Genomic DNA, 46,342 nt, shown 5'->3' on the forward strand with positions numbered 1-46,342 from the left:
GGCGCCAACTCCGCCCGCGCGGAATACAACGCCGCGGTATAACCCGCAGGACCCGAACCGATGACAATCACCTCATGAACAGTGTCGGCGCTCATACGAACCTCCTCACAAATGACGCTGCATGGAATCGTCTCAACACCAGGGCGGGCAGCGCTGTTCCCGAGCGTGTCCCACGGCACATCGCACCACACTAAGCGCGCGGGACCTGGGTGTCGGCCAGCAGTCCGGTGTCGGCGGCGCTGCAGCTCGGCGCCACGGCGAAGACCGCCAGGCTGCCGGGTGTGTCCCCGGCCAGCACCAGCAGGACGCCGGCACGGGCGTTGATCTGAACCGGACGCGCGCCGAGCACCTGGGCGGAGGCCTGATATCCGAGGCCGGTGAGGCAGGAGGCGCGCCGTTGCGGGTCTCGGAGCGGGCCGTAGTCGGGGCCGCGGTCGAGTAGGTCGAGAATCTCCGACCGCGACAGCGGGATCGCCATGGGCAGCGCCGACACCGTGATGTGCTCGGCGGTGACCTCCGTGCTCGGCGTGGAAGCGGGCGCGTGAATCAGCGCGGCCGTACCCAGCCCGATCCCGGCAAGCGTTGCGGCGAATCCCGCCGACACCGCGATGACGCGTGCCGGACGGATGCGGGGCCGCGCGAAGTGGGCAGGCCCGGGTGAGCAGCCCGACGGCGGTCCGGCCGAGCGCAGCGCGGCGGAGACCCTGGCGGTGACGCCGGGTGGCGGCTCGGGTGCCGACACCGGATCTGAGGCCACAGCGGCGACGTCGCGGCGCACCCGGTTGAGGGCCCGAAGCACCCCTTGGGCCCGTTGATCGGCGCGAACCCGTCGGCGCAGTCGCGCCGCATCCTCGCTGCCGAGCAGGCCGGCCTGCATGTCGGCGAGGGCATCGACCGTCAGCGGCGGGCCGCCTTCCGCATCGCGGCGGCGCGCCGGATCGCTCTCCGCTTCCTCCATCTGCCCCAGTCTCCGTCATAGGCGGCCCGATGGCCACGTTTCACGACTGGTCGGGAATCGCATTCGCGCCCGCCTCGAGGTATCCGAGCAGCTCGGCGAGCCGGACCCGCGCCCGGGCACATCGGCTCTTCACCGTGCCCTCCGCGATGCCGAGTAGCCGGGCCGTGTCGGCGATCGAGTAGCCCTGCATGTCGACCGCCACGACCGCGGCCCGCTGCTCGACCGGTAACCGCATCAAGGCCTTGTGCACCACGATCGCCGTATCCACCTGGGCGGTGCGATCGGGCACCGGGTGCACGTCCTCCAGCGGGGCGGTCGGACGCGACTTGGCGCGCCGCAGCCGGTCCAGGCAGGCGTTGACGACGATGCGGTGCAGCCAGCTGCCCACCGCGGCATCGTGACGGAAAGCGCCGGCCCCGCGGTGCGCCGAGAGCATCGCGTCCTGCAGGGCGTCCTCGGCGTCCTCGGCGCTGCGGGTCGTCAGACGGGCCAGCCGATGCAACTGGCGTCGATGACGGAGGAACAGCTCACTGAAGGCGTGGCGGTCGCCGGCGACGTGTGCCGCCAGCAGCTCGGCATCGGTACGTTCCCGCTGGCCTTGACCCCTGCACCCCACGCCCGGACCGTAGCCAATCGCCTACCGGGGGGCACTTCACCTCGAGCTGCAGGCTGTGCAAGGCAGGTTCAGGACGCGGCCGCAACCGTGATTTCCGAGATTGCCGCGCGGCTTTTGCCGTCGGTGCTGCCCAACGTCGAGATCCACACCAGCAGATTCGTTGTCGGTGCAGTAGACGTGACCGCGATGACGTTGTGACCGGGATGCAGCGTCGCGGCCGGCATCAGCAGTGTGGTGTCGTCCAGTTTCGCCGGGTTCGGTGTGGGCGACGATCGAAGCTCGACCGCGGTGCCGCTGCTGGAGCTGTCGATGGAGACCGCGCCGACCACCGTCGGGCTCGGCAGCTGCAGCATCAGCCCGACCCCGTTCTTGAAGGAGGGGAACGGAGCGGCATCGGTGTAGGTTTCGGTTTCCCACGAGGTGGAGGGGTCGCCGTCGATCGCCAGCCCGGCCTGGCCCGGATTGTCGGCGTCGCCGTCGGGGGAGAAGACGGTGGCGTTCGTGGGCTTGACGACGCTGCCGGCGGGGGCGGTGCTGACAGCCGACCCCACCGACGACGACGTGGGCCCGTTGAGCCCGAGCCCGTCCTTGTTCAGGCCGCCGCCGACATTGCCGAAAATCTTGCTGACCACCGAGGCGAGCACCAGGAGTGCGGCCACGAGGACCGCCAGGCCCGCGCCGACACCGATCAACACGTTGCGGCGTCGGCGCGCGAAGACGGCCGGGTCGCCGGCGGCCGGGCGACGCGGCACCGACGCCGGGGTGTCGTCGGCCGGGCCGAGGACCTCGGTGCGGTCGGCCACTGCGGTCGCCTGCTGCAGCAAGTTCCGCAGCGTCGAGGCGCTGCGTATGCCGCCGTCTTCTTGCGCCGCCCGCACGGCGACGGCCGATATCGGGAAGGGAATCGTGCGGTCGATGACAGTGGGTTCGACGAGGACGCCGTTGGCGTCGCGATCGGCGGGGGCGAACTCGCCTCGCGGCTCGGGCTCCGGCAGTGGCCACCGGTTGACCAGAAGGGCGTAGAGCGCAGCGCCGATGCCGCGGATGTCGCTCTGCGGATCGGCGTCGGGCAGGGTCGCGGGATAGGCCAGCACGACGTCGCCGTCGATGCTGACGCGCACCCGGTTCGGGTGGTCGATGGACAGTGCCACACCGGTGCGGTGGGCCGCCTCGGCGGCGGCGGCCAGCGACTGCATCGCCCGCACGGCGCCGACGGGCGAGGGCGCGGTGTCGGCCACCTCCTGTAGCGAGCCACCGCGAATCCATTCCGAGACCACCAGGCCGCCTGAACCGGTGTGCACCACATCGAGCACGCGGGCGACACCGGGCTTGTCGATCCGGCTCAGCCGCAACGTGCGGGACAGGATCTCCTGCACCACGTCGTCGGGCAGAGAACCATTCGGGTCGACGAACGTCAGCGCCACCTGCCGGTCCAGCGCGGTGTCGAGCGCCTGCCAGAACTGCAGCGGTGGTGCACCACCGTGGGAGACCAATAGTCGATAGCGGCCGCCGGCGATCCGCGCGCCGGGAACCAGGTGCGTGTCCTCGGACGGCGGCGATTCCCCGCCACGCTCGCGGGACGCATCGGGCTGGAAGGCGTCCGGCGTGGGCCGTGGAAGCTCGGCGCCTGACACGGCGCCCGGTGCGGCGCTGTCCGTGGGGCGGTCGGTCACCTCCGGTCCTTTCGGTATCCGGGCTTTGCCTGCCCGCTCCAGCGGCCTGCGAGACGCGTTGACCGTATTCACTCTCGGCAGGGACGAATGGCTCTGCTCAGGGTACGTGACGGGGCTCGCACCGGACGATCCGTACGGTCCGTTCTTTTTGCCGGCCGCCACCGTCCCCGCCGCGCGCGCGTCGCGGCGCCCGATCCGGCGCCCGATCGCCTCCCGTGCCGCCTGTGCCTCGGGGACTTGAGCGCGCAGCATGACCGTCGCCATGATCGGCACCATGATCGTCGCAAGGACCAGGAGGCGCAGCAGCGAACCGGCACCACCACCGTGCACCGTGAGCCGGCCCAGGCCCAGCAGGCGGTCGGTGACGTGGGCCAGCAACCCGGCCAGCAGTGCCGCGGCTGTCGTCACCAAGATGGTCCGCACCGTGGACACGTCGACCAGGTGACCGCCGCGGGGCAGCAGTGCCAGTCGCAACAGCAGGTAGCCCACGACCGCACCCGCCAGGAACCCGACGCCGTTGGCCAGGCCGAGCAGCCCGGCCACCAGGTTGGGGTCTTCGGTGAGGTGCGGCGCCAGCAGCGACGCGGCGATTTTGACGGCCGTGATGACGACGACGACGACGATCGGGGTCCATGGCTGCTCACGCGCATAGAACACGCGCAGCTGCAGCAGCACCAGGCCGTAGGGGATCAGCGTGAAGGCCGACAGCGTGATCGCGATGCCCAGATACCCGGCGTCGACCTGCCCGAAGTGTCCGTAGGCGAACAGGGCGCTGCCGATGGCCGGGCCGGCTACGGTCATGACCGCCACGATCGGGATCAGCGTGACCAGGGTCAGCCGGGTGGCCAGGGACAGGTCTGCGAGCACGCCCTTGATGTCGTCGGCGGCGGCGTTGCGGCTCAACCGCGGCATCACGACGGTCAGCACCGTCACCCCGATCATGCCGTAGGGCAGCATCAGGACCAGCCACGTGTAGTTGTAGATCGCGGGCCCGGAAGCCGCTGCGGTGCTGGCGATCTCGTTGCCGACGATCAGACCGAGCTGGCTGATCAGCACGTAGAGCACCATGGCGACGGCCATCGCGCCGAAGCGCTTGAGCCGCTCGTCGATTCCCCATAGCGGGCGCAGGCTGATGCGCTCGCGCCGCAGCGCGACCAGCAGCACCACAACCTGGGCGAACACGCCCGCGGTGGTGCCGATTCCGAGCACCAGCAGCTTGGGATTGCCCATCCGAACGGGATCGACGGAAAGCGCGCCGGGGACTGCGACGTACACCGCCAGGGTCACGAGCGCGACGACGTTGTTGACGACGGGCGCCCAGGCCGTCGGCCCGAACACGTTGCGCGTATTCAGGATCGCCATGAACACCGACGTCAGACCGTAAGCGAGAACCTGCGGCAGCAGCAGGTAGGCGAAGGCGGTGGTCAACTGCTCGTTGACCTGGGGGACGCGGCCCAGCATCAGCCGCACCAGCAGCGGCGCGGCCAGCACCGACAACGCCGTCGCCACCACCAGCAGTGCGGTCGTCACGGTGACCAGGCGCCGTACGAATGTGGCCCCGCCGTCGGGGTCGGATTGCTCGGCGCGCGCGAGCACCGGCACGAAGATCGCGGTGAACGTTGCCTCGAGCACCAGGGCGGCAACGAGATTCGGCAGCTGGTTGGCTACCGAGAATGCACTCGACAGCGCCGCGCCCAGCATGGCGGCCAGTAACACGATCCGCGCGAAACCGGTCAATCGGCTGACCAGGGTGGCGAAGGCGATCGCCCACGACCGCGACACCACCGCGGAGTCCGACAGCTCCACGCGCCGGGGAACCGCCGGTGCAACCGGTGCGGCGGGAGGCGCGGCCTGGTGCCGCCGGTTCGGCTGCGGCTGGGGGTAGGCCCGCCGCGAGGCTGGTGTCATACCCGGTGCTTCTCGTCGACCTCGGGGGCGGACTCGTCGTGCAGTGCGGCCGGCCTCGGCTGCGGCAGAGTTCCACGCCGCGGCCGGTCCAGGTCGGCGGGGTCGGGCTGGCCGCGGAACCGGTGCCACAGGCGGCGCCCGGCCAGCAGCACCAGCACCGCCGCGGCGCTCAGCGTGATCGCGAACAGCAACTTGCCATAGGCGTTGGAATGCACCAACAACCGCACCGGTTCGCCCAGGCGCATCCCGGCCGGGGTGCGCAGCGTCACGTCGACGGCGACCCGCTTGGTGAAGTTCACCTCGATCGGCACATGCAGCGGCAGGTATCCGGGCGGCAGTTCGATCTGACCGACATCGGTCACGGTCATCCCGGGGGGAGCGTCGACCTGCAGGCGCACCCGGATCGGCACTGCCAGGCCGTTGTGCAGAGCCAACGGGAGCGGACTGTGCTCGGTGGCCAGGGTGTAGGACCCGCCGGGGTTGACGATCGTGACCGCGCCGAAGAGGTCGTTGATCGCGGAGCCGACTATCCCGAGGCTCTGCTCGGCCAGCCCATTGCGGGTGTCGGGCGGTTCGGACTGACTGAGCGCGCGCAGCATGTCCTCCCGCAGCGGCGCGGTGTACGCGCTGCCGGTCAACCCGGTGCGCTCGTCGGTGCTCAGCGCGGCGGTCAGACCCCACAGGCGGCTGACCTGCCCGGCGATGTCGGCGGTGACGTTCTTGGCGAACCGGCCACGCACCGCGGGGTAGTGGCCCATCGGTTGCGGCGGGGCGGTGTGCGCCGCCGCGTCGGCGATGACCGCCGGCAGTGGCCGCGGCACCCCGAGTCCCGAGCGGATGGTGGTGGCCAGGGCGGTCATGATGACCTGGGCGTCGTCGGCCTGCAGGTTCCACGACGGCGGCGGGACGAGGATCTGGGTTCGTGGTGCGGCGTCACGCTGGAGGGCGTGCCAGAAGATGGAGCCCAGGGCGTCCTGACGCCGCGCGGTCTGCGAGTCGTGCGCGAGCCGCACCGCCAGCGACGAATCCAGGTAGGTCGGGACTGCGGGGTTGATTCCCGCGCCGGCCAGCGCAGCTCCGACCGCCGGGTCGAACGGCGCGACCACCACGTGCGGGGAAACCCGCCAAGGCGCCGTGTCGACTGCGTCGGGAAGGTCACGGCCCGGCCCGTTCGGCCCGTCGTGGGCGGCCAGGTCGGCGGCCGCGATGGCGACGGTGCCGCCGTTGACTGCGTTCTCGACGGCGCTGAGCAGGTCGACCGTGCGGCCGGTCAGCGGCCCGTCTGGCAACAACGTGGCACCGCGGGTGGTGCTGACGTCGAGGATGCGGTCGACGATTCCGTCCACGCCCGCGGTGGCGATCGCGCTCAGCCCGGGGTCGTTGACGCGTTGCAGCGCATCGAGATCGGCCTGGGCGTAGGGCAGTGGCGCCACGCAGAGCCGATGGGCCAGTGCACGCAGCCGGTCCAACCAGGTGATCGCCGCAGCCTGGCCGGTTCCCGGATGCGTCGGGGTGCCCGGCCGTTGGGCGGGTCCGTCGGGCGAGTCGGATACCACGTAGCCGCCGGTCATCGCATTGACGGTGACCAGCAGGTCCGGGTCGACGGCCAGGCACAGCGCCCGCCCGACAGCGCCGTCGGGGTCGACGTCGTGGCTGGTGGCGATCTCGGCTGCGGACAGCAGGATGTCCAGCCGGCCGCCGCTGGCCAGAGAGGTGGCCAGGTCGTCGTCGACCAGCCGGACCGGGATGCTGCCGCCGGGGAAACCGGGGGCCAGCCGGGGCCGGTCGGCCAGTGGCCACAGCATGGTGATCCACACGGGTTTGGACGTGTCGGGGGCGACGGTGGAGCCCAGGTCGTCGGCGCGGTCGGGAGGGACGCCGATCACGGGCAGCAGGAACCGCGCGTTGTCCAGACGGGCGGGTGCACCGTAGTCGGGCGTCCCGTTGACGTTGACCAGCACCGGGTAGATCCCCGGTTCGTCGATGCCGAATGACGACCTGGTCACCGAGCGCAGGGGAGCCGAGAGGGTGAAGCCCGCCCCCTGCCCGCGCTGCAACTCCGGGGCCACGGTCAGGAACTCCGACACCGGCCGGTACTGCTCGGTGCCGCCGTCCAGCGAGGTGCGCAGACCCGCGGAGGCGGTAACCGCCGCGGCGTGCTCGAGCCGGACCACCACGTCGCGGACCGGGCGGTCGCCGACGTTGGTGACCACCCCCCTGACGGTGACGAGGGGCGGGCTGGTGGTGGTGACCACATCCGGGGTGACCTGGTCGATGCGGACACGCACGAATGGCGTGGCACCGGGCTCACCGGCCGCCGCGCGGGGTGGAGTGCCACCGGTGAGCAGGGCGAATCCGGCGACGATGGCGACCACCGCGGCACGTCGCATCCAGCCGGCCAAGCAGAATCGCGGCGCGATCACGGGCCGGGCCCGCAGCCGTTCTTGCGGCCCGCGGCGGGATTGTCGACATGGCGGGTCCGCGAATGGGTCTGTGGGCGTCGGCGCGGCGAGCTGGGCGGCAGCGGCGGCAGCGAGGACGGCCCGTCGCTTTGCAGCTTGTCGATCAGCTCGCCGGCCACCTGCGCCAGCCGCCGCTCGTCGGCATAGGAGAGCCGCGACGGCAACTCCTGCACCGGCACCCAGGCCACTTCGGCGACTTCAACGTCGTGGTCGGACAGCTCGCCGCCGGAAAAGCGCATCAGATAGTGGTGAACCGTCTTGTGCACCCGGCGGTCTTCGGTGACGAACCAGTAGTCGATTCGTCCCAGGGCAGCCAGCACGCTGCCCCGGACCCCGGTCTCCTCGGCGACCTCGCGCATGGCCGTCTGCTCCGCGGTCTCGCCGAGTTCGATGTGCCCTTTGGGCAGTGACCACAGCATCCGGCCGCGCCGGTCGAAGCGACCGATCAACGCCGCCACCTGAGAGTCTCGAGGCCCGTCGAGCCCGTCGACGACCAGCCCCCCGGCCGATGTCTCGTGGACCGTGCGCAGGCGTTCGGGACCGCGGGGGGCGCGCGGTTTGGTCGTGGCCGCGCCCCCGGCCGGCTGGCCGCCGGTCTGGTCCTCCGGCGATGCCGCGGCACCACGACGATGGCGCCGACCCCGGCGCCGACGCGGTTTGGCTTGTTCGCCCTCCGACACCCAAGCGATAGTAGCTGGCAAGGGCCGGTGTCCTTGACATACTCGCCGGTTGTCGTCACGGGCTCTCCGATGTCTGATCAGATCGGGCCGATCGCCTTCGCGACAGCCCGGGCCGAAATCACAATGAGCGGCCAGAGAGGTCCCGAAAGGCTTCCGGGAAGCATTCCGCGCCTGGCCTGACCGACTTTTCCCGAACATGTCGCGACCAGCGCGGCAACCGCTCACGGCAGCAGCGTTCCGATCCGACGCCACGACGCTGAGCAATCCCGGGCCGCATCACCGCCGGGGACCTACGACTAGGCTGACCGAACGTGCCGAACGCCGATACCGACCTTCTGACCGCCGCCGCGGTGGCCCTCAACCGGCACGCCCCCATGTTGCGTGAGCTGGGCGCGACGTTCGATGCCGCGGGCCGCCAGTTGTATCTGGTCGGAGGTTCGGTGCGCGACGCACTGCTGGGCAGGCTGAGTCCCGACTTGGACTTCACCACCGATGCCCGCCCCGAGCAGGTGCAGCAGATCGTGCGTGGGTGGGCTGATGCGGTGTGGGACACCGGGATCGACTTCGGCACCGTCGGCGTCGGCAAGGGCGGGCACCGCCTGGAGATCACGACTTTCCGCGCCGACAGCTACGACCAGGTGTCGCGCCACCCCGAGGTGCGCTACGGGGATCGCCTCGAGAATGATCTGGTGCGCCGCGACTTCACCGTCAACGCGATGGCCGTGCGCGTCACACCCGACGGCCCCGGTGAATTCCTCGATCCGCTGGGCGGTTTGGCGGCACTGCGCGAGCAGTCGCTCGACACCCCGGCGGCTCCGTCGGTGTCCTTCGGCGACGACCCGCTGCGGATGCTGCGCGCCGCGCGATTCGTGTCGCAACTGGGCTTCACCGTGGCCCCGCGGGTGCGGGAGGCGATCGCGGAGATGGCCCCGCAACTGGCCCGGGTCAGCGCCGAGCGGGTGGCCGCCGAGCTGGACAAGCTGCTGCTCGGGCAGGACCCGGTCGCCGGAATCGACCTGCTGGTGCACACCGGGATGGGGCAGGTGGTGATACCCGAGGTCGGCGGCATGCAGATGGCCATCGACGAGCATCACCAGCACAAGGACGTCTACCAGCATTCCCTGACCGTGCTGCAGCAGGCGATCGCGCTGGAAGATGACGGCCCGGACCTGGTGCTGCGCTGGGCGGCACTGCTGCACGACATCGGCAAACCGGCGACGCGGCGCCACGAGCCCAACGGGGGTGTGAGCTTTCACCACCACGAGGTGGTGGGCGCCAAGATGGTGCGAAAGCGGTTGCGGGCATTGAAGTTTTCCAAGCAGATGGTCGATGACGTCTCGCAGCTGGTGTTTTTGCATCTGCGGTTCCACGGATACGGCGACGGGAAGTGGACCGACTCGGCGGTGCGCCGGTACGTCACCGACGCCGGTCCGCTGCTGCCGCGGCTGCACAAGCTGGTGCGCGCGGACTGCACCACCCGCAACAAGCGCCGGGCTGCGCGCCTGCAGGCCAGCTATGACCGGCTGGAGGCGCGGATCGCCGAACTGTCCGCGCAGGAGGACCTGGCGCGGGTGCGTCCCGACCTGGACGGCAACCAGATCATGGCGCTGCTCGGCATCCCGGCCGGCCCTCAGGTGGGCGAGGCGTGGCACTTCCTCAAGGAGCTGCGACTCGAGCGCGGACCGCTGAGCACCGAGGAGGCCACCGCCGAGCTGCTGTCCTGGTGGGGATCGCGCGGGAACCACTAGCGCCGGCCCGGCGTCGGAGTGGTCATGGACTACTGCATGGGTGGAGATGACGGCACGGCGGCGATGTTGCACGGCGCACCCGATCTGGACCTGGACGGCGACGGGCACTTCGATGCGGTGGGTGTGGATCTCGACGGCGACGGGCTGCGCGACGACGCGCTGGTTGACCTCGACGGTGACGGCATGGCCGACCACGCCCTGTTCGACGTGGACAACGACGGCACGCCCGAGGCGTCGTTCGCCGACGACGGGACGGGCACGTGGTCGGTTGCCGCGGTGCGGGAGGGGCAACTGCGCTGGTACGGGATCGACGGCGTGGAGCATACCGGCGGGCCGCTGGTGGACTTCGACGGCCGGGGCGGCGCCGATGACCGGTTGTTCGACACCGATGGCGACGGGCTGGCCGACCGGGTGTTGTGCCCAGGCGAGAACGGGGTGACCGGTTACGTCGACACCGACGGCGACGGCCACTGGAACGTGCGGTTGACAGACAGCGACGGTGACGGTTTGGCCAACGGCGCCAGCCCGCTGTAGGCGGCGCTCGCGGTGAATTGATCGGCACTGGCGGCGTGGTTAGCCTCGTCGCCAGACGTGCCGCCGCGATCAGCACAACGCCGAAAGGAGCCCACGATGTTCGTCGACCCGGGAATGCTGCGGCTGGGGGCCAAAGAGTCCCACCGCGCCGGAGGACATGCCCTGGATGGGGCCGATCGCCTTGCGCGGGAACAGCTTGCGGCGGGCATGTTCGGCGACTTCGCCGCCGCCGATGCCTTTCACGAGGCGCTGAGCGCGGCCCACGCCGAGCATGTGAAGAACTTGCATGCTCAGTACGAGGCGCTTGCCGCCGTGGGCGCCAAGGCGCACTACGCCGCTGCGGAATTCACCGCAATGGACGAACGCGGTGCCGGGCAGTTGCGCGCGGTGCGGGGCAAGCCGGTCGCCTAAGTGGCCGCTGGTGCGGAGTCCGCGCTGGTGGCGCCGAGCGCTGCGTTCAGCGCTGGCTTTTTCGCCTGGGGCCACCGCCACCGCAGTCTCGACGCCCCAGGGAACGCGCACGACGAGCTGACGAACGGGACCACCACCGAGGCTTGGCCCCAACCCGTGGAAGCCCGCCAGGGGTGGGCCGCTGACGACTGGTACTGCTTCGACGACGATGTCGGCCCGTTCCTGCCGCGACATCATCTCATCGCGCGACAGGTGGAGGAACGGTGTGTTTGCCGCGTCCCATCGGGTAGTGCTGTCCGATCACATAACCGAGGCAGTAACAAACCGGCGGTGCAAGCCAGAGCAGAATCGACGCCACTGCCACCACAAAGGCCTGAATGTTTTGGCCTCGGGCGATCGGGAACTTGCGGGTCCCGTCATCGATGCCGGTTAAAGCGCCGACGACGGCGAGGAACACCGTTGCGAGCGTCATCTGCCAGGCCCACCCCGCCAGGTAGACGCCCACGGGCACGATGCACGTCGACGCCGCGAGGATCCACCACAGGTTGCGCGCGGGCACGTGTCCGATCGCCATCGGGTCGCTGCGCCGCGGTGACGGCGCGCTCGGATCTCGTGCGGTATCGCTAGCCGACGGATCCGATTCCTCCCAGTTGGTCGTGACTGCGTAGATCCGGCCACCAATCTTGAGCAACGGCGCTTGCATGTGGGCGGAGAGCACCGCAACGAACATGAACAGAAGGCCGGCGCCCAGGCTGGTCGACCAACCGCGCGGCAGAATACCCAAACAGATGCTCAGCGTCGCGATGAGCCAACCCGACCAATACAGCCTGCGCTCAACCGCGGGATCCCGGACAAAGGCAGAGAGGCTCACCGTGACAAACGCGACGCCGGCGCCGACGATCAACAGTGCGTCCGACCATAGGGAGCCGCCGCCTTGTGCACTCGCCTGGGATGCGTCACTTATCCAATAGCCCACCGATAACCTCGCCTGCCCTTTCCCCGCCGTACCCAAACAGGGCCGCTCCAATCACGGCCCCGGCGAAAGCGCCTTCTGGTCCGATGACGGTTCCGAGTGTGGCGCCACCAGCCACCGAGCCAAGCCAGCCACCGGCGATACTGCCGGTCGTTTTAGCAACCGTCGTGGTGAGACTCGCGCCGTTTCGCCAGTCGTTGCCCGCCAGAATAAGTTCGGTGAGGTTCCCACCCCGATTCAGGGTTTTGGCAACTTTCTCGAATGCCACGACGTCAGCTGGAGTGAACGCGTCGACCGCGTGCCGCCCGCCCCGGGCAGCGAGCATCCCATTGATGCCGGCGCTGCTGAGGCTCATTATCTGGCCCTGCTGTTTGGCGACGTCGGCCCACGGGATGCCGCGCGAGGTCTTGCGTACGACCGTCATCGCGCCAGAATGCGACATCCCTTGTGCTTCCAGCCCTTTGACGGCTAGTCCGGTCACGACAGCGCGAGCCTGTTGTTCTGCATTGTCCAGCATCTGGGTGGCCTGATCGGGTGCCATCGGCGGTGCGACGGAAAACCCTTGTTCGAGCTTCTTCTGCCATCCCAAGCGCATCAGTGCACGACCCCGGGCGTCGCCGCCGAGGATCGGGTTCACCGGAAGGGGGCCGATGAAGTGTGCCATGGCGAAATCGCCGATGCGTTCACCGGCAAGCCGGCGGGCCTCGGTGTCGGCGGTGGGACTTGTCGCCGTGGCGTAGTCGCGTAAACGTGCTGCGGCATCGGATTTGTCGCCCGCGGTGGTTGCGGGGTCGTTGACGAGTGCTTCGTCGGGAGTACGTTGCGTCGAGATGTATTGCCCGACAGCTTGTTGGTCTTGGTCTTGGTCTTGGTCTTGGTCGCCGTTACTCGGCTGGCCGTCGGCGTCAAGGCCCTGGATCGGCGCGGGGTCGTAGCCGTCCTGGACCCGCAACGTGGTCAACGATGCCTGCAAGTAATCGGAATAGTCGCTGAGCAGCGCTTGAAGCTTGCCCAGGGTGGATTTCGTGGCGATGATCGCTTCGGTCTCCAGGTCGTGGATGTGCTGGTCGACAAGCGTTAGTTCGGCCGCGGTCAAATGGCCGACCCTTTCCACTTCCAACGCTTCGCCAACGTCGCCATCGATTTGCTGCAGGCAGGCTTCCAATGTCGAAATCGACACTGCACCAGTTTTTTGTACTTCGGCAAGCGCTGCCGCGATGTTTTCCAGGTCTACTGCGATCATGGGTAGTTGGTTAGCCGGCACCCCCAGCGATTGGGTGGCGCGTTGCACCTCGGCGGAGTCGTTGATCGGGTGGTCGCTGCGCCCGCGGTTCCAGGACGCCTCGAACCGGCGACGGGCGTTGCCGAACGCGGCGCTGGCCTCGGTGGTGCAGCGCCCCGCATCGTGGAACGCCTCCGCCAACTCCGCGATCTGTATCGGCCGGCCGGCCTGCATGCTGCGGTTGGCCGACCACGGATCGCCGTGGGCTTCGGCGATCAGCGCCGGAACGCTTATATAGCGGAGTTGCACCGCATCCTCCGGTATTCGGCTGCACTCAATTCCCCCCGCTCAGCGTGTGCGGCGGGAAACTGGTTTCGGCGCAGTACCGCCGCGGCGTACGCACCGAACCCGCTCAACGCGGGCGTCTCGCCGAGTCGCCCGTCCTTCCCGGGCGCGTGTCCACCCACACGGTGTGGGGGCTTGGGCGCCGTATGCTCCGTATGCTCCGTGTGCTGTGGTCTGGCGCCATCAATCATCGCCTCCCCTTCAATCTGCGGCCTGAGGCTACTACCGCAGAATCGGCCGTCAATTCACCTTTTACGTCGGTACGCCCAACGGAGGGAGGGACGCTGGACGTTGCGGGGAGTTTCGGCGGGGAGCTGTTGAATGCTAGGGGAGACGTGGGAGACGGTCGTCGCGCCACGGGCTTTTGATTCCAGCGCGTACGGCCAGTGGCTGGCCTGCAGGCCCGCCGCGTGGGCAGCATGCGATGGGTACGGTGATCTATCAAGACGACAGGATGGCCGCCATCGGCATCAATCTCTACTTCGACGCCGGCGGGGCCGCGAAGCTTCTGGGCCAGGCCAGTGCCAGTGCCGCAGACTGGTTGGCGCGTGAATCTGCGGCCTTCGCCGCCACGGTCGTGCGTCCGGTGTGGCGGGAGTTGCGCTTGTAACCAACGGGTTTGGATGGAGGTTACGAATCCAAACCAACCAAAACCGAGGTAAACCCCTGCGCAACCCTTCGCTGCCTTCGCCTCATACGGCGGGTGCGACGCGCCAGCAGTACTCCTTGACATCCTCGCTGCGGTTTCCGGTCCTCGTGCCCGGTGCGAGGTGCGCTAGCCGCTGGCTGCGATGCGCGCGCTGGCGTTAACAGCTGCCTTGGGCGGATGCCCGTTCGTTCTGCGCGATCGGGCGATGGGCGGTCGAAGTCACCGATGATCAAACGGCCTTGTTCGAGGCTGACCAGCAGCAGTGTCCCGACGAACCGAGACTGCCCCACTGTTCGCCCACCTCGATACCGCAGCGCTGAACGGGCGTTGGATGAGCGGAAGTCGACACGCACCTTCACCGTTGGCACCCACCCGGTAGTCACTTGCGATGGTAAGACAGTCCGAGGTGTGCGCAACCGCGGCGGCGGCAAGGTCTCGGATCCAGTTGCCGTATCCAACTACAACGCCGGTGTCGTCCTCGGTCAAGTCACCATCGACGCCGAGAGCACGAACTCTCTGCGTTACGAGGAGTTTTGGGGCTTTTCGACCCCAACGGAATGGTCGTGACCGTGGACGCGATGGGTGCAATCAGTCACCGATAGTAGAAGCCTGCGATTTATCTGATCGCCGAGCGGTACGATGCCAACACAAGCCAAAGTGCAGTGTCCAGTGAGCTGCGTGAGTTGCCGTCGGCGGGTTACCTATTCCACTATGGAAGCGTATGTAGCCCTGAAAGAAGGCCAAGGGGCGCCGGAGATGGTCTTGAACGGGATCGGCTAACGTGAGGAGTGCGTATGTCGAGCGACCCGACTTCAGAACTTAGTGATGGATCAACCCCGCGTCAGCCGCGTTCAGGGCAATCGACAGATAAATATTCAACTGCGCCAGCGCCGACCTCAAGCCCAACTATGTGGCCAGCGATCGCCCTAGCTGCGATTGCTAGTGTGTTGGCTATTGTTGCATTAGTCGTGTGTTTGACACGCCCAGCCTTTTCTGCAACTAGGACTACTTCCCATCGTTACAGCGGTGCAGAGACTGCTACCGCGCAGCGGCAATTGTGTGACAGCTACAAGCTCGCAGCGCGGGCAGTTGAAGTTGACACGGGTGGGAATGATCGAGCATTGGCCCGCATCGCGACAACTAACGGGGCTGTCATGCTTGACAACGCGGCAGCGAATCCCGCGCTCAACCTCAAAGATCGTGAAGCTGCACTTGCGCTCGCGGCTGCATACGGGACACTGACTGCGATGAGTAACAACGTAGTCGCGACTGATTCGCAGTACCAGGTTGCGCTCGATGACATCACCGCGAAAAATGCAGTAATGAAAAGCATGTGTGCTGATGGTGGCGGCTGACCTACCGCCCGGCAGGTGGTCTTTGCGGCTGGTCGGAGCATGGTGGCCGGCACCGTCGAGATTGCTGCGCGAGAGCGCTGCGTATTGGAAGGGGGTTTGCACGCATGAGCAGCTATACGCGCAGGAGCTTCGCAATAATTGGAATGCCCTGGCGGCTCGAAGTCAAGGCCACACCGCAGAGGACCTCGTAGCTCGATTCCAACAGGGAGAGAAGCTGCACTTAGACTTTGCTGAGAAATACCAGAAGAAAGCTGTCGCGTTTGAGTCCGCCGCCGACGCTATTGACTACCTACGTAACCGCCTTGAAGGCATCGCCGAAGTAGGTAATCGGCAAATAAGAGACATTCTTTCCTCAAAGATCCCACCGACACAGCAACTAATGGAAATACAGGAAATTCAGGCACGCTGTAACGTTGACGCAGCTAATGCATCTAGAAATGCCGTCGATAAGCTCATGTCGGCTACGCAGAGGGTTCTCGAGTCTGAGGGCATGTGCGGTGACGCCAAAGCCTGGGCGCGTGAACGCGGTTGCGATACTAACGAGGTTCGACGCCCACAGCTAATTGATCAAACAGATTTGAATTCAGCGTCCGCACACTCTGGTGGGCGTAGTAATTCTGGAAGTGGTGTAGGGGCAACTGTAAGTGCCTCGGATCGTGGCCAACACACAGCGCCACCGCCTGCCGTACACGGCGCGGGGCGTTCCACCGCGGGTTCTTCGGGAGGCACCCGAGGCATCAACGCGGCGGCGCCGCTACCCGCCGTTGTTCACGCGGCCGGGCGCGGGCCCGCGGCCTCGTCGACTGGACTCGGAGCAACGCCGCCAGTAACTGTTGCGTCCTTGCATGGTGTACCCGCACCCGGGACACCGATGATGTCAAGCGGCGGCGTAGCCCCAGCATCCCTGGGTCAAGGCTTGTCCCCCAACTCTTTAGGCCAGTCGTTCATATCCGGGATGGCGACCGGTCAGCCAGCGGGTGCCAGCGCGCAATCGTTGTCCTCGGGCGCGATGCAAGCGATGGGAACGGGGTCGGTTCCACCGATGCAACCGATAGGAGCGGGGTCGGGTGCGGCGCCGCAGGCGTTGCCCCCGCTGGCGCCCCCCGCCGTACCGTCCATACCGATGGCCGGCGGTGAATCATTCACTCCCGCAAGTGGCCCCATAGATGCCCCGACTACTTCTGCACCGCCGGCATCGACGACCGGCGGCGGTGTGCCGGTGGCACCACCGGTGATGGCAGGGGGTTCCTGGCCGGCGTCGGCGACCGGCGGGACCGTCGCTCCCGCTGGGCCGCTGCCCGCATACGGATCGGATCTGCGCCCACCAGTGGTCGTGCCCCCCGCCATGGTCTCGACGCCGACGGCACCGGTTTCTGGGTCGCCGGTCGCGCCGACAACCCCGTCGTCCCCGTCGGCGGGAGGACCGATCGTTTCTGTCGCCGAACGGGCCGCCTTCCCAACCGCGGCGGGGCAGCCGGGCGTAGGTTCGTCGAGCCGGGCCGGAGCATCGGCGGCGTCGGCCGCGACCGGGGCGACTGCCGGCGCGGCCTCGAACCGGGCCGCTGAACAGCGACGTCTACAGCGCATCGTCGACGCGGTGGCGCGCCAGGAACCGCACTTGTCGTGGGCGGCCGCGTTGCGCGATGACGGCACCACGACTCTGCTGGTCACGGACCTGGCCTGCGGGTGGATTCCGCCGCACGTCCGGCTGCCCGCCCACCTGACGCTGCTCGAACCGGCAGCGCGCCGCCGGGATGCCAGCGTCGTCGACCTGTTGGGAGCCGTGGTGACCGCGGCCGCCCACCAGCCCGGCGCCTACGTCGGCGAACCCGACCCGGACGCGCCGGCGCTGAGCGGTGACCGGCCCGCGCGCAGCCAGGCACCCACGGTCGACGAACTCGGACCCACCCTGGTGGATGCCGTGCGGCGCCGCGACGGTCTGCCGCGGATAGCTCAGGCAGTCGCGACGCCGGCGGTGCGTAAGACGGGTGTGCTCGAAAACGAAGCCACACTCTTGCGCGCATGTCTCGCCGACGTCCGACGGTCGGTGTTGAACGCCTATCCCGCTCACGATCCGGCCGCCGTCGCGGACTGGATGCTTCTCGCGGCAGTCGAGGCCCTCATCGGCGATCATGAATACTTGGCGAATTACCACCTGGCCTGGTTCAACGCGCTGACTAGCCGCAGCGATCCCAAGCGCCACCTGCTTCGGCCGAGGTGAATGTCAACGTGAATACCGCCAGACGCGTGCTGTGCCAAAATGGCCGAGACGTGCGACTACACATGAGGCGGACCGACGGCTCCAAGCGTGAGGAATGAGGTGACGACGTGACCGGAGACGATCCTGCACCGGTCCCCGCACCCGGAGCCCTCGGGCCGCCCGGCACCACGATCAAGGTGACGCCGGATACGTTGTCGCAGGCTCTCTACGGAGTACCGTTGCCGCCGCCGGTCGCGCCGACCCCGGCGCCCCCGCCCGGAACATCACCCGCCGATGCGGCATCCGGCGCTCTGGTTGCCGCGAGCAACGTCGGGGTGCCCGGTGACGTCGCGTCCAGTGCCGAGGCGGACGCGGACCGCCGGGCGCACCTGACCGATGCTTTGGCCAAGTTCCCGGCCAACGAAGCTGACTCGGCGCAGCAGATGCAAGCGGTCGGCGCGCAGGCCGGTGGCCAGCAGGGCATGCAAATGGTTGAGCAGATGGCGTCGAGTCTGACCGGTGCGCTCACCGGTGCCCTCGGAGGCATCATGGGCGCGTTGACGCAGATCCCGCAACAGGCCATGCAGGCCAGCCAAAGCGCGATGCAACCACTGATGAGCGCGGTCCAGCAGGCGTCCCACGGTGTCGGGGCGCTGGAAGCCGGGGACCCCGCGGAACTGGTCGACGGCCTCGGTGTCGACCCGGAGGCCGGCGCCGGCGGCGGTGGAATCGGCGATGGAACCACACCGGCCGCATCGCTGGGTGCCCCGCCGGTGCCGGGATCGTCGCCGCCGACAACCCCCGCGGGGGCGCCGGCGAGACCGGTCGCGCCGCCACCGAGCGAGGGCGCTACCGCGGCCAGGGGGCCAGCGGGGATGACCGGTATGCCGATGATGCCGGGTGCCGTGGGCGCCAGCGGCGAGAACGCAAAAGACAAGCCCGGCGAAAAGCGGGTTTCGGCACCTGGGGTGCCCAACGGCCAGCCGGTCAAGGGCCGCCTCACGGTACCGCCGCCGAGCGCGCCCGTCGCCAAGCCCGGTGAGGATAAACCGACCGTGGTGACCAATAGGCCGAATCGGCGCATCGTGATCATGCCGAGTGAGGACGCGGCGAAGGAGTGAGCAGGCGGCGACGGCGCCGACGGGAAAATGTGGGAGTTGTCCGGTATGGATACGGTGCGTGCTGACGCGGCGACAGCACGGTGTGAACGGGAAAGGCGTTGACCGATCCTGGTGTCACCGAGGCCGTCGCGGCGTTGAGCCGCGGCCATTCCTTGTTCGCCGGCGACGCCACCGGAGGCGACGTCGGTGACGTTCCCGCGCAAATCCGTTCCCGTACCGACGCGATGTCAGCGGCGCACGAGATCCCGGCGGCCGCAGGCCGGTCGACCAGGTCCACGGGCAGGTTGCACGATCTGGCCGAAGCCGACGAGGCACTGACACGGATCATGGGGGCGGCGCGGGCCGAACACGCCCACACCAGGGCGGCGACACGACGAATCCTTTCCTCCGCCAGATCCGACGCGGCGCTCGGCGCCGACACCCCGCTGGGCCGACGAGAGGCGGTTACCCGAATGGCGGCGCGGCTTCGGGCGCAGCACCGACACATCACTCGATCACGTCAGCGATCACGGCTGTTCGCGCATCGGCTGCGCCGCCTGGGCTACCGGCTACAGCAGAGAAGCCACCACGCCAGCGGTCGCGCCTACGTGCAGACCGCCATCGGTAAAGCGCTGGATATCAAGGGCATTCACGATCCCGCGGCCCGTGCCCGCTGGCGGCGCGGCATGGATTTGGCCGCCCGGCGCGAGTCCGGCTACAACGCGGGCGCGGTGAACAACTGGGATGCCAACGCGGCGAGGGTCACTCCGAGCCGGGGAGCCTGGCAGTTCGTCGCGCCGACCTTCGCCGCGTACCACGAACCCGGAACCTCTGGCGACATTCACGATCTGGTAGCGCAGGCGTGCGCGTTCATCAACTATGCCCGGGCCCGCTACGGGGTGGCGGCCGACGCGTCAAATCTGGCCGATCGGATCCAGCAGGCCGATCCGCGCCGATCTCCCCGGGGGTACTGATGCCACTGAGCTTGTCCAATCGCGACCAGAATTCCGGCCACCTCTTCTACAACCGGCGGTTGCGGGCCGCCACGACGCGCTTCTCGGTGCGGATGAAGCACGACGACCGCAAGCAGACCGCCGCACTGGCGTTGTCGATGGTGCTGGTGGCCATCGCGGGGGGCTGGATGGTTCTGCTGAATGTGCTCAAACCGACAGGTGCGGTGGGGGATTCGACGATCATCGGCGACCGCGATTCGGGTGCGATCTACGCCCGCATCGACGGTCGGCTGTATCCGGCGCTGAACCTGACCTCGGCGCGGCTGGCGACCGGCTCGGCGGCCCAGCCGACCTGGGTCAAGCCCGCCGAGATCGCAAAGTATCCGGCGGGACCGATGATCGGCATCCCGGGAGCGCCGGCGGCCATGCCGGTGAACCGGGGCACGGTCTCGGCGTGGACCGTGTGCGATAACGCGGGCCGCCCGCGTAGCGGAGACAAGCCGGTGGTGACCTCGATCGCGGGCCGGCTCAACGGGGGTGGCCGCGCGGCACCGCTGCGCGGCGACGCGGGCCTGCTGGTCACCTTCCAGCACAGCGCCTACGTGATCTGGGACGGCAAGCGCTCGCGGATCGACCCAGCCAACCGGGCAGTCACCTTGAGCCTGGGACTCGACCCCGGCGTCACGTCCCCCGTCGAGATCTCACGGGCGCTGTTCGACGCGCTGCCGGCGACCGAGCCGCTGACCGTGCCACCGATCCCCGAGGCGGGCGCGCCGTCGAAATGGGTGGCGGGTTCCCGGGTCGGCGCGGTGCTGCAATCCCAAACCTCTCGCGGCACAAGCCAGTTCTACGTCCTGTTGCCCGACGGGATGCAGAAGATCACCAGCTTTGTGGCCGATCTGCTGCGCAGCGCCAATTCCTACGGGTCGACGACGCCGCGAACGGTGCCCCCCGACGTGCTTGTCAGCACGCCCGAAGTCAACTCCCTACCCGTGGACTATTTCCCGAGTGGGCGGCTGAATTTCGTTGACTCCGCGGCGAATCCGACCACCTGTGTGGGCTGGGAGAAGGCTTCGACGGATCCGCAGGCCCGGGTGGCCGTCTACAACGGGCGCGGCCTTCCGGTGCTCGCGTCCATGGACGAGCGGATCGTGCACCTGGTCCGTGATGACCGCGGCCCGGCCTCGGTGGTGGCCGAGCAGGTACTGGTGTTACCCGGGGCGGTGAATTTCGTGGCGTCGACCAGCGGCGTGATCACTTCGGACTCCCGCGAATCGTTGTTCTGGATTTCCCCCAACGGGGTGCGGTTCGGGATCGTCGCCGACGACGCGTCATTGCGCGCGCTGGGATTGGACCCGGCCGCGGCGGTCCAGGCGCCGTGGCCGCTGCTGCGGACCTTCGCCGCGGGACCGGCCCTGTCGCAGCAGGCGGCACTGGTGGCCCGCGACACCGTGCCCGCACTCGGGAAGGTGGCCGTGGTGACAACAACAGCGAGAGCCGGAGGCTAGACATGTCGAAGAGGGCTTTTGCGATCAACCGGCTCAGGATCGAGCCGCCGAAACCGGTCCGGGTGGCGCCGAGTGCGCCGATCGCGCTTGCCGAACGCGAACCGCGCAACATCTGGGTGATGATCGGCGTGCCGGCGCTGATCGTGGCGCTGATCGGCACGGTGGTCATGCTCTACGTCTCGGGTGTGCGCAGTGTGACCACGGGCTTCTTTCCGCTGATGGGCATCGGCGCGTTCAGCATGCTGGCCTTTTCCGGGCGGTTCGGGCGTGCGCGCAAGATCACCTGGGGCGAAATGGAGCGCGGGCGCCGCCGCTACTTGCGCGACCTCGACGGCAACCGGGACGAGATCCAGACCGCGGTGTGTGCGCAGCGCGAATGGCAGCATGCTGTGCACTCCGACCCGCAGGGGCTGGGGGCGATCATCGGCGGTCCGCGGATGTGGGAACGCGGTCGCGGGGACGCAGACTTCCTGGAGGTGCGGCTGGGCACCGGGGTGCAGCACGCCCCGGACTCGGTGTTGTCGGTGACCTGGCCCGACATCTCTTCTGATGAGGAACTCGAACCCGTCACCGGGCAGGCGCTGCGCGATTTCATCTTGGAGCAGCGCAAGATTCGCGATATCGCCAAGGTCGTCAACCTGCGTTCGGCGCCGGGTTTCAGCTTCGTGGGTGAGGATCTGGACCGGCTGCGCTCGCTGATGCGCTCCGTGGTGTGCTCGCTGGCGGTGTTTCACAATCCCCGCGACGTGAAACTGATGGTGGTGACCCGCAGCCCGGACGTGTGGTCCTGGATGGTGTGGCTGCCGCACAACCTGCACGACGAGCTGTTCGACGCATGCGGTTGGCGGCGGCTGGTATTCGCCACCCCGGAGGAGCTGGAAGAGGCGCTGGGCGCCGAGCTGCACAGGAAGGGAAAGCGGGGCGCGTGGACCCCGCCGGTGGCGGCGAGCCCCACCGCGATGGGCTCGGCGCTGGAAACCGGACAAGGCAACGCCGCGGTGGACTTGGGACCGCACCTGGTGATCGTCGACGACAACACCGGCAGCCCCGATGCGTGGGAGAGTGTGGTCGGCCAGGTCGGCAAAGCCGGCATCACCTTGCTGCGCATCGCATCCCGGTTGGGCACCGGAGTGGGATTCGCCGAAGACCAGGTCTTCGAGATGCGTGAGCGGAACCGCACGCCGACCACGTCGGTGCGCGGGCAGGCGAAATCCGCCGGCAACGGCGCGCACATCGACGACGACGAACAGCCCGCGCCGCTGGTGCGGTTACGGGGCAAGTTCTTCGCGCACGCCGACCAGCTGTCCCTACACCGGGCCTACCGCTATGCGCGGGCGATGGCGCGATGGTCGCCGACCAGCAGCGCCGACGCCGCCGACTCCGCCAGCGGAGCCGCCGAGTTGCTGCGGGCGCTCGGCATCGGCGACCCCCGTGAACTCGACGTCGACCGGTTGTGGGTCGAGCGGCGCGGGCGCGGCGACGAGCGGTGGTGCGAAATCCCCGTCGGGGCCAAACCGAACGGCGAGTTGCAGAACATCATCTTGCGGGCAAAAGACTTCGGCGGCTTCGGGTTTCACTCCGTGGTGATCGGAACCAGCGGCTCGGGTAAGTCGGAGTTCTTCTTGTCACTGGTGTACGGGATCGCGCTGACGCATTCCCCCGAGGCGTTCAATGTCATCTTCGTCGACATGAAATTCGAATCCGCGGCACAGGACATCCTGGGCATCCCGCATGTGGTGGCCGCACTGTCGAACCTCGGTAAGGACGAGCGGCACCTCGCCGAACGGATGCGCCGCGTCATCGACGGCGAGATCAAGCAGCGCTATGAGCTGTTCACATCAGTGGGTGCACGCGACGCCAATGACTACGAAGAGATCCGGCTCGCCGGGCGCGACCTGCCGCCGGTGCCGGTGCTGCTGGTCATCGTCGACGAATACCTGGAATTGTTCGCCAACCACGACAAGTGGATCAACCTGATCATCCACATCGGGCAGGAAGGCCGCGGCGCCAACGTCTTCTTCATGCTGGGCGGGCAGCGCCTCGATCTGTCGTCGCTGCAGAAAGTCAAGTCCAACATCGCGTTCCGCATCGCGCTGCGCGCCGAGTCCGGTGATGACAGCCGCGAGGTGATCGGCTCGGACGCCGCCTATCACCTGCCGTCGAAGGAGAACGGTTTCGCGCTGCTGAAGGTGGGGCCGCGCGACCTGGAGCCGTTCCGCTGCTTCTACCTCTCGGCGCCGTTCGTGGTACCCAAGACGGCACCGGCGGCCACCACCGTCGACATGACGCTGACCAAGCCGAGGCTGTACAACTGGCAGTATCAGCCCCTGGACGTGGCCGATGCGGCAGCGCTGGAGGCGGCGGCCGTGGTCGATGCCGAACCCGACGAATTCCTCTACCACGAAGACGGTTTCAAGAAAAAGAAGGTCGTGGACGTGCTGCGCGGGTCGCTGCGCGCCGTGCCGCACCGCGCGCCGCGCCACCCATGGCTCGAACCGCTGGAGGACCCCGAGCCCCTCGACGTGCTGGTGGCGGGTTACCGGGGCAAGCCCTGGCACGTCGACTACGGCCGCAACCCCGGGCTGATGTTCCCGGTGGGCGTGATGGACATCCCCGAGGAGTCCCGCCAGGTGGTCTACGCGCTCGACGCGCTGCGCAGCAACATCGTCGTGGTCGGGGCCAAGCAGTGCGGCAAGACCACCACCTTGATGACGCTGATGTGTTCGGCCGCAACGATGTACAGCCCGGCGCGGGTGACGTTCTTCTGCATCGGCGGGGCCACCCTGGCACAGGTGGCGTCGCTGCCGCACGTCACCGACATCGTGTCCCCGAAGGACAACGAGGGCATCGAGCGGATCCTGAGCAGCATGGCCGCGCTGATCGACGCGCGCGAGGACTCGTTTCGCCAACTCAAGATCAACCTCGACGGCTTCCGTGAGCGCCGGTTCGGTCCCGGCAGCGACGGCCTGGGCGGCACCGACCCCACCGACCCTTTCGGCGACGTGTTCGTGGTTCTCGACGACTACGACGACCTGTACTCCAAGGACACCCTGATAGGCGACCGCATCATCTCACTGAGCAGCCGGGGCCCCGAATACGGTGTGCACGTGATCTGCAGCGCCGGCGGCTGGATCCACGGGCAGCGTCAGAGCCTGCTGCAAAACGCCACCGCTCGAATCCAATTGCGGTTGGCCGACCCCAGCGAGAGCCAGATGGGGCATTCGTCGATCGAGTCGCGGGAAGCGGCGCGGCGCACCTTGAACCGGCCCGGCTTCGGTCTGAGCGACAGCTTGCACGAATTGCGCGTCGGTGTGCCGGCCCTCGCGGACCCGGCCAGCGGGGCGCTGGTCGGCATCACCGAGGTCGGCGGCCGCATCGCTGAGGTCGCCGGTGTGACCAAGCACGCGACGCTGCAACGCCTGCCGCAACGGGTGGAATTGCGGGCGATCCTCGAGCACGAAGCCGCCCACCCCAGCGGTGACGACCTGTCGATCGCCTTCGCCATCGGCGAGCGCCACGACCTGGGCCCGGTCCCGCTGACACTGCGGGAAAGCCCCGGCCTGATGATCCTGGGCAGGCAAGGCTGCGGGAAGACGACGGCGCTGGTGGCCATCGGTGAGGCCATCATGAGCCGGTTCGGCCCCGACGAGGCCCAACTGACGCTCATCGACCCCAAGACCGCGCCACGCGGCCTGCGGGACCTGCACGGCCCGGGGTATGTGCGCGCGTACGCCTACGACCAGGACGAGATCGACGAGGTCATCACCGAGCTCGCCCAGCAGGTGCTGTTGCCCCGGTTGCCGCCGAAAGGGTTGAGCCAGGAGGAGTTACGGTCCCTCAAGCCGTGGGAAGGCCCAAGGCACTTCGTGCTCGTCGACGACGTGCAGGATCTGCGGCCGGATCAGAGCTACCCGCCCAAACCGCCGGTGGGGGCGGCGCTGTGGAAGCTGATCGAACGGGCCCGTCAGATCGGCTTGCACGTGTTCACGACCCGGAACAGCTCGAACTGGGCGACGCTGCAGATGGATCCGTGGATGCGGTTCCAGAACTCGGCGAAGGTGGGTCAGCTGTACATGGACAACGACCCACAGAACCGGATCAGCCGTGTCGTGCGTGCCCAGGCGCTGCCGCCCGGGCGGGGCCTGCTGTTGCGCGCGGACGGGGATGTCGAGGGCGTCCTGGTCGGGATGCCGTCGACGGCTGTCGCGCCCCAGTGAGCCCGGACGCCGCGCTTCGCGGTTTGCTCCAGGCCCGCAGTCCCGCGGTGTATTTCGACGCCAAAATCGGCGACTCGACCATGGCGCTGCCGACGCTGCGGGCGCTGGGCCAGATGTTCACCGCCCCGATCACGGTGATCTGCCCGAAGGTGGCCTTCGACTTGTGTTTTCGGCAGGTGAGTGCTCGCCATGTGAAGATCCCGGGATTCCTCACCGACGGCGTGCCGTCGCATCGACCGCCGAACGTCGACGCGCTGGCAGCCCGGATCGATCCCGTTGACCTGTTCATCGACACCGCGGTGTTGCGCTGGCAGTCGGAGACCGGGCAGGCGCTGCGGCGCCGGGTTGCTCCCGCGACCAGAATCGGCTTCACGAACGACAACGAGGACTACGACGTCGTCGTCGCTAAGGAGGCGTGCCACTCGATCGACCTGTGGTTCAAGCTGGCGCAGCTGTTCGATCCCGCGGCCCGGGCGCCGACACCTACTCCCAGCCGGTTCCCATCCCGTCCCCCGTGCAGCAGCAAGCCCGCGCGATGCGGCCCGGGCTGCCCGCCGGAGTCAAGGTGCTCGTCGTGCACGCCGATACCGATTGGTTCGAGAAGCGTTGGCCGATCACCTGATTCATCGACGTGCTCGACCGGTTTCTGGCGCGCCACGACGACTTCGTCGCCTGGGTTGTGGGGATGGGACACGAGGAGCTCAATGTCGGGTACGAGCGTGACCGCGTCATCCCCCACCTCGGGCTGCCGCTGGATCTGTCGATGGGTCTGGTGGCCGAGGCGGACCTGTTTTTGGGAATCGATTCGTGCATGCTGCACGCCGCCGATCTGGCGCCGGTCCCCGGGGTCGCGTTGTTCGGGCTGACACGATCGATGACGTGGGGGTTCCGGTTCGGGCCGCACCGCAACATCGATCGCCGGTCCATGAGCGGTATCACGGTGGTAGACGTGCTGTGCTGGGCGCGGTGGAAGATCTTGGCGCCGAGCAGGGTCTGACGGGCTGATCTCGCCGACGCCGGTGGCCGGCCCGGAAATTTTCCCCACGGCGCGGGGGTCTGGCCGGGTTAGGCGTGGCGCCGGTACGGGTTGTCTAGCCGGCGCGCTCGCATGAGGGCGGGGCCGCGAGGTGGTGGGCAATGGGGTCCCGCCGGTGGCCGAAGCGCAGGAGGAGGGGTTAGTGATGGCGGCCCACGGGTGAGAGCGGGACTGGAGTGCAGTTTTTCGCCGTCGAGGCACTGCGATTCGGGACGACTATTGTCACCCAGTTCCTTAACTGCCACGACCAGATCAAGCTCTTCGACGAGATCGACCCGATCGGGGCCGTCCGGAGCGGGGGGCCGGTGACCGGCGGGCTCGAGGCGTTCCTGCGTGATCGCGGTCTCTACGAGACTTACCGGCGCTGCGCAGAGAAGACCGCCGACCCGCACGCCGCCCTGCATGTTCTCATGAACGAGATCGCCCGCCCCTGCACCATCTGGGGCGAGAAGAACCCTTGGTATGCCGCACGGTTGCACATGCTCACGGGCATGTTCCCGACGCCGCAGTCCTGTTCGCCTTGCGTGACCCCCGTGAGATCGTCAACTCGGTTCTCCTGCATAGGAACCCGCCCACCGCAGGTCACTGGATTTTTGGATCAAGGACACCGTGGCCGAGGCGCTGGCGCTGCTGCACCGTTTCCTGCCGCCGCTGATGTCCGGCGACGCTGCACCCGCGGTGGCGCGCTATGAGGATTTTGTGGCCCAGCCGGCAGCGACACCGGATGCCGCGCTGGGCCGCTGGGGCCTGACTTTTTCCGGCACCGCCGCCGGGATCGCGCATCTGCCCCCCGGAGCCGGTCGGTGACAGCCAGTTTTTCCGGGACGGCGCCGTGCTGCCGTGGAAAGCGGGCAACCTGCGCCCGTTGCGCCGGGTGGTCCCGGCGCGCGACCGAATCGACGCCTACGATCCGGCCTGGGCCCAGGTGGACGCCCTGGCGTGCCACTTCGGTTATGACTGAACCGCTTCCACCGGCGCCGCTGCCGCGGCCCCGGGATTCGACCGCCACCGAATTGCTGCACGCGGCACGTCGGTTTCACGAGGCCGCGCTGGAGTGGCATCGCACACCGCCCGACGCCGCCGGCACGAACGACCGAGTCCGGCGCGGGCGCTGCATCTGCACGCGCTGAACTTCGACCTGTGGCATCACGAAGACGCCGTCCGCCGCCCCGGCGTCGGCGACACTGAGGTGGCCTGCGGGAAACGCGCCATCGACGATCTCAACGCCCGCCGCAACGGCGCCGTCGAGAACCTCGACGGCACGCTGCTCGAGCGGCTCGACCCGGTCCGAAGCGCACCGCTGCATACCGAGACCCCCGCGATGATCATCGGCCGGCTCTCGGTGCTCACTCTGCGCATGGTGCACACGCCAGACCCGGTACTGAACGGTTCGCGGCTCGCGGTGCTCCAACAACAGTACGACGACCTCATCGATGGCCCGGCGCGGTTCCTTGCGTGTATTCGGGACGGCCACATCGGATTCACGGTCTACCGGCAATTCAAATCCGCAGGTCGGCAGGGCTATTGCACCCTGTTCGAGGATCCGGGCGAGCGCTGACGTCTCCCGTGGATTCCGGTAGTGGGTCAGTTTGGCCCGTCGAGCAGGACGGCGATGTCGCGATAGGTCCACACGTGGTCTTCAACTCCTGCGGCCACTGCGGGGGTGGTTTTCTTGCCGCCGTTGTCCTGGGTGAGTGTGGCGTGGGGGCGTGCGAAGTTGTAGTACATGTAGTGCAGCGACACTGCGTGGGCTAGGTTCTCGACCTTTTTGGAGAAGCCGTTGGTGAGCCGGGTGAAACGGCGTAGACGTCGACACCTCCGCCGCCCATGTGCGAAAATCACACATATGGACCACGTGACAATTGGAGTCCGCGTAGCCCAAGCACGCACCGAGGCGGAGTTAACCCAGGCCAAGCTCGGCGAGATGGTGGGACTTGAACGTACTGCGATTAGTCGGGCTGAAAAGGGTGAACGCAGGCTCACGATGGCCGAGATGGTCGCGATTGCTGAAGCGTTGGATCGACCGCTGGGTTTCTTCGTCAACGATCCGCTTCCGGCGGTCGTGAATCGAAGAAGGGACCTCGCCAGCGCCTCTGATGACGCGCGGCACGATACGACCCAAGCGCTCGATAATCAGATCGAATTGTTCGCCTCGGATGCCCTCATGATGCTGGAGATGGGTCTGCTGCCGCCGGTGAAACGCAACCAAGATACGAGGACTCCGCAAGACCACGATCAGGCAGAGCGTTTGGCCGCCGCTACTCGTGACAGCCTCGGGATCCGAGACGAGTCGATCCTCAACCTTGGAGAGGCTTGTGAACATCTCGGCCTCTATACCTATGCCGCCCCTCTCGGAGCGAACGGACCAGACGGCGGTTGCGTTGAGGTCACTGACGACGCGGAAAGCATCGGAGTAGCTGTGATAAACGGCGATGTCGATTCCGGTCGGCGTCGCATGACGCTTGCTCACGAATTGGGACATTGGCTTTGCGGTGACGCCTACGACGCAATGGCCAGCAGTGAGTGCGAGAAGATGCTCTCCTCATTCGCAATTCACTTCCTCGCGCCGCGTTCAGGTGTGACGAATGTGTGGTTGAGTCACCGTGATTGGAGTAACCGCGACCGAGCACTTGCGGTGAGCGCGACCTATCATCTCAGCTGGTCAGCGGCCGTGAGTCAACTGCGCAATCTCGATCTGATCGATTGGCGAGAGCGCGAGACGCTTCTCAATCAGGAGCCCCGCAACGGCGACTACGTGCACCTAAAGTTGTCTTGGGCGAGAGAGCCCAGGAGTCCCTGTCTTTCGCCCACCTTCGCTGCGGCATGCATCGAGGGCTATACATCCGGTCAACTTACAGCGGCCCGTACGGTTGAATTGCTGCGAGGCACTGTGGCCCGAGAGGAACTGCCTGAGAGGCAAGTTCGCTCACTAGACGATTTGCGAAGGTCGCTCGCGGGCCACAAGTGACTGAGGGCACCCGGTGGGTGATGGACACCAGCACGTATATGCATACGTGTCGTGCCGGGTATGGCTCGGTGATTCAGAAACTCGCTCCCCACGGAGTGGTTCTCATTCCCTCAGAGGTCAACGCCGAAATCGAGCACCACAGGCGCAAATACCCAGATATTCCCGTCGTCTCCACGACGGTATGGGCGGCGCACACCGTTTTGACGGAGGAGGAGGACTTGACTGCGTTCCGGGTCAAGGTCGCCCTCGGTGGTGGCCAGCTCCAACATTTAGGCGAGTCAGCGGTTATCGCATGCGCACACCACCGCGAGTTGATTGCCGTCCTCGACGACCGGGCAGCTGTTGCTCAGGCAGATCGGTTCAAAGTTAAGTCCATCGACACGATGTGGATCGTGACTGAGGCTTACACGTCATTGTTCGATCGAGACCGGGATCAGACAGTGGCGTTTGTCAACGCCCTGCTAGAGACAGGTCTATACCTGCCCTTTGATAACGGCGATTCCTTCTTCGCGTGGGCGTGGGAGGAGGGCCTTCTACCGTAGGGGCGCCCGCTCACCTGGCGTTGGTTCCCTCAAGCGTGAAGATGTCGTCCGACCTGGGGTAACGCCCGAAATCGCATGGCTTCAAAATGACCCACTACCTGGATTCCCGATTCCGGGTGCCCGCGGGAGTTGTGCGTGATAACGTCGCGGATCTGCTAAAGCCGGGAAGGCGCGTTGACGCCGCCGACGATGACGAGGCCGTTCGCTTGACGGATGGGTAGCGGCCGAGTCGCCCGGTCACTCGTGAATACCGCTAACTCGTGAATACGCGATCGCTCGAGCAGCACTACACTGCCCAGCCAGGGGGATGTTCTCGCGCTTGACCATTCGGGAGGGAATCATGACGTTTTTCGTCCAGCCGGAGGCCGTGCTGGCGTCGGCGGGTGCCGAGTCGGCGATCAGCGCGGAAACCGAGGCGGCGGCTTCCGCGGCGGCGCCGGCGCTGCTCGGAACGACACCGATGGGTGCAGACCCCGACTCGGCGATGTTCTCGGCCGCGCTCAACTCCTGCGGCGCCGGCTACCTGGGTGTGGTTTCCGAGCACGCGGCACAGCGCGGCCTGTTCTCCGGCGCGCAGAGCATGGCTTCGGGGGTGGCCGTCGCCACCGAGGCGGCGCGCGCTGCGACCCTGGGCACGTAGCGAGGGGAGAACGCATGCCTGATCCGGGGTGGGCCGCACGCACACCCGAGGACAACGACATGCTGCTCAAGGCCGGGACCGGGGTGGGCACGCACGTGGCCAACCAGACTGCATGGACAACCTTGGCGGCCACGCACCACGCTTCGGGTGTCGCATCGGCGAGCAACACCGCTGTGACGTCGGCGAGCTGGACCGGCGCCGGGTCGGCGGAGTCCGCGGCCACGGCCACCATGCTCAATGCGTCGCTGCACGGGCTCGCCGGGTGGGTCGATGTGAAGCCGGCCGTGGTATCGGCCGCCGTCACCGCGTACGAGACCGCCGCCGTCGCGATGCGCCCGGCTCCCGAATGCATCGCCAACCGGGACGAATGGGGAGTCGACAACGGCATCAACCCGATGGTCCTCGGGGCGCTCACGCCGCGCATCATCTCGCTGGACGTCGAGTATTTCGGTGTGATGTGGCCGGTCAACTCCTCCATCGGCGCGTCCTACGGGGCGATCCTCGCCGCGTTGGCCGAAAGCCTGGCGATCCCACCCCCGGTCGCAGCCATGGGGGCCTCGCCGGCGGCTCCGGCGCAGGCGGCGGCGGCGGTCGGCCAGGCCGCGGCGGATACCGCGGCCGGCGACGGTTTGCGCTCCGCGCTGCAGGGCGTGTCGACGGGTGCCGGCGGCGTCGGCCAATCTGCCTCGGCAGGCCAGGAATTCGGGAGTCAGGCCGGTGCGTTCATGGAGCCGGTGCAGTCGATGGTGGGGGCGGTCCCGCAGGCGCTGCAGGCCCCTGCGCAACTGATGCAGGCTCCGATGAGCGCGCTGCAGCCACTGCAGTCGATGACGGGCATGTTCGCCAATCCCGCCGGGATGGGGATGAGCGGTGCGGGGCCGGTGGCCTCGGCGGTGTCGGCGACCGGAGGACTTTCGGCGGCGGAGGCCGGCGCTTCGGCCGGTGCGGGCGGCAGCGCATCGTTGACCGGCGCGGGCATGTCCGCGAGCAGTTTCACCCGGCCCGTCAGCGCGTTCGACACCGGCAGCAGCGGTCGGCCGGTGGGGTTGCGGCCCAGCGGGGCGCTCGGCGCGGAAGCCCTGCGCCCGCAGACGACGACAACCGGCGGCACCCCCGTCGGCGGGATGCCGGTCGGCCACGCAGCCGGGGGCGGGCGTGCTACCCGGGACAAGCCCGAACAACCCGTGACGGTGCGGGTTGTCGACGATCGAGCGTGAAGCCGGCCCGGCGAAAGGGTGAATCGACAGGTCCAAACAGCCGCCATACACTCCGCTTCACGCCCCAGGCCATAGGGGGGCGGCCAATCGCAGAAGGAGATTTCCGTGACCATCAAAGTAACGCCGCACATGCTTCGCGACACGTCAAACGCCATTCAGGCGAATATGGAACACGCCATCGGGATCGCCCAAGGCTATGTCGCCAACCAGGAAAACGTCATGAATCCGGCGACCTGGTCCGGCGACGCCGTGACCGCCTCCCACCTGACCGCCACCGAGGTCGCCGGCGACCTCAACAAGGTGCTGACCGGCGGGACACGCCTGGCCGAGGGCTTGACGCAGGCGGCGGCCCTGATGGAAGCGCACGAGGCGGACTCCGCCCACGCATTCACCGCCCTGTTCGGCCAAGCCGGATCCTGACCCGTATTTCTGCCCACCGGTTTTTCGAAAAAGGAGTTCATCATGACAAATCCGATCACCTACAACCCGGGAGCCGTCGCCGATTTCGCCTCCGATGTCGGCGCCCGCGCCGGCCAGCTGCAGGCAATCTATGACGACACCGCCAACCGCACGAATGCGCTGCAGGAATTCTTCGCCGGCCACGGCGCGGCAGGGTTTTTCGAGGCCCAGGCGCAGATGTTGTCGGGGCTGCAGGGGCTCATCGACACGGTGCGCCAGCACGGGCAGACGACCTCCCACGTGCTGGACGGTGCGATCAGCACCGACCAGTCCATCGCCGGCCTGTTCTGAGGCCACATCCCACCGATAACTCACGCGACGGTGGGGCAGACGGCTACCGCGTGTGTCCCACCGTCGTTGTCGTGTTCGCTGGTGAAAACGAAAGACGCATGCTGACAACGACACTCGACGGTTTATGGGTACTGCAGGCGGTGGCCGGCGTGGAGCAGACCTGCCCCGAACTGGGTCTGCGTCCACTGCTGCCGAGGCTGGACACCGCCGAGCGCGCGCTTCGCCATCCCGTGGCCGCCGAACTGATGGCTGCCGGCGCACTCGACGAGCACGGCGATATCGATTCCATGATCCGCGAGTGGCTGACCGTGCTGCTGCGTCGGGATCTGGCGCTGCTGGTGCACATCGCCGTGGCGGGCCGGGAGCCGATGCGTGCGTCGCTCTGCCGATTCGCGACCTGGTGGGTGGTTCTGGAACGCCACGGCGAACTCGTGCGTCTCTACCCGGCCGGGGCCGCCGGCGACGAACGGGGAGCCGCCGACCTGGTGGTGGGACAGGTCGAGAGGCTGTGCGGCGTCGCCGAGGCGGCGCCGCTACGACCGGTGACGCTGGATGCCGAGCAGCTGCTCGAGTCGGTGCGCGACGCCGCCGGCCTGCGGTCGTTTCTGATCGGGCAGGGACTCGACGTCGACCAAGTGCAGATCGTCACCGTGGCCGCCGACCCCGCGCAGTCCGCGCACGCGTCCATCGTGGCGCTGCAAACCGGCGTCGGACCGGAGCGGTACGCGCGCATCCACGTCGGAGACACCGCGGTGACGCTCATCGACACTCCCGCGGGCCGCCTGTGCGTCGAGAACGTGACGTCGGGACTGCGTCGGTACCAGGTGATCTCGCCCGGGTCGCGCACCGACGTCAGCGGAGCGGTCCAGCGGCTCATCCGCCGACTCCCCGCCGGCGAGGAATGGCATTCGTATCGGCGCGTCGTGTGACCAGGCTGGCTGCAACCGTGCAGAAATTGATGTCAAGGAATGGGCGAAAAATCGACCCCCCGCTCACCGTCGTAAAATTGTGTAATCGCGCAAACACGCTGTCGCATAACGTGTTAGCATCGCGATCGTGACGAGCCCGTGGAATGATCCGAATATCTCGGATGAAGGCCCGCCCAGGCGGGTGGATCCGTCGGCGGCCAACTACGCTCACGATTCCGTATCCGACACGATGCGCATTTCCGACCTGGCGGCTCCCCGCAAGATTCCCCCGGGTTCGGGTTGGCGAAAATTCATCTACAGCGCCTCATTTCACAAAATAAACGTCGGCGAATCGCCCAGCGAACGTCACTACCGTGATTTGCGCACCAGGATCCGGCGGCACATCCGGCGCCAGTACGTCATCACCGTCGTCTCCGGCAAAGGGGGCGTCGGGGTCACGACCATGGCCGCCTGCATCGGCGGGGTGTTCCGGGAATGCAGGCCCCAGAACGTCATCGCGATCGACGCCGACCCTGGTTTCGGAACCCTGGCCGACCGCATCGACGACGCGCCGCCCGGCGACTACGCGGCGATCATCAACGATACCGACGTCCAGGGCTACGCGGATATCCGGGAACACCTGGGGCAAAACGCGGTCGGCCTGGACGTGCTTGCCGGAAATCGCACATCGGATCAGCTCAGGCCGCTGGCGCCGGCCATGTTCTCCGGCGCGCTGACGCGGCTGCGGCGAACACACACCGTGATGATCGTCGACACCGCCCCCGACCTGGAACACGACGTGATGACACCGGTCCTGGAGAACACCGACACCCTGGTGTTCGTCTCGGGCATCACCGCGGACCGTTCCCGGCCGGTGCTGCGCGCCGTCGACTACCTCAGATCCCAGGGTTATCACGAGTTGGTCTCACGCAGCACGGTCATCCTCAACCACACCGGTTCCGGCACCGACAAGGACGCGCTGGCCTACCTGACGGAGCGCTTCACCAAGGTGGGCGCAATCGTGGAAGTGATGCCATTTGATCCGCACCTGGCCAAAGGCGGGATCATCGACACGGTCCACGAGCTGACAAAGAAATCACGGCTCCGCCTGTTCGAAATCACCGCCGGGCTGGCGGATAAATACGTCCCCGACGCTGAGCGGGCGTCCCGGTGACTGGGCCGCACAAGGTCGCCTTCCCGGCGCGCTGCGCGGTCGACATTTCCTACGACAAACACCTGTGTTCCCAGGTTTTTCCCGCCGCTATTCCGGTCGAAGGATTCTTCGAGGGAATGGTGGAGCTGTTCGACGCCGAGCTCAAACGGAAAGGCTTCGACGGCGTCGCGCTGCCGCCGGGAAGTTATGAGCTGCACAAGGTCAACGGTGTTCGGCTCGACATCAATAAGAGCCTCGACGAGTTGGGTGTCCAGGACGGCGACACCCTTGTGTTGGTGCCCAGGGCCGCCGGGGAGTCTTTCGAGCCGCAGTACGAGTCGCTGTCCACGGGCCTGGCGGCCGTGGGCACCTGGCTCGGCCGCGACGGTGGCGACCGGATGTTCGCGCCGGTCACGCCGCTGACCGCCGCCCACACCGCGATCGCGCTCCTCGCCATGGCCGTCGCCGTGGTGGTGAGCCTGACTCTGCGCGCGCGCACCGTCACCGACACCGCGATTCCCGCGGCGGTGGCCGGCGGGTTCGGTGTGCTGCTGCTGGTCGCGACGACGGTGGTCCGGCGGGGATGGCGGGAACGCCGCGACCTGTTCGGCGGGTTCGCCTGGCTGACCGTGGTGCTGCTGGCGGCCGCCGGTGCCTGCGCACCTCCCGGCGTGCTCGGGGCGGCCCACGCGCTGATCGGGGTCGTCAGCATGACGGTGGGGGCCGTCGCGATCGGCGTGCTGACCCGGCAGCGCGGGCAGACCGCGGTGGCCACCGCGGTGGTGACGATCTGCGGGATCCTCGCCGCCGTCGCGGCCGTGCGGATGTTCCGGTCGGCGTCAGTGCAGGTGCTCGCCGTCTGCGTTCTGGTCGGGTTGCTCGTCCTGGTCAGGATGACGCCGCTGATCGCGCTGTGGGTGGCTCGGGTCCGCCCGCCCCACTTCGGATCCATCACCGGCAGGGATCTGTTCGCGCGCCGCGAGGGGATGCCCGTCGATACCGTGTCCCCGGTCAGCGAGGACGACACCGAGGACGAGGACAACGAACTGACCGACATCACCGCGCGCGGCACCGCCATCGCCGCCTCTGCGCGTCTGGTCAATGCGGTGCAAGTCGGTATGTGCGTGGGGGTTTCGATCGTGCTGCCGGCGGCGGTCTGGGCAGTGCTGACGCCGGGGCGCCCGTGGGCGTGGCTGGCGGTGCTGGTGGCCGCACTGGTGGCCGGGATTTTCCTCACCCAGGGCCGCGGGTTTGCGGCCAAGTATCAGGCCATCGCGTTGGTGTGCGGCGCGTGTGCCGCGGTCTGTGCGGGCGCCGTGAAGTACGCGCTGGCCGCGCGCAGCGCCGAAGCCGGGTTGCTGTGGCCCGCGGTGGCGGTCGCGGTGTTCGCCGGATCGGGTTTGGCCGCAGCACTGTTGGTGCCGGAAATGAGATTCAGGCCGCTCGTCCGGCTGACCGTGGAATGGGCCGAGGTAGTGGCGCTCATCGTCTTGTTGCCGGCGGCGGCTGCCCTGGGGGGGCTGTTCACGTGGCTTCGACACTGAGGTCGCTGAGACGGGGGTGCCTGCGGGCGGTCGCGGTGACCGGCGTCGTCCTGCTCACCGCGCTCGCCTCCAATACACTAGCTGCACAAGCTATTACACCACCCATGGTCGATCCTGCGCTGGTCCCCGCCGACGGGCCGCCCCGCCCCGACCAACCGATGCGCCGGGCCAACAGTTGTTCGTCGCCGATCACCGTGCGAAACCCGGACGTCGCCCAGCTGGCGCCGGGATTCACATTGCTCAACATCGCGAAGGCGTGGCAGTACAGCACCGGCAACGGCGTGCCCGTCGCAGTCATCGACACCGGCATCACCCCGAACCCCCGGCTGCCCGTCGTGCCCGGCGGTGACTACATCATGGGCGAGGACGGGCTTTCGGACTGCGACGCGCACGGCACCATCGTCGGTTCGATCATCGGCGCCGCACCCCAGGGAGTTCTGCCGATGCCGCGGCCGATACCGCCGGCGCCGGCGGTATCGGCACCGGCCGGGCCGCCGCCGGCGATCGGAGCGGTGCCACCGCCCGTCGAGGTCCCGCCCCCGGCGGCGCCACCGCCACCGCCACCGCCGCCGGTGACGATCACCCAGGTCGTACCGCCGCCGCCACCGCCGGAGGAGCCGGGCGCGATGGGGCCGTCCAGCGGCCCACCGGATCCGCAGAGTGACGACGAACCGACGGTGCCGCCGCCCCCGCCGGGCGCGCCCGACGGAGTGGTCGGGGTCGCCCCGCACGCCGTCGTCATCTCGATCCGGCAGTCCTCACGGGCGTTCGAGCCCGTCCACCCGCCGCCGGCCGACCCGAACTCTGACGAGCGGGTCAAGGCCGGAACGCTGAACACGTTGGCACGGGCAGTCGTTCACGCAGCGGACATGGGCGCGAAGGTGATCAACATTTCGGTGACCTCATGCCTGCCCGCGGCGGCCTCCGCCGACCAGCGGGCTCTGGGCGCGGCTCTGTGGTACGCGGCGACGGTCAAGGACGCGGTGGTCGTCGCGGCTGCCGGCAACGTCGGGGAATCCGGCTGCGCCAACAATCCCCTGTACGACCCGTTGGATCCGACCGATCCGCGCGATTGGCATCAGGTCGAGGTCGTCTCCTCGCCGTCGTGGTTCTCCGACTACGTGCTGTCCGTCGGTGCCGTCGACGGCGGCGGCGCCGCCCTGGACAAGAGCATGTCGGGCCCCTGGGTCGCGGTGGCGGGGCCCGGCACCCACATCATGGGCCTGTCACCGCAGGGCGGCGGGCCGGTCAACGCCTACCCGCCCGCCAGGCCGGGGGAGAAGAACATGCCGTTCTGGGGCACCAGCTTTTCGGCGGCCTACGTCAGCGGAATCGCGGCTCTGGTACGGGCCAAGTTCCCCGAATTGAGCGCGCACCAGGTGATCACCAGGATGGTGCAGTCGGCGCACAATCCGCCCGCAGGCGTCGACGACAAGGTCGGGTATGGGCTGGTGGACCCGGTCGCTGCGTTGACCTTCGACATCCCCGCCGGTGACCGGTTGCCGCCGGGTGCACAGAGCCGGGTGATCAGGCCCGCGCCGCCGCCACCGCCGCCGGACCATCGGGCACGTGACATCGCCATCGGTTTCGTCGGTGTCGTGGCCGGGGGCGTGTTGATGATGGCGATCGCGGCGCGGCTGCGGAGGGCGCGGTGAGACCCGTGCTGACCGGGTTCGGCCGGGGCAGTAATCGGCGGGTTATGGGTGTGTGGGTGATTTTCCTGTTGGGGCTGGCGGGTTGGGCGCTGGGTGGTCACCTCGGCGCGGTGATTGCGACGGCCGTGGGTGTCGCGCTGGTGTTCGTGCGGTGGTGGGGTCAGCCGGCGTGGTCGTGGGCGGTGTTGTGGCTGCGGGGCCGCCGGCCGATCAGCTGGGAGGCTCCGATCACGGTCGCCAACAACCGGTCCGGAGGCGGTGTGCGGGTGCACGACGGTGTCGCGGTGGTCGCCGTGCAGCTGCTCGGCCGCGCGCACCGGGCTACGCGGGTCACCGGCTCGGTGAGGGTCGAGACCGACAACGTCATCGACATCGTCGACGTGGTGCCGATGCTGCGCCAGGCGCTCGGCCTGCAGCTCGAGTCGCTCAGCGTCGTCACGTTCGGTTCGCGGCACGCCGGCACCGGCGACTTCCCGCGGGTGTACGACTCGGAGATCGGCCCACCGCCGTATGCGGGCCGGCGCGAAACGTGGCTGATCATGCGCCTGCCGGTGATCGACAACACCGAGGCCCTGCGGTGGCGCACGACGGTTGGTGCGGCCGCGGTTTCGGTCGCCCAGCGCGTTGCGACCCTGCTGCGCTGCCGAGGGTTGCGGGCGAAGGTGGCCACCGCCACCGACTTGCTCGAGCTCGATCTTCGGTTCGGCGCGGACGCGGTGGCCGGCGTTTCCCAGCGCTGGAAAGCCATTCGCGGGCAGGCTGGTTGGATGACCACCTACGCCTATCCCGCCGCGGCTATCACGTCACAAGGTCTCGCACTGGCGTGGACGTTGCGCGCTGACGACGTCATCCAGAACGTCACCGTGTATCCGGACGCGACGTGTACCGCGACGATCACCGTGCTGACCGCGACGGAGGCGCCGACCCCGCCCAGCGTGACGTTGCGCCGCCTCAACGGCGAGCAGGCCGCGGCGGCGGCGGCCAACATGTGCGGTCCGCGACCACACCTCCGCGGACTGCGTCGCAGCCCGCTGCCCGCCGAGTTGGTCACCGAGATCGGCCCGTCGGGTGTGCTGGTGGGCAAGCTGAGCAACGGCGACCGCCTGATGATCCCGGTCACCGATGCGGGGGAGCTGGCGCGCGTCCTGGTGGTCGCCGACGATCCGATCGCCAAGCGGATCGTGATCCGTACCGCCGCGGCCGGGGAGCAGGTGTGTGTGCACACCCGCGACGTGGCCCGCTGGGCGAGCGTGCGAATGCCGCACGTCAGTGTCGTCAGCACGCCGCGGCCCACGCCGCGCACCACGGTCAGTGTCGTCGAGTACGCCCCGCGGATCACCAAGCGCGGCACGGGCGCCGCCGAGGGCAGCGGCCCGGAACTCACGGATTCCGCGATCTCGCCCACCCCGCGCCCGGCGACCGTGATCACCGTCGCCCCATCGGGTGCCACGCTGCCCGAGCCCCACCAGCACGGTTTCGAGGTGATCATCGAGCAGGTCGCCCCCGCGACGGTGAACCTGACTGCGGCCGGGCAGAATTGGCGGGTCGAGGTGGACATGTTCCGGGCGGAGAACCGCTACGTCAGTCTGGAGCCGGCGGCAATGCCGGTCACCACCTAGCAGCGTCGGCACCACGAGTTCGAGGCCAGTTCGATGAGCGCATCTGATTTGCACACCGCACGAAGGCATTTCGATCGCGCTATGACCATCAGGAGACAGCAGGGGCCGGCCGCAGCCCTGCCGGAATTCGTCGCGGCCACCGACGCCGACCCGTCGATGGCCGATGCGTGGCTGGGTCGCATCGCCTGCGGCGACCACGCGCTGGGCTCACTCAACCAGCTCAACGCCACCAGTGAGTGGCTGCACCGCGAGACCACCCGGATCGGCCAGACGCTGGCCGCCGAGATTCAGCTGGGCCCCTACATCGGGATCACCGTCACCGACGCGTCCCAGGTGGGGCTGGCGTTGTCGTCGGCGTTGGCGATCGCGGGGCAGTACGCCGAGGCCGACGAGTTGCTGGCCGACCGCGAGCTGCTGGATTCGTGGGCCAACTACCAGTGGCACCAGCTGGCCCGGGCGTTTCTGATGTACGCCACACAGCGCTGGCCCGAGGTGTTGTCGACGGCCGCCGAGGAGCTGCCGCCGCAGGCGATCGTCATGTCGGCGGTGACCGCGTCGATCTGCGCGCTGGCCGCCCACGCCGCCGCGCACCTCGGGCAGGGCCGGGTGGCGCTGGACTGGCTGGACCGTGTCGACGTCGTCGGACACAACTCGTCCTCGTCGCGCTTCGATGCCGACGTGTTGACGGCGGCCATCGGCCCGGCCGATATCCCGCTCCTCGTCGCCGACCTGGCCTACGTACGGGGGATGGTGCACCGGCAACTGCGCGAGGAGGACAAGGCCCAGATCTGGCTGTCGAAAGCGACCATCAACGGGGTGCTGATCGAGGCGGCCAAAGACGCGTTGGCCGACCCGAATCTGCACCTGGTGGTGACCGACGAGCAGACCATCGCCAGCCGCGCCGACAAGTGGGACGCCGCGACCGCCAAGAGTCGCGAGCAACTCGATGATGCTGACGCGGCGGAGCGGCGGGCCGAGTTGCTGGCCGAAGGGCGTGCGCTGCTGGCCAGGCAGGTGGGCCTGGCGGCGGTCAAGGAGGCGGTGTCCGCTTTGGAGGACCAGCTCGAGGTGCGCATGATGCGCCTCGAGCACGGCCTGCCGGTGGAGGGGCAGACCAACCACATGCTGCTGGTCGGTCCGCCCGGCACGGGCAAGACGACCACCGCCGAGGCGCTGGGCAAGATCTACGCCGGGATGGGGATCGTGCGCCACCCCGAGATCCGCGAGGTCCGCCGGTCGGACTTCTGCGGGCACTACATCGGGGAATCCGGGCCCAAGACCAACGATCTGATCGAAACGTCTTTGGGCCGAATCATTTTCATGGACGAGTTCTATTCGCTGGTCGAACGTCACCACGACGGGACACCGGACATGATCGGTATGGAGGCCGTCAACCAGTTGCTGGTCGCATTGGAAGCACACCGCTTCGACTTCTGCTTCATCGGCGCCGGCTACGAGGACCAGGTGGACGCGTTCTTGACCGTGAACCCTGGCCTGGCCGGGCGCTTCAACCGCAAGTTGCGGTTCGAGTCGTATTCGCCGTCCGAGATCGTCGAGATCGCGCGCCGTTACGCCGAGCCGCGCGCCAGTCTGCTCGACGACGCCGCGCGAGAAGCATTCCTGCACGCGGCCACCACGATCCGCAACTACACGACTCCCGGCGGCCGCCACGGCATCGACGCCATGCAGAACGGCCGGTTCGCCCGCAACGTCATCGAACGCGCCGAAGGGTTCCGCGACACCCGCGTCGTCGCCCAGAAACGCGCGGGCCGCCCGGTGACGGTGCGAGACCTGCAGATCATCAACGCCCCCGACATCGAAGCCGCGGTGCGCAGCGTGTGCTCGGACAACCGCGACATGGCGGCCGTCCTTTGGTAGGCGTCTGAACGCCGACGACATCCGGCACTGGGAAGACGGCGGGCCCAGCGCGTTGGCCGACCCGACACCGTTGATCTCAACTTCGGGTCGAAACGATGCTGCCCGGCGACCAGTTGATGTCGGCGCGATAAGCCATGTGGAAAGCAGCACGTCATCAGACTGAACCACAACCGCATAGCGTGTTCCGGCTTGTTCATGGCCGCGGGCATCCCGTGGTGCCTTTAACCGGTAAAGGTCACCACGCACGGATGGCGTCCAGCTCGGCAGCCAGTTCACGTGAGGCCGCGACGTCTTCTGGATCGTTGCGCAGCGCCGCGGTCTCGGCTCGCAATTGCGCCCGACGATGTGTCCGTTCGGCCTCGAGGATGGCAGCGCGAGCCGCCTCAGATCGGGACTTCCCGCCGCTGGTTAACGCAGCCAAAGCGCTTTCGACCTCGGGGTCGGTGCGAATTGTAAGCGTTCCCATGTGTGCGTGCTCGACGCCGCGCTCACCGACGCCTCGTGAGCCGGCGCCGCCCCGGGGGCGCTAGCGTAGCCGCATGACTACACCCGGTGCGGACTCGGGGCGTCCTGCCGAATTCGTGCCGACCGGTCGCGACGAGGTGATCGCCGCGATCCTGGACAGCGCCGCAGAAATGTTCGCCGGCCGCGGGCCGGCCGCGGCGTCGATCCGCGAGATCGCGGCTCGGGCCCGGGTCAACCACGGGCTGGTCTTCCGGCATTTCGGCACCAAGGAGCGGCTGGTGGCCGCCGTGCTCGATCACCTGGCCGCGCACCTGGCGAAGCTCATGGACGCCGGCGCCCCGGCGGCCGAGGTCGAGGCGGCGGGCAGCCGCCAGTTGCGGGTGATCGCGCGGGCGCTGCTCGACGGGTATCCGGTGGGACAGTTGCAGACCAGCTTTCCCGGCGCGGCCAAACTGGTCGACGAGATCCGGGCCGGGCACCACAGCGACGAGGGAGCCCGGCTGGCGGCCGCTCACGCCCTCGCCCTGCTGTTCGGCTGGCAGCTGTTCGAGCCGTTTCTGCGCTCGGCGACCGGTCTGCGCGACTACCCGGAAGACGCGCTGCGGCAGTCGATCAGCGAAGAGATGCGTCGACTCACCCAGGATCCGGCCGGAGCCGGACACAACGCATAGCGATGCACACGCGGGCACGTGCCTCAGCTGCTCGCGGATTCTCAACTGCGGCAGGCTATCCGCCGCCGGCTCCCCGGTGACGCCCGGCACGCCGTTGGCCGGCGGGGCGGGGCTTCGGGTCAGGAATGCGCGACGACAGCAGCGCGTGTCGGTGATGCGGAAGGCGCCGGCCGCGACGAGGACGACTACTACGACGGCCCGGCCGAGCACATCGGAAAACGGGAGCCGTATGTGCCGGAAACCCCTGCCGCACCGTCGGTTACGTTGCCCGTCCTGGGCCGGCCGGGATAGGGCGCAGCGGTTCCCGTCGGGGCGGCCTCGACAATGGCAAAAAGGATGACTTGAGAGCGGACCTCGCAGAGGCGGCGAAGAAGCTCAACGACATGAGCCGGGACATGTGGCGGACCCATCGTCGCGCGCTCGGTGACGGCCATCTTGCCGCGACGCGACAGCGGTCGTGGCCTTGCGCGACGCGGTGATCGCGGGCCTGGACGCCAGGGCACACGCCCTCGCGATCTTCGTGAACGACCGCAGTAACGCGTGCCCGGGCACCGACAAAAGCGGCGGCAAGAATCTCGACAGCCAGATGCTCGACCGCTGACCGGGTTCGCTCAGCTGATCTGGCGGATCAATGTTTCGATCGCGTCGGCGGCGTCGGCGGGTAACGGTTCCTGCGCTTCGGCGCGCAGGATCATCTCCTCTGCCACGCCCGCCGCTTGTGCGGTCTCGGGGACGGACAGGTTCGCGCGCCGCCGGGCAGCGTAAAGCCTTTGCGCCAGCGGCGCATTCGGCGCGGCTGCCCACAGCGTCATCAGCCCGTCGTAGTGGCGGCGCACGGTGCTCAGCGCGTTGATGAGCTCGGGGGTCATCCGGGTGATGCGGGCGGCCCGGACGGCGATGGTCTCGAGCCGGCGCAGATCGGCGAGGATCGGCGCGGCGCGCCGCGAGAACGTGGGGTCATCGGCCGGCGGCAGCGCGGCCGCCGCCAGGCTGCAGCCGTCCACCGCAGCCACGACGGCCTGCGCGATCAACGACACCGAGCCGTCGGCCGCCGCGCCGTCGGATGGCGGGGGCGGCGCGGGCGCCTCGCCGGGAGGCGCCTGGCCGCGACGAATCCGTGCGATCGTCCCGCTGGGCCAGTGCAGCACCTCTTCGAGCTTGGCCCGGGTCTGGGTGCGGGGCCAACTGCGGCCCTTCTCGAATGCGATGAGCGCGCCGGCGTTGATGATCCCATCGGCCGCGAGCCTGCGCTGGCTGATGGCGAGTTCACGGCGGCGCGCGGCGGCTGCCGACCCGGCGCGTACCACGCCCGGATCCGGCGGCTCCATTTCTAGCGTCATGCCCGGCGCCCCCTCGTTCACCGTCGGCGAACATCCGCCGGAAAGATCGCCATTTCAACCGTTGCGCCCGCCGCGCCACCCGACGCACGGTGTCGCAGTTCAACCGTACCGGCGCTACGTTACCGCGAGGCGGAGAGGCGATGGACGCGGCGGACGACAACCCGGCGGTTGTGGATTTCGGCGGCCGTTGCCCTCCGCACTCAACCGACGCATCACCGGTAGCTGCGCCGTGTTAGCTATGGCACAAACCGTTGCACCCGCCATGGCTGCCCTTGTAGCGTCCGTCATCACCGGAGGCGACGGCGCCGTGCATCATCATCGCGCAGGGCGCCCGCGCCCCGGAGACGGGCATCGTCGGACACCGCGTAGCGCGGATTGCGTTCGCTTGCCGAGCGTGACGGGTGCCCGGGCCCAGTCACCGCGAAGCCGGCCTGACGCGCCGGGCCGCTGCTCGAGGGGTCAGCGGCCGGGCATGGCAGTCCGGGCCTTCGGGGCTGCGCCGGCCCATCGCCGACGCTCAGACGTCGCCGCCGGATCGTGCGGCGAAATACGCCGCGATCGCCGCGGTGATCTCCAAGAACCTGCGCCGCGTTGCCGGGGCCAACCCACCGCGCACGTCGATGGGGCCGCCGGGCCGCAGATGCGGGTCGAAGGGGACCTCGACGACCGGCCGGCCGTGCTCGACGAACTCGCGGGCCAGCGACGCCCGGGTGCGTTTGTCGGCGTGGCCGTCGGAGTCGTTGACGGCCACCACGCTGTTGCGCAACAGCCGGCCCAGGCCCTCGTCGGACAGCCACTGCAGGGTCCGGGCCGCGGCGGAGGCGCCGTCGGCCCACGGCGAGGACACCACGATCAGGGCATCGAGATCACGCAGCACCTCCTGGGTGAGCGGCGCGTCCATCGTGGACCCGCAGTCGATGACCGAGATCGCGAAATGGCGGTCGAGCCGCAACGCGGCTTCCCGATAGATGGCGGGGTCGACCACCCGGCGGGGGCCGGACGCCGGTTCGCCGCGCAGGACGTGCAGCCCCACCGGGTTGCGGCCGAGCCGCGCGACCACGTCGTCGAAGGACCGCAGGTTCGTGTCGGCGGTGAGTTCCCAGAACGAGCCGCCGGAGCGCGGGTCGATCCGGCTGCTCAGCCGCCCGAAGGCGGTGTCGGCGTCGATGGCCACGACGTGGTCCTGGCGGTATTCGGCCAGCAGCGATCCGACGCTGGCCGCCACCGAAGTCTTGCCCACGCCGCCCTTGCCGAGGATGCCCACCTTGTGGATGCCGCGCAGGGGAGCCCGGATCGCCGCATCGAACCGGGCCTCCTGGCGCTGCGCGGCCGACGGCCCCGGCCTGACCCGGTCGAACGTCACCAGCCGGACCATGCGCCGCCAGCCACGACCGGGCGGTTCCGTGGGCGAGGGGGCCCCGGGCTCGCTGACGGGCTCGGCAGGAACCTCCGGCGGCCGGGGCTGCGACGGGGGCGGGGCGAGCTCCGGCGGGAACGCTTGCCGCGATGACGGGCGGGCGCCGCGCGGTCGTCCGGACGGGCCGCCGGGCGCCTCGGGAGCCAGACGGTTCCGCAGGAATTCGTCGCGCTGGTTCATGGGCTCCTCGGATGCCGGTGCGGGCCAGGATCGACCCAGTATCGGTCACCTGCCGCCGCCGGACCTCCGCCGGCTGCGCGCAAACTCGATCGCGCCGGCCGTCCGGTCCTGCCACCGGGGCCGGTTACGGGCTGATCACGTCGCGGACCGGCTCCGGCGTAGGCGTCGGTCGCCTCGAGGTCAGCTCCAGCAAACTCAGATGAGCAACGGGTGCGGGTACCGGCCTGCGCGCCGGCGAACCGAGACCCGCCGGTTTCCCCGTGACAGACCGCCCGGCGACACCGCCGATCGCTCGCTTCGCCGAATTAACACCGCTCCCGGGCGCCGGGTTAGACTCGAGCGAAGTTGGCATGTCAGGCGGGTTTTGTCATATCGTTTTACGACTTGTCGAGACCGGTTCCAGGCCACCGTTCAGCGCTGCACGGACGTATCCTCAACAGGATCATCTCCACCTGGGAGACAGCCTATCGACAAGACCGAGGGGCGTGAGCCCGCAACCTCCGGGTGCGGCCGCATCGGAGCGGACCGAATGGACGGCGGCCGCCCGCAACGTTCAGGTGAAGGGTCAGGTGCATATGACGCCCAAGCGCGTCGGGTTGTATAACCCCGCGTTCGAGCACGATTCGTGCGGGGTAGCCATGGTCGTCGACATGCACGGCCGGCGCAGCCGCGGCATCGTGGACAACGCCATCACCGCGCTACTCAACCTCGAACACCGCGGGGCCCAGGGCGCCGAGCCGCGCAGCGGTGACGGCGCGGGAATCCTGATTCAGGTTCCGGACGCGTTCCTGCGTGAGGTCGTGGAATTCGAGTTGCCGGCCCCGGGCAGCTACGCCACCGGTATCGC

At 68.3% G+C, this 46,342-nt stretch carries 40 protein-coding genes and 3 pseudogenes; 31 read left to right on the plus strand and 12 right to left on the minus strand.

Annotated features, from left to right (window positions below; all coding sequences use genetic code 11):
• The 6 genes from ACOJVU_RS01620 to ACOJVU_RS01645 form a co-directional block, all read right to left on the minus strand.
• On the minus strand, window positions 1–95 hold a 95-nt coding region (locus ACOJVU_RS01620; RefSeq protein WP_421528207.1), incomplete at its 3' end, for an FAD-binding protein.
• A 95-nt stretch (window positions 96–190) separates the two neighbouring features.
• Window positions 191–958 carry a hypothetical protein gene (locus ACOJVU_RS01625; RefSeq protein ID WP_421528173.1) on the minus strand — a complete coding sequence of 256 codons (768 nt, stop codon included), beginning with the start codon at window positions 956–958 and terminating at the stop codon, window positions 191–193.
• A 40-nt stretch (window positions 959–998) separates the two neighbouring features.
• Window positions 999–1,574 (minus strand): RNA polymerase sigma factor SigM, encoded by a 576-nt coding sequence (sigM, locus tag ACOJVU_RS01630; protein ID WP_421528174.1) that lies wholly within the window; start codon window positions 1,572–1,574, stop codon window positions 999–1,001.
• 68 nt (window positions 1,575–1,642) lie between these two features.
• Window positions 1,643–5,155 carry a lipid II flippase MurJ gene (locus ACOJVU_RS01635; RefSeq protein WP_421528175.1) on the minus strand — a complete coding sequence of 1,171 codons (3,513 nt, stop codon included), beginning with the start codon at window positions 5,153–5,155 and terminating at the stop codon, window positions 1,643–1,645.
• Complete coding sequence (locus ACOJVU_RS01640; protein WP_421528176.1) at window positions 5,152–7,545, minus strand: hypothetical protein; 2,394 nt, start codon at window positions 7,543–7,545, stop codon at window positions 5,152–5,154. The genes ACOJVU_RS01635 and ACOJVU_RS01640 overlap by 4 nt, the downstream gene beginning before the upstream one ends.
• Window positions 7,546–7,574: 29 nt before the next feature.
• On the minus strand, window positions 7,575–8,297 hold the full coding sequence (locus ACOJVU_RS01645; RefSeq protein ID WP_421528177.1) for an NUDIX hydrolase: 723 nt from the start codon (window positions 8,295–8,297) through the stop codon (window positions 7,575–7,577).
• A 311-nt stretch (window positions 8,298–8,608) separates the two neighbouring features.
• On the opposite strand from ACOJVU_RS01645, the gene ACOJVU_RS01650 reads away from it, so the two are divergent.
• The 3 genes from ACOJVU_RS01650 (at window position 8,609) to ACOJVU_RS01660 (ending at window position 10,990) form a co-directional block, all read left to right on the plus strand.
• Entirely contained in the window at window positions 8,609–10,045 is a 1,437-nt protein-coding gene (locus tag ACOJVU_RS01650; RefSeq protein WP_421528178.1) for a CCA tRNA nucleotidyltransferase, read from the plus strand.
• A gap of 24 nt (window positions 10,046–10,069) precedes the next feature.
• Window positions 10,070–10,579 carry a pullulanase gene (locus ACOJVU_RS01655; RefSeq protein WP_421528179.1) on the plus strand — a complete coding sequence of 170 codons (510 nt, stop codon included), beginning with the start codon at window positions 10,070–10,072 and terminating at the stop codon, window positions 10,577–10,579.
• 96 nt (window positions 10,580–10,675) lie between these two features.
• Window positions 10,676–10,990, plus strand: coding sequence for a DUF2563 family protein (locus ACOJVU_RS01660; protein ID WP_421528180.1), 315 nt, complete (start codon window positions 10,676–10,678; stop codon window positions 10,988–10,990).
• A gap of 238 nt (window positions 10,991–11,228) precedes the next feature.
• Here the strand turns inward: ACOJVU_RS01660 and ACOJVU_RS01665 are convergent, their stop codons facing one another.
• Both ACOJVU_RS01665 and ACOJVU_RS01670 read right to left on the minus strand, forming a co-directional pair.
• Entirely contained in the window at window positions 11,229–11,894 is a 666-nt protein-coding gene (locus tag ACOJVU_RS01665; protein ID WP_421528181.1) for a hypothetical protein, read from the minus strand.
• 52 nt (window positions 11,895–11,946) lie between these two features.
• Window positions 11,947–13,494 carry a hypothetical protein gene (locus tag ACOJVU_RS01670; protein WP_421528182.1) on the minus strand — a complete coding sequence of 516 codons (1,548 nt, stop codon included), beginning with the start codon at window positions 13,492–13,494 and terminating at the stop codon, window positions 11,947–11,949.
• Between the two features lie 460 nt (window positions 13,495–13,954).
• Here ACOJVU_RS01670 and ACOJVU_RS01675 point away from each other — a divergent pair, with 460 nt between their 5' ends.
• The 13 genes from ACOJVU_RS01675 to ACOJVU_RS01735 all read left to right on the plus strand — a co-directional run bounded on the left by ACOJVU_RS01675 (window position 13,955) and on the right by ACOJVU_RS01735 (window position 28,106).
• A complete protein-coding gene (locus ACOJVU_RS01675; protein ID WP_421528183.1) occupies window positions 13,955–14,140 on the plus strand; it encodes a hypothetical protein in 186 nt (61 codons plus the stop codon).
• 447 nt (window positions 14,141–14,587) lie between these two features.
• Complete coding sequence (locus tag ACOJVU_RS01680) at window positions 14,588–14,746, plus strand: hypothetical protein (RefSeq protein ID WP_421528184.1); 159 nt, start codon at window positions 14,588–14,590, stop codon at window positions 14,744–14,746.
• 554 nt (window positions 14,747–15,300) lie between these two features.
• Window positions 15,301–15,534 (plus strand): hypothetical protein, encoded by a 234-nt coding sequence (locus ACOJVU_RS01685; protein WP_421528185.1) that lies wholly within the window; start codon window positions 15,301–15,303, stop codon window positions 15,532–15,534.
• Window positions 15,535–17,131: 1,597 nt separating this feature from the next.
• A complete protein-coding gene (locus ACOJVU_RS01690) occupies window positions 17,132–17,755 on the plus strand; it encodes a DUF5631 domain-containing protein (protein WP_421528186.1) in 624 nt (207 codons plus the stop codon).
• Between the two features lie 107 nt (window positions 17,756–17,862).
• A complete protein-coding gene (locus tag ACOJVU_RS01695) occupies window positions 17,863–18,855 on the plus strand; it encodes a hypothetical protein (RefSeq protein WP_421528187.1) in 993 nt (330 codons plus the stop codon).
• A 98-nt stretch (window positions 18,856–18,953) separates the two neighbouring features.
• Window positions 18,954–19,808 (plus strand): transglycosylase, encoded by an 855-nt coding sequence (locus tag ACOJVU_RS01700; RefSeq protein ID WP_421528188.1) that lies wholly within the window; start codon window positions 18,954–18,956, stop codon window positions 19,806–19,808.
• Complete coding sequence (gene eccB, locus ACOJVU_RS01705) at window positions 19,808–21,295, plus strand: type VII secretion protein EccB (RefSeq protein ID WP_421528189.1); 1,488 nt, start codon at window positions 19,808–19,810, stop codon at window positions 21,293–21,295. Before ACOJVU_RS01700 ends, eccB begins: the two co-directional genes overlap by 1 nt.
• Before the next feature lie 2 nt (window positions 21,296–21,297).
• Window positions 21,298–25,512, plus strand: coding sequence for a type VII secretion protein EccCa (eccCa, locus tag ACOJVU_RS01710; RefSeq protein WP_421528190.1), 4,215 nt, complete (start codon window positions 21,298–21,300; stop codon window positions 25,510–25,512).
• Between the two features lie 433 nt (window positions 25,513–25,945).
• A complete protein-coding gene (locus ACOJVU_RS01715; protein ID WP_421528191.1) occupies window positions 25,946–26,134 on the plus strand; it encodes a hypothetical protein in 189 nt (62 codons plus the stop codon).
• Window positions 26,135–26,143: 9 nt separating this feature from the next.
• Entirely contained in the window at window positions 26,144–26,509 is a 366-nt protein-coding gene (locus tag ACOJVU_RS01720) for a hypothetical protein (protein ID WP_421528192.1), read from the plus strand.
• 648 nt (window positions 26,510–27,157) lie between these two features.
• Window positions 27,158–27,355, plus strand: coding sequence for a hypothetical protein (locus ACOJVU_RS01725; protein WP_421528193.1), 198 nt, complete (start codon window positions 27,158–27,160; stop codon window positions 27,353–27,355).
• Between the two features lie 25 nt (window positions 27,356–27,380).
• A complete protein-coding gene (locus ACOJVU_RS01730; protein ID WP_421528194.1) occupies window positions 27,381–27,509 on the plus strand; it encodes a hypothetical protein in 129 nt (42 codons plus the stop codon).
• A gap of 93 nt (window positions 27,510–27,602) precedes the next feature.
• Window positions 27,603–28,106: a DUF4254 domain-containing protein gene (locus ACOJVU_RS01735; RefSeq protein ID WP_421528195.1), complete on the plus strand. Its 504-nt coding sequence runs from the start codon at window positions 27,603–27,605 to the stop codon at window positions 28,104–28,106.
• A gap of 26 nt (window positions 28,107–28,132) precedes the next feature.
• On the opposite strand, the pseudogene ACOJVU_RS01740 reads toward ACOJVU_RS01735, so the two are convergent.
• Window positions 28,133–28,354: pseudogene (locus ACOJVU_RS01740) on the minus strand (hypothetical protein); the annotation flags it as partial.
• Between the two features lie 40 nt (window positions 28,355–28,394).
• Between ACOJVU_RS01740 and ACOJVU_RS01745 the strand changes: the two are divergent.
• From ACOJVU_RS01745 to eccA, 12 genes and pseudogenes are all read left to right on the plus strand, one after another.
• Window positions 28,395–29,516: a helix-turn-helix domain-containing protein gene (locus ACOJVU_RS01745; RefSeq protein ID WP_421528196.1), complete on the plus strand. Its 1,122-nt coding sequence runs from the start codon at window positions 28,395–28,397 to the stop codon at window positions 29,514–29,516.
• Between the two features lie 68 nt (window positions 29,517–29,584).
• The gene (locus ACOJVU_RS01750) at window positions 29,585–30,058 is read left to right on the plus strand and encodes a hypothetical protein (RefSeq protein WP_421528197.1); all 474 of its coding nucleotides are present in this window, start codon (window positions 29,585–29,587) and stop codon (window positions 30,056–30,058) included.
• A 340-nt stretch (window positions 30,059–30,398) separates the two neighbouring features.
• Window positions 30,399–30,629, plus strand: a pseudogene (locus tag ACOJVU_RS01755) (PE domain-containing protein); the annotation flags it as partial.
• A gap of 83 nt (window positions 30,630–30,712) precedes the next feature.
• A complete protein-coding gene (locus ACOJVU_RS01760; protein ID WP_421528198.1) occupies window positions 30,713–31,915 on the plus strand; it encodes a PPE family protein in 1,203 nt (400 codons plus the stop codon).
• Between the two features lie 99 nt (window positions 31,916–32,014).
• Window positions 32,015–32,335, plus strand: a complete 321-nt coding sequence (locus tag ACOJVU_RS01765; protein WP_421528208.1) for a WXG100 family type VII secretion target — start codon at window positions 32,015–32,017, stop codon at window positions 32,333–32,335.
• Window positions 32,336–32,377: 42 nt separating this feature from the next.
• Window positions 32,378–32,665, plus strand: coding sequence for a WXG100 family type VII secretion target (locus tag ACOJVU_RS01770; protein ID WP_144956457.1), 288 nt, complete (start codon window positions 32,378–32,380; stop codon window positions 32,663–32,665).
• 98 nt (window positions 32,666–32,763) lie between these two features.
• A complete protein-coding gene (locus ACOJVU_RS01775; protein ID WP_421528199.1) occupies window positions 32,764–33,594 on the plus strand; it encodes an ESX secretion-associated protein EspG in 831 nt (276 codons plus the stop codon).
• Between the two features lie 127 nt (window positions 33,595–33,721).
• Window positions 33,722–34,747 carry a MinD/ParA family ATP-binding protein gene (locus ACOJVU_RS01780; protein WP_421528200.1) on the plus strand — a complete coding sequence of 342 codons (1,026 nt, stop codon included), beginning with the start codon at window positions 33,722–33,724 and terminating at the stop codon, window positions 34,745–34,747.
• The gene (gene eccD, locus ACOJVU_RS01785; protein WP_421528201.1) at window positions 34,744–36,270 is read left to right on the plus strand and encodes a type VII secretion integral membrane protein EccD; all 1,527 of its coding nucleotides are present in this window, start codon (window positions 34,744–34,746) and stop codon (window positions 36,268–36,270) included. Before ACOJVU_RS01780 ends, eccD begins: the two co-directional genes overlap by 4 nt.
• Before the next feature lie 20 nt (window positions 36,271–36,290).
• Window positions 36,291–37,925, plus strand: coding sequence for a type VII secretion-associated serine protease mycosin (gene mycP / locus ACOJVU_RS01790; protein ID WP_421528209.1), 1,635 nt, complete (start codon window positions 36,291–36,293; stop codon window positions 37,923–37,925).
• Window positions 37,926–37,969: 44 nt separating this feature from the next.
• Window positions 37,970–39,544 carry a type VII secretion protein EccE gene (eccE, locus tag ACOJVU_RS01795; protein ID WP_421528210.1) on the plus strand — a complete coding sequence of 525 codons (1,575 nt, stop codon included), beginning with the start codon at window positions 37,970–37,972 and terminating at the stop codon, window positions 39,542–39,544.
• A 33-nt stretch (window positions 39,545–39,577) separates the two neighbouring features.
• On the plus strand, window positions 39,578–41,422 hold the full coding sequence (eccA, locus tag ACOJVU_RS01800; protein ID WP_421528202.1) for a type VII secretion AAA-ATPase EccA: 1,845 nt from the start codon (window positions 39,578–39,580) through the stop codon (window positions 41,420–41,422).
• Window positions 41,423–41,551: 129 nt separating this feature from the next.
• Here the strand turns inward: eccA and ACOJVU_RS01805 are convergent.
• Window positions 41,552–41,698 (minus strand): annotated as a pseudogene (locus ACOJVU_RS01805) (type II toxin-antitoxin system PemK/MazF family toxin); the annotation flags it as partial.
• Between the two features lie 263 nt (window positions 41,699–41,961).
• Between ACOJVU_RS01805 and ACOJVU_RS01810 the strand changes: the two are divergent.
• Complete coding sequence (locus ACOJVU_RS01810) at window positions 41,962–42,558, plus strand: TetR/AcrR family transcriptional regulator (protein ID WP_421528203.1); 597 nt, start codon at window positions 41,962–41,964, stop codon at window positions 42,556–42,558.
• Between the two features lie 457 nt (window positions 42,559–43,015).
• Window positions 43,016–43,159 carry a hypothetical protein gene (locus ACOJVU_RS01815; RefSeq protein WP_421528204.1) on the plus strand — a complete coding sequence of 48 codons (144 nt, stop codon included), beginning with the start codon at window positions 43,016–43,018 and terminating at the stop codon, window positions 43,157–43,159.
• A 10-nt stretch (window positions 43,160–43,169) separates the two neighbouring features.
• On the opposite strand, the gene ACOJVU_RS01820 is transcribed toward ACOJVU_RS01815, so the two are convergent.
• Complete coding sequence (locus ACOJVU_RS01820) at window positions 43,170–43,898, minus strand: transcriptional regulator (protein WP_421528205.1); 729 nt, start codon at window positions 43,896–43,898, stop codon at window positions 43,170–43,172.
• 517 nt (window positions 43,899–44,415) lie between these two features.
• Window positions 44,416–45,495, minus strand: coding sequence for a MinD/ParA family ATP-binding protein (locus tag ACOJVU_RS01825; RefSeq protein WP_421528206.1), 1,080 nt, complete (start codon window positions 45,493–45,495; stop codon window positions 44,416–44,418).
• Between the two features lie 575 nt (window positions 45,496–46,070).
• Here ACOJVU_RS01825 and ACOJVU_RS01830 point away from each other — a divergent pair.
• Window positions 46,071–46,342, plus strand: a 272-nt coding sequence (locus ACOJVU_RS01830; protein WP_421528211.1) for a hypothetical protein, incomplete at its 3' end; no start/stop codon positions are given.

Origin of the sequence: Mycobacterium sp. THU-M104 (assembly GCF_049197365.1) — a bacterium.
In the GTDB taxonomy this organism is placed as follows: domain Bacteria; phylum Actinomycetota; class Actinomycetes; order Mycobacteriales; family Mycobacteriaceae; genus Mycobacterium.

Coding starts and splice junctions, on each gene's coding strand:
- ACOJVU_RS01625 (WP_421528173.1), bottom strand. CDS start 958: ATGGAGGAAGCGGAGAGCGATCCGGCGCGCCGCCGCGATGCGGAAGGC.
- ACOJVU_RS01635 (WP_421528175.1), bottom strand. CDS start 5,155: ATGACACCAGCCTCGCGGCGGGCCTACCCCCAGCCGCAGCCGAACCGG.
- ACOJVU_RS01640 (WP_421528176.1), bottom strand. CDS start 7,545: ATGCGACGTGCCGCGGTGGTCGCCATCGTCGCCGGATTCGCCCTGCTC.
- ACOJVU_RS01655 (WP_421528179.1), top strand. CDS start 10,070: ATGGACTACTGCATGGGTGGAGATGACGGCACGGCGGCGATGTTGCAC.
- ACOJVU_RS01660 (WP_421528180.1), top strand. CDS start 10,676: ATGTTCGTCGACCCGGGAATGCTGCGGCTGGGGGCCAAAGAGTCCCAC.
- ACOJVU_RS01675 (WP_421528183.1), top strand. CDS start 13,955: ATGGGTACGGTGATCTATCAAGACGACAGGATGGCCGCCATCGGCATC.
- eccB (WP_421528189.1), top strand. CDS start 19,808: ATGCCACTGAGCTTGTCCAATCGCGACCAGAATTCCGGCCACCTCTTC.
- eccCa (WP_421528190.1), top strand. CDS start 21,298: ATGTCGAAGAGGGCTTTTGCGATCAACCGGCTCAGGATCGAGCCGCCG.
- ACOJVU_RS01745 (WP_421528196.1), top strand. CDS start 28,395: ATGGACCACGTGACAATTGGAGTCCGCGTAGCCCAAGCACGCACCGAG.
- ACOJVU_RS01760 (WP_421528198.1), top strand. CDS start 30,713: ATGCCTGATCCGGGGTGGGCCGCACGCACACCCGAGGACAACGACATG.
- ACOJVU_RS01770 (WP_144956457.1), top strand. CDS start 32,378: ATGACAAATCCGATCACCTACAACCCGGGAGCCGTCGCCGATTTCGCC.
- ACOJVU_RS01775 (WP_421528199.1), top strand. CDS start 32,764: ATGCTGACAACGACACTCGACGGTTTATGGGTACTGCAGGCGGTGGCC.
- eccE (WP_421528210.1), top strand. CDS start 37,970: ATGGGTGTGTGGGTGATTTTCCTGTTGGGGCTGGCGGGTTGGGCGCTG.
- eccA (WP_421528202.1), top strand. CDS start 39,578: ATGAGCGCATCTGATTTGCACACCGCACGAAGGCATTTCGATCGCGCT.
- ACOJVU_RS01810 (WP_421528203.1), top strand. CDS start 41,962: ATGACTACACCCGGTGCGGACTCGGGGCGTCCTGCCGAATTCGTGCCG.
- ACOJVU_RS01820 (WP_421528205.1), bottom strand. CDS start 43,898: ATGACGCTAGAAATGGAGCCGCCGGATCCGGGCGTGGTACGCGCCGGG.
- ACOJVU_RS01825 (WP_421528206.1), bottom strand. CDS start 45,495: ATGAACCAGCGCGACGAATTCCTGCGGAACCGTCTGGCTCCCGAGGCG.